Origin of the sequence: Microbacterium galbinum, from assembly GCF_023091225.1 — a bacterium.
Taxonomy (GTDB): Bacteria; Actinomycetota; Actinomycetes; order Actinomycetales; family Microbacteriaceae; genus Microbacterium; species Microbacterium galbinum.
Map to the genome: position 1 here is coordinate 2,706,822 of NZ_JAHWXM010000001.1, position 55,653 is coordinate 2,762,474.

Genomic DNA, 55,653 nt, shown 5'->3' on the forward strand with positions numbered 1-55,653 from the left:
CGCGCGGCGCGAGCAGCAGGGCGCGCAGGCGCGGACGGATGCTGCGCAGATCGGCGAGTTCGGCCTCGTCCCGGTCGAGTCGGCCGGTGTAGGGGAACTCCTCGAGGAAGGTCTCCTCGTCGGCGGGGGTCTCGAGCGTGTCGGGGTGCTCGGCGGAGTTCACGAGCCAGACGGATGCCTGCAGGGCATCCGTCGTGTCATCGGTGAAGATCATGTTGACATCTTACATTCGCCGCGAGTAGCGTCACCTGCCATGAGCACTGTGACCGATGACGTGCGGACGGCGCGCGGCGTCAAGCTGGGTCTCCCGCTGGCGATCGGCGCCGCCTTCGCGTTCGGCATGTCGGGTGGATGGGCGCGCGGTCTGATCGACGCCGGGTGGACGCCCGGCGCCGCCGTCACCGCGCGCATCTGGGTCGCCGCCCTCGTGCTCCTCATCCCGACGATCCTCACCCTGCGCGGGCGCTGGCACCTGCTGCGCCGCAACGCCGGCATCATCGCCGCCTACGGACTGCTCGCCGTCACCGCGACGCAGCTGTTCTACTTCCAGGCCGTCGCCGTCATGGACGTCGGGCTCGCCCTGCTCATCGAGTACACGGCGCCGGTCGCCGTCATCCTCTGGCTCTGGATCCGCCGGGGCGAGAAGCCCAGCCGCCGCAGCATCCTGGGCGCCGCGATCGCCTTCGTCGGCCTCGTGCTCATGCTCGACATCGTCACCGGTGCCGACGTCAACGTCGCCGGCATCCTCTGGGCGCTCGGCGCGATGGTCGGCGCGGCCACCTACTTCGTGCTGTCGGCCAAGGCCGACACGGGACTCCCGCCGCTCGCTCTCGCCGGCAGCGGGCTGCTGCTCGGCGCGGTCGGGCTCACGATCGCCGGAGCCGTCGGCATCCTCCCGATCGCCTGGAGCACCGACGACATCGCCTACCGCTTCGGCACCGTGCCGTGGTTCGTGCCCGTGCTCGCGATGGGTGTGCTCGCGACGGCCCTCGCCTATCTCTTGGGGATCGCCTCGACGCGGATGCTCGGATCGAGGCTGGCGTCGTTCGTCGCGCTCGTCGAGGTCGTCGCCGCGCTGCTGTTCGGCTGGCTGCTGCTGGGGCAACTGCCCGATCTGCTGCAGGCGCTCGGCGGAGCGCTCGTGCTCGCGGGCGTCGTCGTGGTGAAGCTCGGCGAGCCCGCGCCGCCCGCGGAATTCGTCGAGCCGGTGCCGGAGGGGCGCTGAAACCTCATCGATCGGAAGGGGATGGGTCCTTCTCCCCATCGCGACCCCGCGACCCTCGCCTTTATGCTGGTGCTCGGAATCGGAGGGGCGACATGGCTGATGGGGTGGAGATCCCGCTGGAGTCGATGCGGGAGCTGAGCACGGCTCTCGGGGCGATCATGGCGGAGTTCGGCGAAGCGGGCGCTGGTGCCCGGACCGGACGGTTGCTCGAGGCGATCGACGAGCCGATGGGCGACACGCGGCTCTCCCGTGCCGCCGACGAGTTCGAGTCCGCCTGGGACGACAAGCGCGAGACATTGCGCCGGGAACTCGAAGAGATGAAGACCCGCATCGACGATGCCCGCGACGGCTGGATCGAAGCCGACAACGAACTCGCTCGGAGCATGGAGACGCAGGAATGACCGAGAACTCCTACATCTACTCGCAGGCCGAGATGCCGCACACCCCCGGCCGACGCGAGGTGCGCACGATCGACGGCGACCCCGGCGCGATCGCCGCGCACGCCGCCGACATCGAGGCCCTCGGCGAGAAGATGGCCCGCGCCGCACGCACCCTCGAACTCTTCGCCGACGGGACGGTCGGCAAGGGGGAGTCGTTCGAGGCGATCCGCGAGCAGGCGAAGAAGGTCCACGCCGACCTGTCGACCGCGGCGTCGCGGTACCGGCCGAGCGGAGAGGCGCTCGCCGCCTACGGGCGCAGCCTCTCGACCGCGCAGGGCGAGACCGGCTGGCGGGTGAGTGGAGCGGAGCGCACCTGGCAGGAGGTCAGGGCCGCGTCGACCGCGCTCGGCGGCGCCACCGCCGACCGACTCGAGTGGGAGCGCAACGAGCGCAACGACGTCGAGCAGACCGGCACGGCGCCCACGGATGCTTCGGAGCAGGCCGCCTTCGACTCCGCCGTCGAGGATTGGGAGTACTACTGGTCGGGCTTCGACGCCCCGACCGAGACGTGGGAGAACGCCTACGAGACCGCCTGCTCGAGTCTCGAGCAGGTCAACGAGGACGGTGTCTCCGACAGCTTCTGGGACAACTCGATGCCGTTCGTCGAGGCCATGCTCGCGGTGCTGCTCGTCGTCGGCATCCTTCTCATCATCGTCGCGTTCGTCGTCACGGGTCCTCTCGCCCTCCTGGCGGGCGTGCTCGCCGCCGTGGCTGGCGTGCTCAGCCTGCTGGGCGAGATCGCCAAGCTCAACGCCGGCCGTGGCGATTGGCAGAGTGTGGCTCTCGCGGCGATCGGCATCATCCCGTTCGGCAAGCTCGCGAAGTTCGCGACCTTCATCAATCCCGGTAAGTTCCCGACGATCGCCGCCATCTTCCGTATCGGTGGCGATGACTTCGCGCAGTACGCCGGCAAACTCGACGACTTCCTGAAGACGCGGATTCCCGACCTCTTCGAGGGGGCTCACGGGCTCAACTCGCAGAACCTCATGCGAATGCTCTACACCCCGAGGTTCCTCACTCAGGGCAACGAACTGGTCGGAGGGTGGCGTGCGGGTTGGCAGGCGCTTGCCGGCAACCCGACCAACGCCGCGCAGGCGATCGGCGGGGCGACGGATGTGTATGTGAGAATCCTCGGCACCCTCACCGGCCTCAACAGTGCGCTGAGCTAGAGCCAGTAGGCTCGATACCGGCATTCGACGCCGGTCGATACCAGGGAGGCTCCCGATGTCGTTGCGCGCCGAACTCGTCGGTGGATCCGCGGGCATGCCCGCGTTCGCCGTCCTGCTGCCCCCGGGGTGGGAGGCCACTGATGCTTCTTTCACTTCGATGCGCCCCCGGCTCGACGCGGTTCTCGATCAGTTCCCGGTCGCGAACCGGGCGGTCATGCGTGCGCGGGTCGAGGAGATGATGGCGACGGCGCGTGCGGATGCCTCTCGCGCCGAGATCGTGCGCGTCTTCGCGCCGGCAGGTGCCGACCCGAAGGATTTCGTGCCGGTGAGTCTCGTCGCGTCGTGGCTGCGCGCACCCGGCGGGGGTACGCTGCAGGACGTCGGGAGCGGCCTGATCGCGAACCGAGGTGCGGCCCCGCTCGATCCCGCGGGTACGATCCTCCGGTGGGATGCGGATCAGCGCAGTGAGGTCGAGGGAGGTGAGGTCGATATCGCCGGTTCGGGATATCTGATCCCGGTTCCCGGACACCCGACGGTCGGGCTGATGTTCCGCTCGCAGATCCTGCGTGGCGCCGACGGCGCGCAGCTGCCCGATGAAGCGATGAACGCGATCTCGCTCCTCTGCGACAGCATCGTGGCCAGCGTGCGGTGGCGACGTGGCTGAGCTGACGATGCAGGCCGATCCCGAGATCTGGCAGACCGTTCCCGGAGTCGACGAGGTCGCCGCCTGGTACGAGCGGCAGGTCGCGTCCGCGCCGGAGAACGCGCGCGAAGCTGTGGCCACGGCATCCGCTCTGGCGCTGGGCGCCCGCGTCGACACCGACCTGAGTGCGGTTCTGCTGCTGTGCGATCCGTCCGCAGAGCTGTACGCGATGCTCGGGATCGCGGCGCTCGACGGCGTGCCCGCGCCCGCGACGAGCCAGGGTGCGGTTGGCATCGCCGAGGCGCTCGTGCCCAGTCCCTGGCCGGGCGAGGCGCTGCCGCTCGACTTCGGCGGCGTCGCGGGGTGGCGAGTCACCCTCTTCGATGAGCAGGGCGCTGTCGGCGACACAGAGGTCGCACTGCCGCAGACCGTGTCGACCGTCTACGTGGCGGACGTTCGCGGGCGCTGCGTCGTGGCCGCACTGTCGTCTTTGACGCCTCTCGCGGCAGCCGCGGTTCAGGGGCTCGCCGAGCAGGTGGTGGCGACGTTCGACGTAGAAGGAGATGAGAATGTCGACTGAGCGCACATCGACACGGCCCGCACAGCGCGAACTCTTGGATGCTGCGACGGCGGAGGTGAACGCTTTCGAGCGGGTGGGTCGCAAGGACCTCGCTCTCGAGACCTGGCACGCAGCCCGGGAGGCTGCAGACAAGGCGCGGCGCGACTGTTGGGCAGGGTTGCGGGCTCGATATGGTGCACGGTACCCGCGATGGGGTTGGGCTTCCTTCACCCTGCTCGGGGCCGCGCTCTGCGCGGCCGTCGCAGCGGTGCTCACCAGCGGATTCCGATTCAACCCTGCGGAAACAGGGACGATCGCCGCCGCACTTGCGGCGATAGCTGCGATCGGCGATCTTCTCGTGGTCCTTTCGAGTCGCTTCCGTCCGATGAGTCAGGGCACGCTTCGATCTCAGGTGATCGTCACGATTGCCCTCGTCCTCGCTGCTGCGTTCCAGGTGTCGCGCGGCCTGCCGACCGCGCCCGTCGTGATCGGCGCCGCGGTGATCGGCATCGGTGCACTCATCACCTACTTCGTGGCACGCGCCGCCGACCCGGAGGGCGCGGAGGAGATCGACACGGCCATCAATGTGGCGCTTGATCGCATGCGCCCCGAAGTGGCGGCTACTGAACAGCGGATGCGGGCCGACCTCGCCGCGCAACTGACTGCGTCGGAACAGGCGAGCATCGTCGGGTCCCGAGGACCGGTTCCTGCCGGGGGGCCGGTAGATGCGAGCGCGCCGGCAGGTGGTGTGATCATCGCAGTCCTCTTGGATACGTGGATACCTGAAGTTCTCCGCGCATCCGATGCCTGAGGGCCTCGCCGAGCAGGTCGCGCGTACGCGCTCGAATCTGCCGACCAACCCCGCGCACATCGATGCGAAGGAGGTCGAGCGCGCGGTCTTCGGCGTCGTCGGGCACGGGGACCTCGCGCTCCGGATCTGGGCGGATGCTCGTGACGCAGCCGAGAACGCCTGGCGCGAGTGCCGACGGCGGATGCGACGGGAGTACGGCGCTCGGAGTCCGCATGGTGGATGGGCGATCTTCGTGCTGTTCGCCGCCCTCCTCGCGGGAGCGGTGTCCGCCGCCGTTGCCAGCGGGTTCCGCAGCGACCCCGCGCAGACGGAGGTACTGCTCGCGGTGCTCGTCGGATTCTCCGCGCTGGCGGACCTCATGGTCCTCGCCGCCACCGGCTGGCGTCCGTGGAACTGGGCCGCCGTGCGGATGCAGATCGGCCTCGCGATCGCCCTCGGCGCCGCCGTCGCCTTCCAGCTCTCCCGTCCGGAGATGTGGGTGCTGCCGCTGGTGATCGCCGGGGGAGTGATCGGCGTGGGCGGAATGCTGCTCGTGCTGCTCGTGCGGATGCTGCGCCCCGAGGAGAGGCTCGAGATCGACACGGTGATCAACGTCGCCGTCGAGCGCATGCAACCCGAACTCGATGCACGCGCAGCGGAGATCCAGGCCAACGCATCCGAAGAGCTGGGCGTCGAAGACAGCGCGCGCATCGTCGCGCTCCGCACAGCAGTGCTCGCCGATCTCGCAGCCGAGGGGATCGTGCTCGAGCCCGTGCCCGAGCAGACGCCGGCCGGCGGCGCGATGATCGCAGCGCTCACGGCCCACTGGCATCCTTACTCGCGCCAGAAGGCGTGAGCAGCCGCGGAGTGTATACGTCAGGTGCTTGCTCGCAGTCGAAGAGCGCCGCACGGACGCCTTTGTGTATACACTAAAGTCATGACACTCTCCGCCGAGCGCACCACCGCCGGCGATCGCGCCTACGCGGCGCTGCTCGACGGCATCCAGTCCGGGGCTCTCCCCGCGGGCTCGGTCCTCGGAGAGGTCGAGCAGGCCGCGCGGCTCGGCGTCAGCCGCACACCGCTCCGCGAAGCCCTGCGTCGTCTGGCCGCCGACGGACTCGTCGTGCAGCAGTCGCCGCGCGTCACGGTCGTGGCCGACCTCGATGCGGATGACATCCGCGAGCTCTTCGAGATCCGCCGCGCGCTCGAAGAGACCTCGGCCCGCCTCGCCGCCACCCGCGGAGACGCCGCCGTCTTCGCCGCACTCGCCGAGGAGTTCGCGCACGTCGACCTCGAAGCCGGCGAGGGCCGCGACGCCTACTACGCCCTGATCGCCCGCTTCGACGCGGCCCTCGACGCGGCCGTCGCCAACGACTACATCGCCGCCGCCCTCCGCACCGTGCGCACGCACCTCGTGCGGGTGCGGCGCATGGCCCGCGACAAGCCCGCGCGGCTCGCGGCATCCGCCTCGGAGCACCGCACGATCGCCCAGGCGCTTGCCGCCCGCGACGGCGACCTCGCCGCCCACGCCACGCACGTGCACCTGCACAACGCGCTCACCGGCATCCTCGACTCCCTCCCCGCCGATCCGGCGACAGCCCCCGCGACCGAAGGAAGACCATGACCGTCACCCACCACGTCCGCGTCCACCGCAGCGACGAGAACCTCGCCCGCGAAGACCAGCTCGCCTGGAAGATCGCCGAGGTCGCCGCCGACCCGGTCGAGGTCGAGCAGCCGGTCGTCGACATGATCATCAACCGCATCATCGACAACGCTTCGGTGGCGGCGGCCTCCCTCACCCGCGCCCCGATCAACGCCGCCCGTGCGCAGGCGTTCAGCCACCCGGTCTCGACCGGCGGCGTCGGCGCCAACCTCTTCGGCGCGGCCCTCGACCACCGCACCAGCCCCGAGTGGGCGGCCTGGGCGAACGGCGTGGCCGTGCGCGAGCTCGACTACCACGACACCTTCCTCGCCGCCGAGTACTCGCACCCCGGCGACAACATCCCGCCGATCCTCGCGGTCGCGCAGCACACCGGCGCCGATGGTCGGGCGCTCGTGCGCGGCATCGCGACCGGTTACGAGATCCAGATGGACCTCGTGCGCGCGATCTGCCTGCACAAGCACAAGATCGACCACGTCGCCCACCTCGGCCCGTCGGCCGCCGCCGGCATCGGCACGCTCCTCGGGCTCGACGTCGAGACGATCTATCAGGCCGTCGGCCAGGGGCTGCACACCACCACCGCCACCCGCCAGAGCCGCAAGGGCGAGATCTCGACGTGGAAGGCGCACGCCCCGGCCTTCGCCGGCAAGATGGCCGTCGAGGCGGTCGACCGTGCGATGCGCGGTCAGACCAGCCCCGCCCCGATCTACGAGGGGGAGGACGGCGTGATCGCATGGATGCTCGACGGCAAGGATGCCGCGTACGAGGTGCCGCTGCCCGCCGCCGGTGAGGCGAAGCGCGCGATCCTCGACTCGTACACGAAGGAGCACTCGGCCGAGTACCAGGCACAGGCGTGGATCGATCTGGCCCGCAAGCTCGGCACCGAGAACCCGGCCCTCCGCGACCCGGCGAACATCGAGGCGATCGTGCTGCACACCAGCCACCACACGCACTACGTGATCGGCTCGGGAGCGAACGACCCGCAGAAGTACGACCCGACCGCGTCGCGTGAGACGCTCGACCACTCGATCCCGTACATCTTCGCGGTCGCGCTGCAGGACGGCGGCTGGCACCACGTCGACTCCTACGCTCCGTCGCGCGCGGGTCGGGAAGACACCGTCGCGCTGTGGCGCAAGATCACCACGGCCGAGGACGCCGAGTGGACCCGTCGCTACCACTCCGAGGACCCGGACGTGAAGGCGTTCGGCGGTCGTGTCGAGTTCCGTCTGACCGACGGCTCGACCGTCGTCGATGAGATCGCCGTGGCCGACGCGCACCCGCTCGGCGCCCGCCCCTTCGCTCGCGAGAACTACATCGCCAAGTTCCGGCTGCTGGCCGAGCCCGTGCTCGAGTCCGCCGAGATCGAGCGCTTCCTCGAACTCGTGCAGCGCCTGCCCGAGCTGACCGCGGCCGAGGTCGGCGAGCTGTCGATCGTCGCGAAGCCCGGCCTGCTCGACGCCGCGGACGCTCCGAAGGGCCTCTTCTGATGCTGTACTCCTCCACCACCCCGGCCGAGAAGCGCCGCGTGCTGCGTGAGCGCCTCGCGAGCGGCGAGCTGCTGCGTTTCCCCGGTGCGTTCAATCCGCTGAGCGCGCGCCTGATCGCTGAGAAGGGCTTCGAGGGCGTCTACATCTCGGGCGCCGTGCTCTCGGCCGACCTGGGGCTCCCCGACATCGGACTCACGACGCTCACCGAGGTCGCCGGCCGTGCCAAGCAGATCGCCCGCATGACCGATCTGCCCGCGATCGTCGATGCCGACACCGGGTTCGGCGAGCCGATGAACGTCGCGCGCACCATCCAGGAGCTCGAGGATGCCGGGCTCGCCGGCATGCACATCGAAGACCAGGTGAACCCCAAGCGCTGCGGGCACCTCGACGGCAAGAGCGTCGTCGACGAGAGCACGGCGATCAAGCGCATCCGCGCCGCCGCCGATGCGCGCCGCGACGAGAACTTCCTGCTCATGGCGCGCACCGACATCCGGGCGATCGAGGGCTTGGATGCCGCGATCGACCGCGCGAAGGCGCTCGTGGATGCGGGTGCGGATGCGATCTTCCCCGAGGCGATGCGCGAGCTCTCGGAGTTCGAGGCGATGGCGAACGCGCTCGACGTGCCGATCCTCGCCAACATGACCGAGTTCGGGAAGAGCGAGCTCTTCTCGACGTCTCAGCTGCAGAGCGCGGGCGTCAGCATCGTCATCTGGCCGGTGTCGCTGCTGCGCACCGCGATGGGCGCGGCGGGCCGCGCGCTCGATACGCTGAACACGGACGGGCATCTCACGTCGATGCTCGGAGAGATGCAGCATCGCGCGGATCTCTACGAGCTCATCGATTACGAGTCGTACAACCACTTCGACTCGGGTGTCTTCAACTTCACGCTCGACCAGCCCGGTCGCTGAGCGCCGCAGCACACGAAGCAGCACACGAAGGAGTGAGCATGACCGAACCGGACATCAAGAAGGGCCTCGCTGGGGTCGTCGTCGACACGACCTCCATCTCGAAGGTCAATCCCGAGACGAACAGCCTGCTCTACCGCGGATACCCGGTGCAGGAACTCGCCGCCACGCAGTCGTTCGAGGCCGTGGCGTACCTGCTGTGGCACGGGGAGCTGCCGACGCCGGAGGAGCTCGCGGCGTTCCGCGTCGAGGAGCGACGGCACCGTGCTCTCACCGACAACGTGCGGGCCGCGATCGACCTCGTACCGCTGGACGCGCACCCGATGGACGAGGTTCGCACGGCGGTCAGCCTGATCGGAGCGTCCGACCCCGGTGCGGGCGGATCGGTGCTGGATGCCGGCGGCAGCCCGGAGCAGAACCTCGAGCGCAGCATCCGCCTGTTCGCGGCGCTCCCCGCGATCGTGGCCTACGGCCAGCGCCGCCGCCGCGGGCAGGAGCTCATCGAGCCGCGCGATGACCTCGACTACTCGGCCAACTTCCTCTGGATGACGTTCGGCGAAGAGGCGGATGCCGTGGTCGTCGACGCGTTCAACCGGTCGATGATCCTCTACGCCGAGCACTCGTTCAACGCCTCCACCTTCACGGCGCGGGTCATCACGTCGACGCTCAGCGACCTGTACTCGGCCGTCGTCGGGGCGATCGGCGCTCTCAAGGGTCCGCTGCACGGCGGAGCGAACGAAGCCGTGCTGCACATCTTCGACGAGATCGGGTCGGCGGATGCCGTCGAGGCCTGGCTCGACAAGGCCCTCGCCGAGAAGCGCAAGATCATGGGCTTCGGGCACCGCGTGTACAAGAAGGGCGACTCGCGGGTGCCGACCATGAAGGCGGCTCTCGACACGCTCGTCGAGCACTTCGACAAGCCGGAGGTCGCGGCGCTGTACGACGCGCTCGAGTCGGAGTTCGTCGCACGCAAGGGCATCTACCCGAACCTCGACTACCCCTCGGGTCCGGCGTACAAGCTGATCGGGTTCGACACCCTCACCTTCACGCCCCTCTTCGTCGCGGCGCGGGTGACGGGGTGGACGGCGCACGTGATCGAGCAGGCCGGTGCCAACGCGCTGATCCGCCCGCTCTCGGAGTACGTCGGCCCGGACGAGCGGCACGTCGCGGGCTGATGCCCCTTTACGCGTGAGAGAGCCTGGGGCCCGTCGGCATGCTCAGGGACCCAGGCTCTCTCGGTGACGCATCCGCTCGCGGGCGTCAGCCGATGTTCTCGACGGCCGCGCGTGCGCGAGCACCCGCCTGCGAGGCGGTGCCGTCGTTGCTCTCCATCGTGCTGCGCAGCAGCGTGATGATGTTGCGCACCTCGTCGGCGGCGTTCTTCCACCGCAGCTCCTTGCCGCGGTACTCCTCGGAGACCCCATCGGCTGAGTAGTCGGCCATGGCGTTCTGCACGGCCTTGTCGCGGTCGGCGATCAGGCTCTCGAGCAGACCCGAGACGCGGTTGAACTCTCCCTGGACCTCCTGCGAGGCGGCGACGCTGTAGGCGCGGCGATCTTCGTATGCCATTTTCTGTCTCCTTCTTCTCAGCGCGATCCGCCGAAGCGGGCGGCTTCGAACGACGCACCGCTCTCGGCCCCACGGGTCTGATCGACCATCTCGGACTCTCCCTCGCGGAACGCGCGGTCCATGCCCGAGATGCCTCCGAGCACAGCGGCGAGTGACGAGTTCAGCTCGGCGGCGACCTCATCGGTGCGGCCCTTGAAGCTGTCGAATGCGGCCTTCGCCGCACCCGCGTGCACCTGCATCAGCGGGTCGGCGGCGACCACGAGCTGCTTCACGAGCGCGCCGAGGTCGTCGCTGGATCCCGACGTCTGCTTGCCGAGGACGCTGAGCGTCTCGGCCCCCATATCGAACTTCATGCTCCGGTCTTCCTTTCGTCGCCCTCCCGTCCTCGCGGTCGCGAAGACGCCATCGCCCCCGATGGGCGAGGAGAGAGTAACAGGGCGGCCTGCGATAACGCGGAAGTTATCCACAGACCGCGCCTGAAACTCTTTCTCCGATGGATGAGGACGTTACTCGCCCGAGCGCGGATTCTCGGCTGCGTGGGCGACATCGACGACAGACTGCTCGAACGACTGCGAATCGGGGTCGAGGTAGCCGACGGCGGGTGCCTCCCAGGGGTGCGACGCCGCCCACACGGGGCTCAGCAGCAATTGACCCGGGTCCACCCGGTAGTAGGGCAGACTCGAGCGCTGTGCGTTGTGCCCGTCGGTCGCGAATCCGCGCTCCGTGACCTCCGGTCCATTGCCGTGGGGCTTGTCGTGGACGATCCCGCCCTCCGAACTGAAGTTCCGTACACCATGGATGTGTTCGACCTCGAGAATGCCCTCGGAATCCCACTCGTGAACAGCGCGGTCGCGGTCGTCGCCGATGCCCGTGCCGACACCCTTATCCACAGGTGGTCATCGCGAGGTGTCCTCATATGTATAAACTCGCCGACCGTGGGCGCGCGTGGGGCGCACTCCATAAAGGGGGGTCATGAGCACGGCTGGAAAGACGGATGGCGGCCTCGACGCGTTCGTCTACTGCGAGCGAGCCGATACCAGGGCATGGTGTCCCGCCCTGGTATCTGACACCCTCACGGTGTTCGTGCCGATGATCTGCGCCGTGCTGACGTCTGCGGCAGGGGAGCCTCTCGCGGGTGCGGGGCTCGTGCTGCTCGCGCTGGGGATCGCAGGCGGTCAGGTGATCGCCCTCGCCTACGACGGGCGTACGCTCGGCGCCCGGATGTTCGGGCTCCGCATCGTCGAGCGGTCGAGCGGATGCCCCTCCGGACGCCTCCTCGTCGCCGACCTCGTCGGTCGTCGGCTCCGGGTGCTCGACATCCGTCGCGGTCGCGATCCGATCTCCTCCGCTGTGGCGCTCTACCGGTTCCCCGAGCGCGCCGCCGCGCAGCATCCGCCCGCGCCGGCGACGAACACCGTCGCGTTGCTGGACTCGGGTCAGCGACTCCCGTTCGCGCGCGCTCTGGTGGTCGGCAGGAACCCGACGACGGATGCCCGGGGCGAGCAGCGATTCTCCTGGCCGGACCTCTCGCGCACGCTGTCGAAGACCCACGCCCGGCTCGAATGGGACGGCGAGAGCGTGTGGGTCACCGACCTCGGCTCCGCCAACGGGACGGCGATGGAGGTCGGCGTGGAATGCGCGTCGCTCGACCCGTTCGTGCCGACGCGCATGCCCGCGGATGCCGTGCTCCGGCTGGGGGATCGCAGCCTCACGATCGCCGGCTCCCGCCGGGATCGCCGGGGTGCCTCTGATGTGGCCGATGAACGCGACGAAGACTCCCGAGGAGGGCACTATGCCTGACCTCCGCGATCGCGCCCTCATCGAGGAGGCGCGCACGCAGCGCTTCCGGCTCGGTTCGGCACTGCTGCACGGGCGCATCTCGGATCGACGCACGGTGAACGACAATGTCCGCCGATTCATCGCCTCCCTCATCGTGGCGGCGCTCGCCTGCGCGGTGTGCGTCGGCATCTCGTTCGTCACCGACCTGCTCCAGGCGCAGGCGGCCGGGAAGGCGCGGCAGAACGCGTCGATCAGCATCATCGAAGAGGAGCCGGTGTGAGCGACTACACGCGCCTGAGCGTTCGGGGTTCGTCTCGGCGCGTCGAGATCGCGGTGTCGAGCGATGACCCGCTCGGCAGTCTGCTGCCGCAGCTGATCGATGCCCTGGCGGAACCCTCCGGTGCCGGCGGACGCCCCCTCGCGCTCGTCACCGCGATCGGGGACTCGCTCGACCTCGAGCGCTCCGCCCGTGAGCAGAGTCTCGTCGACGGTTCGGTGCTGCGCCTGCTCCCGTTCGACTCCGCGCCGCCGCCACCGATGGTCATCGACGTGGTCGACGTGCTCGCCGACGAGCTCGAGAACCGCAACGACCGCTGGAGTGACGCATCGAGGGCCGCCGTCAGCGCGGTCGTCGTCGCGCTGTCCGCGGCTGCCGCGTCGATCGCGGTGCCGTTCGACGGCGTCGCCGGCGGTGCAGTGCGCTTCGGTCTGCTCGGCCTGCTTCTCGTCTGCGCCGTGGGATTCGGTCTGTTCGGTCGACGTCGGCCGGCGGCCGTCATGGCGACCGCGGCGGTGGGGGCGGGCGCGCCTGCCGCGCTGCACGCGGCGGCTGCGCAGGCCGCGACGCACCCGGCATCCGTCCTTCCGATCACCGCTCTCTGGGTCACGCTCGCCTGGTCGGCGGTGCTCCTGATCGGGGGAGGGGTCGCGCGGGGCTCGCGTGGCGCGATGGTCGGCGGTGCCCTGGGGATCGTGCTGACGGTGCCGCTGCTGACGGCACTGGCGATGGGCATGCGCCACGATCAGGCCGCCGCGGTGATCGGCGTCGTCGCCGCCGTGCTCCTCGGACTCGTGCCGTGGCTCGCGCTCTCGGCCTCCGGTCTCACGGGCCTCGACCATCGGGCGGCCGAGAGCGCCGATCTGCCGAGACCCGCCGCGTTGGGCGCCGTGTCCGACGCGTATCGCACCCTCGACTGGGTCGTGGCGGTGCTGGCCGCGGTGCTCGTCCTCTGCGGCATCGTCCTCTGGATGACGGATGCCGTCTGGCCGAGGCTCCTCGCGGCGTCGCTCGCGCTTGTGGTGCTGCTGCGATCGCGGGCGTTCCCGCTCCGGTCGCAGGGCTTCCTGCTCTGGGCGGCCGGGATCGGCATCGCCGCCGTCGCCGCGGCGACCCTGATCGTGAACGGTTCGCTCGGGTGGACCGTCGTCGCCGGTGCCGTGGTGATCGGCGTGACAGCGGCCATCGCCGGGCTCGCCCGCCCGAAAGCGCATCAGCGAGCGCGGCTCCGCTCCTTCGGCGACGCACTGGAGACCGCTGCCGTGATCGCGATCGTGCCGATGGCGGTGGGGGTCTTCGGGATCTACGCCGATCTGCTCGCACTGTTCGGAGGGGGCGCGTGATGCCGCTCGACCGCGGGGCGATCTCCGTGGCGATGTTCGGCAGCGGTGCAGCGCTCCTCACCCGGTTCGCGGCGTGGGACGCGGCGATCACCCGACCGATGAGCACGGTCCGTCGGATCGGCTTCGTCCAGCTCTCCGCCGGAGCCGGTGCGACGACCGTCGCGGGTGAGATCGGACGCCTCGTCGCTCGACGGCGCGCTGCTCCACCGCTCGTCGCGGACCTCTCGCCCGAGGGCGATCTCGCCCGGCGGCTCGGGATCGTCGAGACGCCACCGCGTCGGGACCGACGCCTGTTCCGCACGAGCGGCGACGCTCGGCAGCTGCTGCAGATGACGTCGGGTGTGCTCGGGGCCCGGCCGTCGGATGCCGGGGCCCGCCCGGTCGTCGCGTGGGAGCGTGAGGTCTCACCCATCATGCGCTTCCACGACGTCGTGATCGCGGACTTCGGTCCGCGTGATCCCGATCGTGAGATCGGCGAGATCGCCGGGCTCTGCGATGCGGTCTGCGTCGTCGCCCCCGCATGGCGCGAGGGGGCGGAACTGGCCCGGGTCGTGGTCGAGGCGATCGACGCCCTGCCGGGGAGTCCGCGGGCGGTCGTCGCCCTCGTCGATGCGAGCAGGGAATCGCGACGGGTTCCCGCGGTGATCGCGGCGCAGACCGAGCAGCCGGTGATCGTCGTGCCGCACGATACGGGGTTGGCCGGGGGAGAGCCGGCGCGATCCTTCCGGGCGCGCCAGGCCCTGCTTCGTCTCGCGGGGACCCTCATCGGGAAGGTCGACGCATGACGCAGTCCATCGTCCATCGTCCTGCTCGGGCCGTCCTCCCGGCGGAACCCCCGGAGGGCATCGTGCTCACCGCGCCGCCGGCGAGCAACGACAACGCCGCCGGTTTCCCGCTGCAGTCGGTGCTGCCGATCGTCGGCAGCCTTTCGTCGATCACCATGATGGTGCTCCTCCGGGGTAACCCGATGTTCGTCGTGATCGGCGCGGTGATCCTCGTCGTCGCTCTGGTCGGCGGCATCGGCATGGCCTTCACGACGCGCGGAAACGCGGCACGTCAGCGTCGGATGCAGCGAGAACGCTATCTCGACCACCTCGAGCACGTCCGCGCCGAGCAGCGCGACCGAGTGGCGCACGTGCGGCGGGCGGCGCTCACCCGGCATCCGTCGCCCTCGGCGCTCGTCGAGCTCGGGCACGACCCGGCGCGTCGCTGGGAATGCCGCCCCTCCGACCCCGACTTCCTGCAGGTGCGCATCGGCACCGGCGACCTCGCGGTGCTCCCGGTGGTGCTGCCCGAGGAATCGAATCCGGTGCAGCCGTACGACCCGATCATGAAGGCGGCCGCCGAGCGTTTGGTGCGCTCCGCGGGAGTGGTGCAGGGGATGCCGGCGACGATCGACCTCTCGACGGGCGGGCAGTACGCGATCGTCGGCGACCGGACGCGGGCGTTGCAGGTGGCGCGATCGATCGCGCTGCAGATCGCGACGTTCCACTCTCCCGACGAGGTGCACCTCGCGGCCGTGGTCCCGGCATCCGCCCTCGGCGACTGGCGCGGACTCGACCTGCTCCCGCACGCAGGAGCGCCGCGCCCTGCCGCCGATCAGCCCTTGGCGCGCCGCATCGCGCCGACGCTCGACGACCTGCTCGCTCTGATCGCGCCGGAACTGCGGGATCGTGTGGCCGCCACGACGGCGGCACGCCGGGCCGGACGCCGCATCCGGCCGGTGCGGCTCGTGCTCTTCGTCGATGAGGGCGACGGGTACGCGACGACTCCGCCGCGCTGGGACCCGGTGCTCGACGCCGCCGACCTCGGCATCACGATCGTGCACATCGTCGACGATCGCCTCAAGGAGCCCGAGCACGTCGTCGCCCGCGTCGCGGTCGATGCGGCCGGCTGCGCGATCGAGAACCCGGCCGAGCCGGGGGACCCGGTGCTCTGCGCGGCGGACGCCGTCGGGCAGGCGCTGCTCGAGACGGTCGCGCGTCCGCTCGCTGCGCTGCGGATGAGCAGGGCGACGGCGGCGGAGGCGACCGATGCGGTGGCGCCCGACCTCGGCGAACTCCTCGGCCTCGGCGACGTGGCGCAGATCGATCCGCGTCAGGCGTGGGTGCCGCGCTCCTCCGCGGACTTCCTCCGCGTGCCGATCGGAGTCGACGACACGGGCGCTCCGGTGCTCATCGACCTCAAGGAATCCGCGCAGCTCGGTATGGGGCCGCACGGCATCTGCATCGGTGCGACGGGGTCGGGCAAGAGCGAGCTGCTGCGCACCCTCGTGCTCGGGCTCGCGGCCACGCACGGGCCGGATGACCTCAGCATGATCCTCGTCGATTACAAGGGCGGGGCGGCGTTCGCGCCGTTCGCGCGTCTCCCGCACGTCGCCGGGATCATCGACAACCTCGCCGACGATCCGCAGCTCACCGAGCGAGCGCGCGCGAGCATCAACGGGGAGGTCGTGCGCCGCCAGCAGCTCCTCAAAGCCGCCGACAACTCGGCATCGATCACGCAGTACCGGCAGCTCCGACGCAGTCGGCCCGAGTTACCGCCGTTGCCCCATCTGTTCCTCGTGATCGACGAGTTCGGCGAGCTCCTCACCGCCGAGCCGGAGTTCGTCGATCTGCTGCTCACGATCGGACGCATCGGCCGCTCGATCGGTGTGCACCTGTTGCTTTCGAGCCAGCGGATAGAGGCGGGCAAGCTCCGCGGCCTCGAGACCTACCTGTCGTATCGGATCGGGCTGCGCACGTTCTCGGCCGCCGAGAGCGCCATGGTGCTCGACACGCAGGATGCGTTCCACCTGCCGGCGATCCCCGGCTACGCCTATCTCAAGGTCGACACCTCGATCTACACCCGACTGCGCGCGGGCTATGTCTCGGGGCCCGTCGACGACCTCCGGGATCGGCCGGTCGAGACGACCGAGGTTCCACGGATGAGGATGATCTCCGCGTACGACGTCGTTCAGCCGCTCCCCGAGGTCGAGGCCGACGGGGCTGCGGCGGTGCAGGAGATCTCCGCGACGGAGAACATGCCGCCCGAGCGAACAGTGGTCGACGTAGCCGTCGAGGGGCTGGCGAAGGGCGCGGTCCGCACGCGTCCGGTGTGGTTACCGCCCCTTCCCACGCGGGTCACGCTCGGTGGGCTGCTGCCGTCGAGCGGTGCGATCGAGGATGCCGCGGGGCTGAGCATTCCGATCGGTCTGCTCGATGAACCGGTGCAGCAGCGGCAGCATCCGTGGAGGCTCGATCTGACCCGCTCCGGCGGGCATGTCAGCGTGATGGGCGCACCGCAGTCCGGTCGCTCGACCTTCCTGCGAACGGTCGCGGCGTCGATCGCGGTGACCCGTACACCGCGCCAGGTGAGCGTGTACGGACTCGACCTCACCGGCGGCGGCCTCGCACGCATCGAGGGATTCCCGCACGTGGGTGGTGTCGCGACGCGCGGGCATCGGGAGCGCGTGGGTCGCGTGCTCGAAGAACTCACGACCATGCTCGAGGTGCGCGAGCAGGCGTTCCGCGCAGAGGGGATCGACTCGGTAGATGAGCTGCGTCGCCGGCACGCCGCCGGGGAACTCCCGCAGTTGCCCTCGGCCGATGTCGTGCTGCTCGTCGACGGCTATGCGACGCTGCGTACCGATTTCGAGGAGTACGAGGGTGCGCTGCAGCGTCTCCTCGATCGCGGCGGCAGCTTCGGCATCCACGTCGTGGTCACGCTCAATCGCTGGAACGATCTGCGCTCGCCGCAGCAGGGAGTGATCGGCACACGGATCGAACTGGGGCTCAACGACCCGAGCGACTCGCAGGTCTCGCGCAAGCTCTCGTCGTCGCTGCGGCGCGATGAACCAGGGCGCGCACTGACGGATGCCTCGGAGTTCGCGCAGGTGGCGCTGCCGGTGCTCGAGGACGACGACTCGGTGGGCGTCGGCGAGATGCTGGAAGCGCTCGCGCGGCAGTCCGCGGAGTCGTGGGCGGGGCCGGAGGCGGCGCCGATCCGGCTGCTCCCGGAGGACCTCGACCCGCAGACGCTTGCGGATGCCGGGATCGATCCGTCGATCATCTCCCTGGGGCTGCGGCAGGACACGATGAAGGCGTTCTCGCTCGATCTCGCACGTAGTGACCCTCACCTGATGGTGCTCGGAGACACCGGGTGCGGCAAGACGACCGTGCTGCGGGGCATCGTCCGGGGCGCGCTCGCGGGCCACACACCGGACGACTTGGTCATCGCACTCATGGATGTGCGCGGCGATCTCGCAGACGAGGTGCCCGAGCCTTACCTCGGCGGGCACGCCGCCACCGCTCCGTTGGCGCGCCAGCTCGCGGAGTCGATCGCGATCGAGCTCGACAAGCGGCAGGCGGCGAAGGCATCGGGGCCGAGGATTCTCGTGGTGATCGACGACTTCGACGTGCTGGCGGCGGGCGGCACCGAGCCGCTGCGGCCGCTGCTGCCGTACCTCGCCTCGGCGCGCGACCTCGGCTTGAACGTCGTGCTCACCCGGCCGGTGCTGGGGGCATCGCGGGCGATGTTCGACACGTCGCTGCAGGCGCTGCGCGACACCGGCGGATCGACGCTGGTGATGAGCGGTGATCGGGGCGAGGGCCCGCTGCTGGCGAAGGTGTACGCCGAGCAGATGGTGCCGGGACGCGGGCGGTTCGTGCGTCGTGGTTCGGGGGCGACCCTCGTGCAGGTCGCGCGGTTCGCGTGCGAGAAGTGAGCGCCTCGTACGGATATGGCCCCGGCGGGGCATGCCAGGCATCCCGATATGCCGCAAACGAGGACATTATGCTGTATCTGTGAGTGAACACGAGACACCGGAGACTCCCCAGCCCAACGACCCGGCGGCGGCCGATTCCGCGTCGGACGCGGTCCGCACGCCACCGCCCGCGCCGCCCACCCCGTCGGACGGCCCGGACGCTCCCCCGACCACGCCGCCGACCGGCCCGGATGGCTCGGAGTACGTCCCCGGCGGACACTCCCTCCCGCCCGCGGATCCGCGGCACGCTCCCGGCCACGCCTCGGCGAACGCACCCGGCGAGCCCGGTCCGGGGCTGACCGACGGCCAGCCCGCACCCGGACAGCCCGCGCCGGGCCAGCCCTACGGTCAGCCCGTGCCGGGCCAGCCTTACGGCCAGCCTGCACCCGGACAGCCCTACGGTCAGCCCGTGCCGGGCCAGCCTTACGGCCAGCCTGCACCCGGACAGCCCTACGGCCAGTCCGCGCCGGGTTTTCCGCCGGCAGGGCCGGAGATCGGCCCGAACAAGAAGCTTCCGCTCGGTGCGCTCATCGGCATCATCGCGGCGGGAGTCGTCGTCTTGCTCGTGATCGCCCTGGCCATCATCATCCCGCTGGCGGGTCGCGGCGGTGACGCCGGAGGTGGCTCGAACGGCGAGCCCGCGCAGCCCGCGGCCACCCCGGAGGAGTGGGTCGAGGAGTACCTCACCGCACTTTCGGAGGGCGATGCCGAGACGGCGCGGAAGTACGTCGACACCTCGTCCTACAGTGATGCGCTCCTCACGGACGAAGTGCTCGCGGCCTCCCTCGAGCTGGGCGCCATCGACGATATCGAGGTCGGCGAGGCCGAGGAGGGCGAGTACAGCGACGTCGTCGTGCCCGCGACCTTCACGGTCGGCGGCACCGAGGTGACGCGCGAGTTCGAGATGTACCAGAGCGAGTACGACGGTGACATCACCATGTACAACGGAGGCGCGCGAATCTCGACCTACGGGTTCGACGACATCGGCCTCACGGTGAACGGGGTGGAGATCTCGGAGGACGCCCTGGCCTTCCCGGGTATGTACGAGTTCGCGACGAGCCTCGAAGAGTTCACGATCGAGGGCGAGACGACGCTTCTCGTCGCGGACGAGAAGAGCGAAGAGGCGGCGAGCATGCTGCGTCCCGTGCTGAGCGAGACGGGGGTGGCATCGTTCCGCGAACTGGTCACCGCCTCGCTGCGCGAGTGCCTGGCGATGAAGACTCTCGCGACCCCCTGCGGCATGGACGTCACCGGCCTCGAGCAGGACGGCTTCAGCCCCGTCGACGGAACCGTGACCCGCGCCCTCACCGCCGAGGGCGAGGCGTCGCTCGCCGCCCTCGTCGGAGAGGTCAGCGACCGCGCGGTCGTCTCGACCTACGAGTCGTTCCGCACCGACATCACGCTCGAGGGGCAGAATGCCGCCGGTGAGCGCGGTGCGTTCGAGGTGCTCTTCGGCGCGGGGGTGCTGTCCCCGAAGGTCGACTTCGCCGCGGAGACCCCGCAGGTCGTCTGGGAGTAGTCGCGGCATCCGCTCTCGCATGCGAAAGGGCCCGGCATCCGAGATGGATGCCGGGCCCTTCTGTGGTCCGGGCCCTTCGACAGGCTCAGGGACCCGGGGTGGCTCAGGGACCCGGGGTGGCTCACGGCCCCAGAGGTGCCGTCAGGCGCGCGTCACCTCGAGCTCGATGACCGACCACGACAGGGCCGGCAGGGTCGCGCGCACCGTGCCGTCGACGATCTCGGCGGCGGCGAGCGGCACCATGTGCACGGTGTCGGGGGTCGTCTCGAGGTTGGCGGTCCGTCGGTCGCCGCCCTCGGGGATCGTGAGCGTCTCGGCCTGACGCACGCGCAGGTCGCCGAGGCCGTGCAGATCGATCGTCAGGTCGTTCGCCGAGTCGAGCGAGCGGTTGGCCACGAACACCACCAGGCGTCCGGTCTCCTCGTCCCACGTGGCGGCCGCATCGACCGAATCGACGTCGCCGTAGCGCTTGGTCGCGATCTGCGAGGCCGAGACGGCGAGGCGCAGGATGCGTCCCGTCGCCAGCCGCGCCATCCGCTCGAACGGCCAGAAGCTGGTCTGGCGCCAGGCCGGGCCGTTCTCCTCCGAGCGGATCGGCGCGATCACGTTCACGAGCTGCGCCTGGTTGGCGATGCGCACGCGGTCTCCGTGCCGCAGCAGGCTGTTGAGCAGGGTGCCGACGACGACGGCATCCGTCACCGAGTAGGTGTCCTCGATGAGGCGCGGGTGCTCGCGCCAGCCGGCCTTCGCGATCTCGCCCGCCTCGACGTCGTTGTACTTGCGCTGATCCCACACGTTCCACTCGTCGAACGAGATGTCGACCTGCTTGGTGTGCTTGCCGGCGGCCTTCACGGCGTCGACCGTCGCGATGACACCCTCGATGAAGCCGTCCATGTCGACCGACTCCGCGAGGAACGACTCGGTGTCGCCGTCGTGCTCCTGGTAGTACGCGTGCATCGAGACGAAGTCGACCTCGTCGTAGGCGTGGGTGAGCACGGTGTGCTCCCACGACCCGAACGTCGGCATCGACCTGCTCGACGACCCGACCGCCACGAGCTCGATCGACGAGTCGACCAGCTTCATGGCCTTGGCCGACTCCTGCGCGAGACGGCCGTACTCGGCAGCGGTCTTGCCGCCGATCTGCCACGGCCCGTCGAGCTCGTTGCCCAGGCACCACAGCTTGATGTCGAAGGGCTGCTCGGCGCCGTTCTTGCGGCGCAGGTCCGACCAGTATGTGCCGCCCGGGTGGTTGGCGTACTCGACGAGTGCACGGGCCTCCTCGACGCCGCGGGTGCCGAGGTTGATCGCCTCCATCACCTCGACGTCGGCCTCCTTCGCCCAGTCCATGAACTCGTGCAGGCCGAAGGCGTTGGTCTCGATCGTGTGCCAGGCGCCGTCGATGCGCACCGGGCGCTCCTCGACCGGGCCGACGCCGTCCTCCCAGCGGTAGCCCGAGACGAAGTTGCCGCCCGGGTACCGCACGACCGTCGGCCCCATCTCCTTCACCAGGGCCAGAACGTCCTGACGGAATCCGCGTTCATCTGCCTGCGGGTGCCCCGGCTCGTAGATGCCGGTGTACACGCAGCGCCCCATGTGCTCGACGAAGGACCCGAAGAGCCTCCGGGGAACGTCGGCGATGGTGAAGTCGCGGTCGATGGTGATGCGGGCGTGAGACATTGCTCTCCTTGATTGCGGCGGATGCCGGGGTGCGGGGGTGCGGGATCACTGACCGCCGAAGCCGCTCGTCGCGACTCCCTTGACGATCTGCTTCTGGAAGATGAGGAACACGACGATGAGCGGGAGCGCGGCGAGCACGGCCTGGGCCATGACCTGTGCGTACTGCACGCCGTAGGCGCTGATTACGGTCTGGAGCCCGACCGGCAGCGTCATGAGCGTGGTGTCGTTGACGACGAGGAACGGCCACAGGAAGTTGTTCCACGCCCCGATGAACACGAAGATCGCCACGGATGCCAGGATCGGCCGCGACAGCGGCAGCACGATCGACCAGAAGATGCGCAGGCGGCTGGCACCGTCGACGCGGGCGGCGTCCTCGAGCTCGATCGGGATCGCGTCGAAGAACTTCTTGAGGATGAACACCATCGCCGGGGCAACGACCTGCGGCAGGATCAGGCCCCAGTGCGTGTCGATCAGGTTGAACGCGAGCATCTCGTAGAACAGCGGGATGATCAGCACCTGCGGCGGCACGACGATCGAGGCGATGATCACGACGAACAGCCACTTGCGGCCGGTGAAGTCGAGCCGCGAGAAGGCGTAGGCGGCCAGAGCCGAGACCGTCAGCGTGATGAGGGTGACGGCGACCGAGGTCCACAGGCTGTTGAGCGCCCAGACGTACACGTTGCCCTGCGAGAGGATCGCCGTGAACGCCTCGAAGGTGGGGCCGCTCGCGCCGATCCATCCGGGATCGCCGGATGCGGCATCCGTCTCGGTCTTGAAGGCGGTCGCGACCGCCCAGAGGAACGGCAGCAGCCATCCGATCGCGAGGAGCGCCAGCACCACGAACGCGGCGATGCGCAGCGGCGAGAACGGCTTCTGGCCGGGGAGCTTCGGGCGCGCGGTGCGCCGGTGGCGGGGAACGGTGAGCGTGCGGGTGTGGTCGTCGGAGGCGGGCTCGGTGGGGATGAGGGTGGCGGAGGACATCACTGCTCCTTCTTGCGACGCGTGACCAGGGCCTGCGCGACGCCGATGATGACGATGAGGGCGAAGAAGACGTACGAGATCGCCGCGGAGTATCCGAAGCGGTAGTTCACGAAGCCGGCCTCGTAGATGTACTGCACGATCGAGCGCGTGGTGTCGCTCGCGACACCGCCGAGCATCTGGTACGCCTGGTCGAACAGCTTCAGCGACGCGAGGATCTGCAGGATGAGGATCAGCACCGTGGCCGGTCCCAGTTGCGGGAGCGTGATCGACCAGAACTGGCGCCAGGCGCCGGCCCCGTCGAGGGATGCCGCCTCGTACTGCTGCGGGGGGATGTTCTGCATGGCCGCGAGGTAGAGCAGGAAGTTGAACCCGACCGTCCACCACACCGTCGCGATCACGATCGACAGCATGTTGGTGTCGGAGTTCTGCAGCCACGCGATCGGCTCGAGACCGAAGAACTTCAGGATGTTGTTGGCCGCGCCGATCTGCGGGTTGAAGATCCAGACCCAGATCTGCGAGATCACGGTGGACGCGAGCAGGTACGGCATGAAGAACGACAGCCGCCAGAGCCACTGCCCGGGCAGGCCGCGATCGACGAGTGCCGCCATGAGCAGCGCCACGGCGACGAGCGGCACGGTCGACAGCAGCGTGAACCACACCGTGTTCCACATCGACTGCCACATGACGGGATCGACGAGGGCTTCGGCGTAGTTCGCGAAGCCGACGAACCCTCCGCCGGCGCCCGTGAGCGACTGGTCGGTGAAGCTCAGATAGATGCCGTGCAGGATCGGCCATGCCAGGAACAGCACGAAGGCGATGAGGAACGGAACCAGGAAAGCCCAGCTGATGAGCTGCTCGCGCTTGCGGGAGCCGGCGCGGCGGAGACGGAAATCGGATGCCCCGCCGGTGACGAGGGTGCGGGTGGCGGTCGAGGTCATGACTTCCACGTCCCTTCGGGGTCGGCCGGATTGGGTTGGCGCAGCAGCGTGTTCACGCGCGCCTCGAAGCGGTCGATCGCGGCGGCCGGATCGGCGCCCGAGAGGAGCACGTTCTGCACCGCGGCACCGAACTCGCCCTGGAAGCTCGAGCCGGAGCCCGTGAACCACGCGGTCGGGTCGTAGACGACGTGGTCGGCGGCCGAGGCGTAGTGCGCCTGGGGCACGAGGTCGTCGTAGGCGGGCGATGAGGTCACGGGGAGGTAAGCGGGGATGTGCCCGGCCTCGGCCCACTGGAACGAGTCCTTCAGCATGTCGGCGACGAAGCGGTACACGAGGTCGCGGCGCTCGTCGTTCGCGTTCGCCTGGTGCGGCAGCACGAAGGAGTGCGAGTCGGCGTACACCGCCGGTGTGCCGTAGAGGGTCGGGATCGTGGTCGCATCGAACGGCAGGTTCGCGGCCTGCATCGTGCGCAGCTCCCAGACACCGGTCATGAGCATGCCACTCTTGCCGGTCGCGAACTCGGCCACGGCTCCGCCGTAGTCGGCGCGCGCGGCCGCGATCTCACCGTCGAGGAGCGTCTGCATCAAGCGGAGCGCCTCGACCGCGGCATCCTTGTCGATCACGGCCTTGCCGCCCACGGGCAGTTCGATCTGCAGGCCGTGCTGCGCGTAGAGGCCGTAGAACAGGCGCCACATCTGGGCGCCATCGCCGAGGTAGCCGAACGACAGGGCGTGATCGGGAGCCTGGGCGCCGACCTCGCGGAGCTGGTCGACGAACTCCTCGGGCGACGAGGTCTCACGCAGCGTGCCGTCCGAGTCGAGCACCCCCGCGGCGTCGCAGATGTCGGTGTTGAACATGAGCACGAAGGGGTGGGCGTCGAGGGCGACGCTGAAGAGCCGGTCGCCGACGAAGCCCTTCTCCCAGATCGGGCCGGGGAAGGTGGAGCGATCGACGCCGAGCTCGGCGAGGCGGTCGACGTCCCAGGCGTCGAGGAGCCCGCCGGGGGCCCAGCCGTTCACGCGGGTGGCGTGCATGATCGCGACGTCGGGGGCGCGTCCGCCGGCGCCCGCCATCGCGAGCTTCGTGTAGTACGGCGTGCCCCAGGCGAGCACGGTGGGGCGGATGCGGTAGTCGGACTGCGCCGAGTTCACACCGTCGAGCAGCGACGACATCGTCACGCCGTCGCCTCCCGAGAGCAGGTGCCAGAACTGGAGGGTCTCGGTGCGAGAGCCGGTGGGGGAGAGGGGGGAGCAGCCGGCGAGCAGTGCTGCGCCGGCGGTGAGCGTGGCGGCGGTGAGGAACTGCCGGCGGGACAGATCGAGCGAGGGCGTCATCGTCACTCCTTCGTGACCGGATGGTGGACGCCTCATCATTACATCGATGTAATCGCGGGCGCAAGCGTGCGATCCGAACGAATGCAGGGTCCTAAGGGCGGTAGCCGAGCGGTGCGGCCTTCGTGCTGTCTCGCTCGAGGAGATGATGCGACAGCGTCAGTGCCCGCGGGGGAGCGGCCCGGTCGTCCATGCGGGTCTCGAGCAGGCCGAGGGCGGCGACCGCGAAGGCCCGACGGTCGAACGCGATGGTCGTCAGTGAGGGAGAGGTGTACTTCGAGAACTCGACGTCGTCGAAGCCCGTGACGATCACGTCCTCCGGCACCCGCACACCGCGGTCGTGCAGGGCGTGCAGGGCACCGAGGGCGAGGGAGTCGGTGAAGGCGACGATCGCATCGAAGGCGACGCCGCGCTCGAACAGCGTGCGCACGGCATCCGCCCCGCCCGCCATCTCCCACGGCAGGCGATTGACCTCGAGCGCGGGGTCGCGGGGGATGCCGGCCTCCCGCAGTGCGTCGTGCACGCCCTCGAGTCGCAGGCGGCTCGTCGCCGTGGCGACCGAGGGGTCGTCGTCGGCGCCGACCACCGCGATCCGCCGGGCGCCGCGCGCGAGAACGTGCCGCGTGGCGTCGGCGGCGGCGAGCCGGCTGTCGATGCGCACATGATCGGCGCGGTTCTGCTCGACCTCGCCGATCACGACGAGCGGCGGCAGGCGGTCGGCGTACTTGAGCACGCTGTCCTCGAGGCGGATGGGGTTGAGGATCAGGCCGTCGACGAGGTGGGCGCGGGCGCGGGAGACCAGCTCCTTCTCACGCTCGGGCTCGGATGCCGTCTCCTCGATCTGCACGGCCAGCCCCCGCTCGTGCGCGGCTTCGACGATGCGGTGCACGAGCTCGGCCGAGAACGCGGTCGCAAGATCGGGGAGGGCGACGGCGATGATCCCCGAGCGTCCCTTGCGCAACCCGCGGGCGCTGAGATTCGGCACGAAGTCGAGCTGCGCCATCGCCGCTTCGACCTTGGAGCGCGTGTCGTCGTTCACGGGGACGGTGCCGGTGACGACGTTCGAGACCGTCTTCGGCGAGACGCCGGCGAGAGCGGCGACGTCTTTCATCGTCGCGCGGCGCGGCGGGATCGTCGTCATGCGGTCAGCCTACCGGCGGGGTCGTCATCCACCGCAGTACATCGTTGTAGAAGATGTGCTCCTGGCTATGCTGGCGCGATGGGCAACGAACGCAACTGGGCGGGCAACCTCACCTATCGGGCATCCCGGGTCGAGCACCCGGCGTCGATCGACGCGCTGCGGGCGCTGCTCGCGCAGGGTGGACCGGTGCGGATGCTGGGCTCGCGCCACTGCTTCAACGACATCGCCGACACCGAGGGCGCGCTGATCGCCCTCGACCGACTGCCCGCGGCCTTCGAGGTGAGCCCGGAGCGCGACGCCGTGCGGGTGGCCGGAGGACTGCGCTACGGCGACATCGCCCCGCTGCTCGCCGCCGAGGGGCTCGCGCTCGCCAACCTCGCCTCGCTGCCGCACATCTCCGTCGCCGGTGCCGTCGCCACCGGAACCCACGGCTCCGGTGACGCGATCGGCTCTCTCGCGAGTGCCGTGCGCGCCCTCACGATCGTCACCCCGGGTGGCGAGACGCGCGAGCTGCGTCGCGGCGACGTCGACTTCGACGGTGCGGTCGTGAGTCTCGGCGCCCTCGGCGCGGTCGTCGACCTCACCCTCGACGTCGAGCCGACCTACGACGTCGCGCAGCACGTCTTCGAGCACCCGTCGTGGGACGCGATCCTCACCGACCTCGAAGCGGTCACCGGCATCGGCACGAGCGTCAGCGTCTTCTCGACCTGGCAGCACACCGACGTCGCCGACCAGATCTGGGTCAAGCAGCGCCTCCCCGAGGCACGCGAGGCCGCCCGCGAGTCCCTGTTCGAGAGCCTGGGGGCCGAAGCCGCGGCGAGTAAGCGGCATCCGATCCTCGGCGTCGACCCCGTCGCGTGCACCGAACAGCTCGGCACGCCCGGGCCGTGGTTCGAGCGGCTCGCACACTTCAAGCTCGAGTTCACCCCTTCGGCCGGTGCCGAGATCCAGAGTGAGTACCTCGTGCCCCGCGCCGACGCCGTCGCCGCGATCCAGGCCGTGCGCGGGCTCGCCGGGCAGATCGCTCCGCTGCTGCTGGTGAACGAGATCCGCACGGTGAAGGCCGACGACCTCTGGCTGAGTTCGTCGTACGGCACGGATGCCGTCGGCATCCACTTCACCTGGAAGCCCGACGAAGCGGCTGTGCGCGCATTCCTGCCGACGCTCGAAGCGGCGCTGCCGCCCACCGCCCGCCCGCACTGGGGCAAGGTGTTCACGCTCGACGCCGCCGAGGTGCGCGAACGGTATCCGCGTTTCGACGACTTCGCTGCGCTCGCCGCGCGCTTCGACCCGGAGCGGCGTCTCGTCAACCCGTATCTGGAGCGGCTCGGGCTGTAGGCGTTCTGCGGGTGGGGCCCTTCGACAGGCTCAGGGACCCAGGTTTCGGAACTGGGTTGCGAGCCGAGTACTGGGTTGCTGAGCTTGTCGAAGCACCCGCCACGTGTCTAGAACTGGGTTGCTGAGCTCGTCGGAGCATCCCGCGCGAAGAACGGCCGCGGCCATGCCCCGAGCGCCAGGACGGCCAGCACCGTCTGGATCAGACCGGTCGCGAAGAAGATGCCGTGCAGTGGAGACCACACGAGCAGGATCGCGATCTCGACGAAGATCCAGATCATCATCGTGATGCCCGCCGCCGCGTGCATACCCCACGCGAGCGCGAACCGGCCGAACTGCGCGACCAGCGCGAGCACCTGCACGCCCCCGACGACGACGCCCAGGATCACCCCCGGCCACACGTACGAGTCGAAGCCCGTGCCCTCCAGCCACTCCGTCGGCACGCCCATGCCGCCGCCGACGGTCAGGCCGATCATGCCGGCGAGGGCGGACAGCAGGGCGAACGTCGCGACGGCGGCGAGCGGGATCCGGAGTGCGCGGGGCGGGCGGCTCATGCCTCGACGGTAGCGCGTGGATGCCGTCGGGGTTGCTGAGACCAGAGCTGGGTTGCTGAGCCTGTCGAGTGCCTGCCGCAGGCGCGTCAGACCTCGTCGCGCCAGGAGTGCTGCGGGTCGTAGCCCAGCACCCGCCGCGCCCGGTCGATCGACAGCAGCGTCTCGTTCGGCCCGACGTCGCGGGTGACCGGCACGCCGGGGAAGACCTCGGCGATCAGCTCGGCGTTCGGCCGCGACATCACCGTGTCGGCGGCCGCGATGATGAACCTGTCGAACCCGGGGGCCGCGACCTCGAGGGCGCGCTGCACGGCCTGGGCGCCGTCGCGGGCGTCGATGTAGCCCCACAGGTTCCACTTGCGCAGCGTCGCATCGGCGTCGAAGGCGGGGAACGCGGCGTAGTCCTCGGGGTCCATGACGTTCGAGAACCGCAGCGCGGTGATCGACACGCCCGGGTGCCAGCGCACGAGCTCGGTCGCCAGCTGCTCCTCGAGCGTCTTCACCAGCGAGTACACCGACTCGGGCCGGGGCGGGTAGTCCTCGTCGACCGGGATGTAGGGCGGCGGCACGTCGAACGGCAGCCCCAGCACGGTCTCGCTCGACGCGTAGACGATGCGACGGATGCCGAGGCGCACCGCCGCCCAGAACACGTTGAACGTGGCCGGCATGTTGTTGTGGAAGGTGGCGACGTCGCTGCGGATGCCGGGAGCGGGGATCGCGCCGAGATGCACGACCGCGTCGATGCCGTCGTGCCGGTCGCCGACCGCGGTGAACGCGTCGACCACCTGCCCGTAGTCCGTCAGATCGACCTGCACGAAGTCCGGACCGCGGACCCCCGTGACGTCCATCCCGATGACCTCGTACCCGTTCGCCCGGAGTTCCCTCGCGACGACGCGGCCGAGCTTGCCCGATGATCCGGTGAGAGCGATGCGCATGTCACCACAGTGCCACGGCATCCGCTCCCGGGGGTGTCCCTTGACTTCAGCGCGCCAGCCAGTGGCGCAGGCGCCGGGTCACCCAGGGCAGCACGAGGTAGGCCATGATCGGTGTCAGCACCGCGGTGGTCGCGAGCACCCGCAGCCAGATCGGCAGCGCATCCCATCCCGGCACGGGTGACATCGCGTACGTGAAGGCGAGGTTCACCGGGAAGAACCCGAGCCAGATCGACACCGCCTGCTTCCACCGCGGCGGGGCGTTCACGACCGCGACCTCGGCCCGGCCATCCGTCGTCTGCACCGTGATCGTGCCGGTGGTCGGTTCGTCGAACCATCCCTCGATTCCGGTGCGGCGGCGCGAGCGCTCGCTGCGCACGAAGCCCTCGCCCATCGACAGCCACCAGCCGCGCTCGCCGGAGTCCTCCCACGCGGTGAGCGTCTGCTCGTCGGCGAACCGGTACAGCATGTGCCAGACGTTGGTCTCATCCCCCGACCGCACCCAGCCCGACCCGAGGAATCCCGGGTACTTGTTGGCGAGGTTGACGCCGGTCTGCACCCACGCGGTCGCCTCGGCGATGCGGGCGGGGTCGACTTCACGGCGGATGGACACGGTGATGGGATCACTGGACATGGTGGGGTCCTCGAGAGAGCGGGCGGCCCGGGTCGCGGGCCTGCGTGCGGGGTGCGCCGGGGTGATGGCGCGTCGTCGATTCTATTCGCGGCGTGTGACGGGCGGATTACGGCGCGGGCGCAGCGATCGGCGCAGAATGGGGGAATGAGCACGCGCAGCGAAGCCGTTCTGGTCGATGTCGTCCGCACCCCGGTCGGGCGCGGCAAGCCCGGGGGTGCGCTCTCGGGAGTGCATCCGGTCGATCTCGCCGCCGGAGTGCTGCAGGCGCTGCTCGAGCGCAACGGCCTCGACTCGCGTCAGATCGACGACGTGCTGCTCGGCTGCGTGAGTCAGGTGGGAGACCAGTCGACGAACATCGCGCGCCAGGCGGTGCTGGCCGCGGGCTTCGACGAGAGCGTGCCGGGGGCGACGATCGACCGGCAGTGCGGGTCGAGCCAGCAGGCGGTGCACATCGCGGCGCAGGGGATCATGGCCGGCGCCTACGACATCGTGATCGCGGGCGGGGTCGAGTCGATGAGCCGGGTGCCCCTCGGATCGTCGGCGGCCGGCGGCTCCCCGATGTCACCGCGCGTGCGCGCCCGGTATCCCGAGGGGCTGGTGAACCAGGGCGTCTCGGCCGAGCTGATCGCGCAGCGCTGGGGGCTCGACCGTGACGCGCTCGACGCCTACGCCGCCGAGTCGCACCGGCGGGCGGCGGATGCCTGGGCCGCGGGCTTCTTCGATCGCACGGTCGTCGGGGTCGTCGAAGCGCCGGATGCCGTGACCGACGAGACCGTCCGAGCGGGAACCACGGCGGAGGGGCTCGCGGGTCTGAACCCGGCCTTCCGCACGGACGCGCTCGCCGCGCGCTTCCCCGACCTCGACTGGCGGATCACCCCGGGCAACTCCTCGCCGCTCACCGACGGCGCCTCGGCCGCGCTGCTGATGAGCGCCGAGAGAGCCGAATCGCTCGGGTTGGTTCCGCGCGCCGGCATCCGCTCGTTCGCCGTCGTCGGCGACGACCCGCTGATGATGCTGACGGGGCCGATCCCGGCGACCCGGCGGATCCTCGACCGCAGCGGCCTCACGATCGACGACCTCGATGCGTACGAGGTGAACGAGGCGTTCGCGTCGGTGCCGCTGGCCTGGGCGGCCGAGCTCGGTGCCGACCCGGCCAGGCTCAACCCGCGCGGCGGCGCGATCGCGCTCGGCCATGCGCTCGGCTCGTCGGGCACGCGCCTGCTCGGAACACTCGTGGATCACCTCGACGCGGTGGGTGGTCGCTACGGGCTGCAGACGATGTGCGAGGGCGGCGGCATGGCCAACGCGATGATCGTCGAGAGGCTGTAGGGCTACTCGGCCGTCCTGCGGCGGCGGGGCGCGGCCGAGCGCGGGGGGATCCGGCGCATGTGCTCGCGCACCTTCTCGAGCGGTGCGGTGAGCGAGCGGACGTCGTCGGCGTCGAGCGGCGCGAGGAACAACCTTCGCAGCTCGCCGATATGCCCCGGGAAGACGGCGGAGAGCACGGCCCGCCCGGCGTCGGTGATCGTGAGCGTCACGCCGCGCTCATCGTCGGGCGACGGGGCGCGCGTCACCAGGCCCCTCTTCTCGAGCAGGCCGGCCTGGTGGGTGAGGCCGCTGCGGCTGAGCACGATGCCATCGGCCAGCGCGGTCATGCGGGCGCTGCCGTTCGGTGAATCCCCGAGGGTCGCGAGCAGCTGGAACTGCACGTAGCTGAGGTCTCCGGTCTCCTTCAGCTGCTGTTCGACGGCGTGCCGCAGCAGGCTGCTCACCTCGATCAGTGCGAAGTACGCACCGAGTTCGGCGGGGTCGAGGGGAGGGGTGTCGGCGGCCATGCTCTCCAGTGTAGGTGTTTCGATCTCGAATTAGTTGCTTCGATATCGAAGCAGTGCTACGGTTCGATAAGTGCTTCAACTTCGAAGCATCTGAATCGAGAAGGAAGTCATCATGAAGGCAGCACGTTTCCACCAGCTCGGCGGCCCCGAGGTCCTGCGCGTCGACGAGGTCGAAGTCTCCGAGCCGGGCGAGGGGCAGGTGCGCATCCGCGTCGCGGGCGCCGGTTTCAACCCCGCCGACGGCGGCATCCGCGGGGGAACCCTCCCGTTTCCCGTCGCGCTCCCGCACACCCCCGGTTACGACGTCGCCGGCACGATCGACGCGATCGGGGTCGGCGTCGACGGTCGGGCGATCGGCGACAGGGTCATCGGATTCCTCTCGATGACCGACGACGGCGCGGATGCCGAGTACGTCGTCGCGCCCGCGGATCTGCTGGTCGCCGCGCCCGCGGTGGGAGATCTGGTGGATGCCGCGGCGCTCCCGTCGGTCGCACTGACCGCCTGGCAGGCGCTGTTCGATGTCGCCGGGCTGCAGAAGGGGCAGCGCATCCTGATCGTGGGCGCCGGCGGAACGGTCGGTGAGTACGCCGTGCAGCTGGCGAAGCACGCGGGGGCGTTCGTGATCGCGACGGCGAGCCCGCGCAGCCGTGCCGCGGTCGAGGCTGCCGGCGCCGACGAGGTCGTCGATCACACGGGGGGTTCGGTGCGCGACGGGGTGGGGGCTCCGGTCGACGTGCTGCTGAATCTCGCGCCGATCGAGCCCGAGGAGTTCGCGGCGCTCGTCTCACTGGTGGGTGACGGCGGCTTCGTGGTCAGCTCGACCGCGTGGATGCCGACGCCCGGCGACGAGGGCCGAGGCGTGCGCGGCGAGACCGTATACGTGCGCAGTGACCCCGAACAGCTCGCGCATCTCGTCGCCCTGGTCGACGACGGGTCGCTGCGGGTGGTGGCGTCGCGTCGCGTCGGTCTCGAGGAGGTCGCGTCGGTGCACGCGGCCGCCGCAGCCGGCACGCTGCGCGGCAAGGTCGTCATCGTCCCGAGTGCGTGAGGGGGCATAACTCAGGACGGATGCGCCGAATCGGCCGCGAACGGGGCCCGAATCGGCCGATCGGCGCCGTTCGTCCTGAGTCATGGACGGCGGATACCGCGGCTGACGCGTCCGGAAGACGGAGAAGACCCCCGCCGACCCGATTCGGCGGGGGTCTGCGGGCGCTTGGCGCCCGAGGCGCGGAATCCTGTGACTTCCCGATCCGGTCTGAGTCGTCCGCGCATCTGTAGTTGTAGTTCGCCGAAGTGACCGGCCGGTGAACGCCGCCTCAACATCCGGATGCTGCTCCGACCGGTGCGAAATGTCGATTCTGGGGCTCGATACCCGGCATTCGTGATCGATCAGTGCGCTTTTCGGGAGGGGTGGCCGTGAGATGCATGGACGCCCTAGTAAATACGCGGGGATCGAAGTAAACTCGCGATGTGCCAACGATGGCACGAAGGGACGTCGCACAATGACTCGTACCATCCCGCATTTCGTGGGCGGATCGCACCTCACGCCGGCTGACGGGCGCTTCGCCGACGTGTTCGATCCCAGCACCGGCGCCGTGCAGACCCGCGTGCCGCTCGCCTCGGCCGACGAGGTGCGCGCGGTGATCGCGAACGCCGAGGCCGCCCAACAGGAGTGGGCCGCCACCAACCCGCAGAAGCGCGCCCGTGTGCTGCTGCGCTTCCTCGATCTGGTGCAGCGCGAGATGCAGTCTCTCGCCGAGCTGCTCGCGAGCGAGCACGGCAAGACCGTCGATGACGCGAAGGGCGACATCCAGCGCGGGCTCGAGGTCATCGAGTTCTCGGCCGGCGCCCCGCACCTGCTCAAGGGCGAGTACTCGACCGGCGCCGGCGCGGGCATCGACGTCTACTCGATGCGCCAGCCCCTCGGCGTGGTCGCCGCGATCACCCCGTTCAACTTCCCCGCGATGATCCCGCTCTGGAAGGCGGGCCCGGCGCTCGCCGCGGGCAATGCCGTCGTGCTCAAGCCCAGTGAGCGCGACCCTTCGGTGCCGGTGCGCCTCGCCGAGCTCTTCCTCGAAGCCGGGCTTCCCGCCGGCGTGCTCAACGTGGTGCACGGCGACAAGGAGGCCGTCGATGCGCTGCTCACCGACGACCGCATCCGCGCCGTCGGATTCGTCGGCTCCACGCCGATCGCCGAGTACATCTACGCCACCGCAGCGGCGCACGGCAAGCGCGCGCAGTGCTTCGGCGGCGCGAAGAACCACATGATCGTGATGCCCGACGCCGACCTCGATCAGGCGGTCGACGCGCTGATCGGCTCGGGGTACGGATCGGCCGGTGAGCGGTGCATGGCGATCTCGGTGGCGGTACCGGTCGGGCAGCAGACGGCGGATGCTCTCGCCGCCAAGCTCCTCGAACGCGTCGGGCAGTTGCGGGTCGGGCCGTCACTGGCGGCCGATGTCGACTACGGACCCCTTGTCACCCGCGCCGCGGTGGAACGGGTCGAGGGATACATCCAGCAGGGCGTCGACGAGGGCGCGACGCTGCTCGCCGACGGCCGCGGTTTCACGGTCGCCGGCCACGAGGAGGGGTTCTACCTCGGACCGACGCTGTTCGACCACGTCACGACCGACATGGCGATCTACCGCGAGGAGATCTTCGGCCCGGTGCTCGTGATCGCCCGCGCCGCCGACTACGAGGAGGCGCTGCGCATGGCCTCGGAGCACGAGTACGGCAACGGCGTCGCGATCTTCACGCGCGACGGCGACGCCGCCCGCGACTTCGCGGCCCGGGTCGAGGTGGGCATGGTCGGGGTGAACGTACCGATCCCGGTGCCCATCGCCTATTACACGTTCGGCGGCTGGAAGCGCAGCGGGTTCGGCGACCTCAACCAGCACGGCGCCGACGCCTTCCGCTTCTACACGAAGACCAAGACGGTGACGAGCCGCTGGCCCGCGGCGGGCATCCGCGACGGTGCCAGCTTCGTCATCCCCACGATGCACTGACCACATCTTTTGCGGTTCCTGAGCCTGTCGAAGGGCAGGAACCCAGGATCAAGGAGTCGATGATGACCATGACCGACGTGACCACTCCCCTCACCGCCGACGAGCGCGACGCGATCCTCGAGGCCGTGCGCGAGTTCACCGAGATCGAGCTCGCCCCGCACGCGCTCGAGCGCGACGAGCAGCACATCTTCCCCCGCGAGTCGCTGGGCCGCGGCGGCGAGCTGGGCCTCGGCGGCATCTACGTACGCGAGGAGTCCGGCGGCACGGGACTCAGCCGCACCGACACCGTCGCGATCTTCGAGGAGCTCGCGCAGGGCGACCCCGCGGTCGCGGCGTACATCTCGATCCACAACATGGTGGCGTGGATGATCGACACCTACGGCAGCGACGAGCAGATCGCCCGGTGGATGCCCGATCTCACCGCCATGGCGGAGTTCGGCGGCTACTGCCTCACCGAGCCGGGCGCCGGATCGGATGCCGCGAACATCGCCACGAGCGCGGTGCGCGACGGCGACGACTACGTGCTCACCGGCGTGAAGCAGTTCATCTCCGGCGCGGGCGAGGCCGCGGTGTACGTCGTGATGGCGCGCACCGGCGGCCCCGGTGCCGGTGGCATCAGCGCCATCCTCGTCCCCGGCGATGCCGAGGGGCTCGGCTTCGGCGCACTCGAGAAGAAGATGGGGTGGCACGCGCAGCCCACGCGCCAGGTGATCTTCGACGGAGTGCGGGTGCCGGCATCCGCTCTGCTCGGCGAGGAGGGGCGCGGTTTCGCGATCGCGATGTCCGCCCTCAACGGCGGACGCCTCAACATCGCCGCCTGCTCGCTGGGCGGCGCGCAGTGGGCGCTCGACCGGGCCGTGCGATACGTGCACGAGCGGGTCGCGTTCGGCGAGCCGCTCGCCGAGAAGCAGTCGATCCTGTTCCAGATCGCCGACATGCGCACCGAACTGCAGGCCGCGCGACTCATGGTGCGCGACGGCGCGGCGGCGGTCGACGCGAAGGCGCCGGACGCGACGATGCGCTGCGCGATGGCCAAGCGCTTCGCGACCGATGCCGGGTTCGACATCGCCAACCGCGCGCTCCAACTGCACGGCGGCTACGGGTACCTGCAGGACTACGGCATCGAGAAGGTCGTGCGCGACCTGCGGGTGCACCAGATCCTCGAGGGCACGAACGAGATCATGCGGCTCATCGTCGGGCGCGAGATGCTGCGGCCCTCCGGATCGGCTTCGATGCGGAGCGCATCATGAGCCGCATCGCCTTCCTCGGTCTCGGCCACATGGGCCTGCCGATGGCGGTCAACCTCGTGAAGGCCGGGCACGAGGTGCAGGGGTTCGACCCGGTGCCCGCGGCAGCGGATGCGGCGCGGGCCGCCGGCATCCCGATCGCGGCCAGCGGGGCGGACGCCGCAGCCGATGCGGATGCCGTCATCACGATGTTCCCCGCCGGGAAGCACGTGCTCGACGCGTACCACGGCGGGCTGCTCGCGGCGGCCCGGCCCGGCACGCTGTTCATCGAATCGTCGACGATCGCGGTCGACGAGGCGCGCGCGGCGCACGCGCTCGCGCTCGCCGCGGGGCACCGCAACATCGACGCTCCCGTCTCGGGCGGGGTCGTGGGAGCCGAGAACGGCACGCTCGCGTTCATGGTGGGCGGCAGCGACGAGGACTTCGCCGCTGCCCTTCCGCTGCTCGAGGCGATGGGTAAGAGGATCGTGCACTGCGGCGGTTCCGGGCTCGGCCAGGCGGCGAAGGTGTGCAACAACATGGTGCTCGCCGTGTCGCAGATCGCCGTCGCCGAGGCGTTCGTGCTGGGGGAGCGGCTGGGGCTCGAACATCAGGCGCTGTTCGACGTGGTGTCGCAGGCATCCGGTCAGTGCTGGTCGATCACCACCAACTGCCCCGTGCCGGGTCCGGTGCCGACGAGTCCCGCGAATCGCGACTATCAGCCGGGCTTCGCCGGTGCGCTGATGGCCAAGGATCTCGGGCTCGCCCTGCAGGCGATCGAGCAGACCTCGACGGATGCCCGCATGGGTCGGCTCGCCCAGCAGCTCTACGCCGCCTACGCCGCGGGCGACGGTGCCGGCCGCGACTTCTCCGGCATCATCGCCGACATCCGCGACTCCGCACCCCGTTCCTGAGCGAGTGGAGCGAGACGAAGGACGCGGGCGCGATACTGAAGACCACGCGACGAAGGAGAGACATGACCGAGTACGAGACGATCCTGGTCGAGCAGCGCGGACGCGTGGGGTGGATCACCCTGAACAGACCGCAGGCCCTGAACGCCCTGAACGGCCGGGTGTCGGAGGAGGTCACGGCCGCAGCGGTCGCGTTCGACGCCGATGAGGGCGTGGGGGCGATCGTGGTCACCGGGTCCGAGAAGGCCTTCGCCGCGGGTGCCGACATCAAGGAGATGGAGGGCATGTCGTCGGCCGAGATGCTCGCCACCGACCACTTCGGCGCATGGAGCGACTTCGCGGCCGTGCGCACGCCCGTGATCGCGGCGGTCTCGGGCTTCGCACTGGGCGGCGGATGCGAGCTGGCGATGATGTGCGACATCATCCTCGCCGCCGACACCGCGAAGTTCGGGCAGCCCGAGATCAACCTCGGCGTGATCCCCGGTATGGGAGGAACGCAGCGGCTCATCCGTGCGGTCGGGTACTACAAGGCCGCCGAACTCGTGCTCTCGGGGCGGATCATCGGCGCCGAGGAGGCCGAGCGGATCGGTCTGGTCTCGCGGCTGGTGCCGGCATCCGATCTGCTCGCCGAGGCGACGACGCTGGCCGAGACGATCGCGTCGAAGTCGCTGCCCTCGCTCTACGCCGCGAAGGCCGCGCTCGACACCGCGATGGAAACCTCGCTCACCGACGGCCTCGCGCACGAGAAGCAGGCGTTCGCGCTGCTCTTCGACACCGAGGATCAGAAGGAGGGCATGGCCGCGTTCCGTGAGAAGCGGCAGCCCGACTTCCGGAACAGATGACTCCCGCGCCCGCCTCAGCCCCGCAGCGACTCGACGATCTTGGCGAGGCGGCGCTCGCGGGTGGCTTCCTGCTTGGCCTCGGCGATCGCGCGAGCGTGCTCCTTGCGGGCCGAGTAGGCGAGGGTGTCGAAGGCGGCGCGCAGCGCGGGGTCGGCGTCGAGGGCGGCAGTGAGTTCGGCGGGCTCGTCGACGGTGCGCTCAGCGGCGTCGAGGCGGATGACGGCGTCGACCTCGTCGCCGATCTCGACGCCCAGTTCGGCGCGCGACGCCTTGCTCAGGCCGATGAGGTTGCGCCCTCCCATGCGGCTGAGACGCAGTCGAGCGGTGCGCTCGCCGATCGTCACCGCCACCGGGAAGGCCTTGCCCGCGCCGAACGATTCGACCTGCTCATCGGTGAGGACGATGGCGGTCGCCGGGCCGCCCGCCGGGAGGGTCGTGTGGATGCGCAGCTCTCTCATGCGCACAGGGTACGCCGGGATCAGGGGTTCTCGAGTTCCGCCACGAGGGTGCGGTTGCGCGCGGCGATCACGCGACGCATGTACTCGCGCAGGAACAGTGCGTCGACCGCGCGCCCGATCGGGCCGAACGGCGAGCGGAACGTCACGACGTCGCGCATGAGGGTGCCCCGCGGATGCTCCGCGAACGAGTGCACGTGCAGGAACGACCCGAACGGCCCCGAGATCTGCCGGTCGCGGAACCCGCGCGGGGGATCGATGTCGAACACCCGCGACCGCAACCGGAACGGGATGCCGAAGTGCCGCGCCCGCCAGGTGGCCGTCGAGCCCTCGCTGAACGCCCCGCCGGCGGGAGCTTCGACCATCGTCTCGCCGTGCGCCGCCATCGATCGCACGTGCAGCTCGGGATCGAGGGATGCCGCGAACACCGCGTCGACGGGAGCGGCGATCACGGTCTCGAGCACGAACTGCGCCATGTCAGAGGGGCTCCGGGGTCGGGCGGGGGTCGGTGAAGTCGCCGGCATCCTTGCGCAGGCGCGCGACGATCGCGACGAGCTCGGCCGCGTCGTCGCGATCGATGCCGGGAGACGCGAACACGTCGGCGTTGAGCGCGGCGGTGGCCCGCTCGACCAGGTCGCGACCGGCCACGGTGAGTGCGAGCAGGGCGGCGCGGCCGTCGTGCGGGTGCGGTTCGCGCACGATCAGCCCGTCGCGCACGAGACGGTCGGCGGTGCTGGTGACGGTGGTCGCGTGCACCTGCAGGCGTGCCACCACGCTCGACAGGGGCAGGCGCCCCTCGCGGCTGAACGCGAGCAGGCGCAGCACCTCGTAGCGCGCGAAGCTCAGTGCGAAGGGCTTGAGGGCCTGATCCACGCGGGCGAGCAGCAGCTGCTGCGCCCGCATGACCGAGGTCACGACGGCCATGCCGTCGGCGGCATCCGTCCATCCGTGCGCGAGCCACTGCCGCTTCGCCTCGGCGAGCGGATCCACGGGCAGGGGGCGGGGACGGGCCACGCCTCTACGGTACTCGGCGCGCGCGCCGCCGAGCGGATGCCGTCACCGCTGGTTCTCAGTTTCATCGAAGCTGAGACGCAGTGCCGCAGGACTAGAATCGACACAGTCGTGAGGAGCAATCGATGAAGATCTTCGTCCTGGTCAAAGAGGTGCCCGACACCTACGGCGACCGCAAGCTGAACCTGGAGACCGGGCTGGCCGATCGGGCCGCCGGAGACGTGGTGCTCGACGAGATCACCGAGCGCGCCCTCGAGGTCGCCCTGAGCCACGCCGACGCGAGCGAGGGCACGGAGGTCGTCGCCATCTCGATGGCCCCCGAGGGGTCGACCGCCACGGTGCGACGTGCGCTCGCGATCGGCGCGGCATCCGCAGTGCACATCGCCGACGAGCAGCTCACCGGCGCCGACCTCGGTCTCACCGCCGAGGTGCTCGCCGCCGCGATCCGCCGCGGCGCCCCCGACCTCGTCATCACCGGCAACCTGTCGACCGACGGCTCGGGCGGGGTCATCCCCGCGATGCTCGCCGAGCACCTCGGCTGGGCGCAGGCGACGGCACTCACGACGGTCGAGATCGGCGCGGATGCCGTCACCGGAACCCGCGCGACCGACTTCGGGTCGCAGACGGTGAGCGCCGCGCTGCCGGCCGTGATCTCGATCACCGAGGCGCTGCCGGACGCCCGCTTCCCGAACTTCAAGGGCATCATGGCCGCGAAGAAGAAGCCGGTGGAAGTGCTCTCGCTCGCCGACCTCGACGTCTCGGCCGATCCCTCCGCGGCGCCGCGCACCATCATGACCGCGGTCGCCGAGAAGCCCCCGCGTGCGGCGGGGGTCAAGATCACCGACGAGGGCGATGCCGCCCAGCAGCTCGTCGACTACCTCGTGCAGAACAGGCTGGTGTGACATGGGCTACCCCGAGAACCCGATCCTCGTGCTCGTCGACGTCGACCCTGCCGGTGCTCCCGCCTCGAGTACGGCCGCGCTGCTCGGCGCGGCCTCGACGATCGGTGCGCCGGTCGCCGTGATCGTGGGCAGCTCCTCCGATGCCGCCGCCGAGGTCGCCGCGCTCGGAGCATCCGTCGTGCTCACGGCCGATGCGGATGCCGCCGTCCTCACCGTGCCCGTGGTCGACGCCCTGCAGGCCGCGTTCGAGCGGGTGCAGCCCGACGCGGTGCTCGTGTCGAACTCGATCGCCGGACGCGACGCCGCCGCCCGTCTCGCCGTGCGCGCAGGGCTCGCGTTGTCGGTCGACGCGATCGGGGTGTCGCGCGACGACGAGGGCGTGGTCGCGCACCACTCCGTCTACGGCGGCGCGTACCTCGTGGACTCCGCTCCCACCTACGGCGCGCCGGTCATCACGGTGCGTCAGGGCGCGGTGGATGCCCGGGCCGAGGCCGTCGCCTCCCCCTCGGTCGAGGTGCTCGACGTCGCCGGGTCGGGGGTCGCCGCGGCATCCGTCGGCCCGATCGAAGCCGTCGAGCAGGCCTCGTCGCGGCCCGAACTGCGCGGGGCGACCCGTGTCGTCTCGGGTGGACGCGGACTCGCCTCGAAGGAGAAGTTCGTGCTCGTCGAGGAACTCGCCGATGCCCTCGGCGCCGCGGTCGGCGCCTCGCGCGCCGCCGTCGACGCGGGGTACATCCCGCAGTCGCACCAGGTCGGGCAGACCGGTGTCTCGGTGTCGCCGCAGCTGTACGTCGCGCTCGGCATCTCGGGTGCGATCCAGCACCGCGCGGGCATGCAGACCTCCAAGACCATCGTGGCGATCAATAAAGACGGCGAGGCCCCGATCTTCGACGTCGCCGATTTCGGTATCGTCGGCGACCTGTTCACGATCGTGCCTCAGGTGATCGCCGCCCTCGAGGCCCGGAAGTAGGGGAGTCCATGGTCTCCGAGGCTCAGGAGGGGCGGATGCTGCGTCGCGGTCTGCCGCGCGTACCCGGGGGAGAGCCCTGGCCGCCGGCGGGCGCCTCGGCGGGGTGGGTGCCTTCGACGGGCTCAGGGACCCAGGTTTCTGCGGAGCGGGGCCCTTCGACAAGCTCAGGGACCCAGGTTCTTCCCGCTGAGACGGAGTGGGTCGCTGAGCCTGTCGAAGCGTCCCCCCACGAGACGCCGAGCTCCCTCCGTCGCGGACTCCCGCGCACGCCGGGTGGAGAGCCGTGGCCACCGGTCGGAGCTCCCGCGGGGCGGGGCCCTTCGACAGGCTCAGGGACCCAGGTGTCCGAGCCGGTCGCTGACCCGGTCCCTGATCCGGAGCCCGTCGCTGAGCAGGAATCGGTCGCTGAACGAAACCGGGTCGCTGAGCCTGTCGAAGCGTCCGCCCACGAGACTCCCGTCACGTCCGGCATCCGCCGTGGTCTCCCGCGCACTCCGGGCGGCGAGCCCTGGCCGCCGGCCGGCACCGTCGCGGGGCGGGGCCCTTCGACAGGCTCAGGGACCCAGGTTCGTCCCGTCGAACCCGACGGGCCCGCTGAGCAGGACGGGGTCGCTGAGCAGGATCGGGTCGATGACCTCGTCGAAGCGTCCCCCCGCGCGGCACTCGTCGTCACCGCGACCGCCCCGCCCCGCCCTCCCACGGCCTGGAACGGCACTGCCCCGCGCCGAATCGCGACCGCGGCCGCCGCATCCGCTCGTCCGCGCCCGACCTGGACGCAGGGCATCGCCGTGCTGTTCGGTGCCGCAGCCCTCGGTGTTCTCGCGGCGGCCGCGGTCGCGCTCGTGCGCACGCTGCTGAGCTTCCCGTTCATGCAGGACTTCCTCGCGGCGTTCCCCGGCGAGTACACCTCGCCGATCGCCGTCGAGCCGGGCTTCGCGCCGTGGGTCGGGTGGCAGCACTTCTTCAACGTGTTCCTGATGGTGCTGATCATCCGCTCGGGTCTGCGGGTGCGCACCGAGAAGCGGCCGACCGTGTTCTGGGCGCCGCGGGGAAATCCCAAGGGCAAGATCAGCCTGACGCTGTGGTTCCATCAGGCGCTCGACATCCTGTGGCTCGTGAACGGTGTCGTGTTCGTGGTGCTGCTGATCGTCACCGGGCACTGGGTGCGGATCGTGCCGACGAGCTGGGAGGTCTTCCCGAATGCGCTGTCGGCGGCCCTGCAGTACGTGTCGTTCGACTGGCCGCACGAGAACGGCTGGAACAACTACAACAGTCTGCAGCAGCTCGCCTACTTCGCGACCGTTTTCATCGCTGCCCCGCTGGCGGCGATCACCGGCTTCCGGATGTCGGGGCTGTGGCCCAAGAAGGCCGAGAAGCTCTCGAAGGCGTACCCGGTGGAGTGGGCGCGGGCGCTGCACTTCCCGATCATGCTGTATTTCGTGGCGTTCATCATCGCGCACGTGGCGCTGGTGATCCTGACCGGATTCCTGCGCAACCTCAACCACATGTACGCGTCTCAGGATGCCGTGACGTGGACGGGCTTCTGGGTGTTCGTGGTGTCGCTCGTGGTGATCGCCGGCGCGTGGGTGGCGGCTCGCCCCCTGGTGCTCGCCCCTATCGCGAAGGTCTTCGGCAACGTGTCGGGGCGGTAGCCCCGCGCACCCCTGCGATCGCCGCGACCCCCGAAAGCGTCGAGACCCACCGAAAACGTCGAGACCCATCACGCCCGACGTGGGCGGTGATGGGTCTCGACGATCGTGGTGGGTCTCGGCGCCCGAGGAACGGATGCTCAGCGCGTGAAGCGCACCTCGGTCAGCGTCTCGCCGAGGAACGGTTCGGTGTGGGTGGCGCCGTCGAGCGTGAAGCCGTTGCGCGCGTAGAAGCGGTGCGCGCGGGGGTTGTCCTCGGCGACCCAGAGGTAGAGCGGGGCGTCCTTCTCGACGGTGGCGTCGAAGAGCTTCTGGCCGATGCCGGTGGAGTGCCAGGCATCGAGCAGGTAGATGAAGTACAGCTCGCGCAGCCCCGGGGCGTCCTTGTCGCGGGCGGGACCGGAGCCGGCGAAGCCGACGATCTCGCCGTCGACGAGGGCGGCGCGCATCGTGAAGTCGGGGCCCTGTGAGGCCCAGTGCGTCCACAGCTCGGCCATGCGGCGCGGCGACACCTTCTCGAGGGCGGCCTTGCTGATCAGGTGGTCGTAGGTCTCGTGCCAGCACTGGGCGTGCACGCGACCGAGGGCTTCCGCGTCCACATCACGGACCGGACGGACGATGACTTCGGGCTGGGCTTCGGCGCTCATGTTCGTGACTCTACGCGCGGCATCCGCTATCCGGAAATCGAGCGGATGCCGTCGATGGCCGCCCACGAGGGCATGGAGGATCTCGACAATGATCTTCGCGGATCGTGCGCGGATGAATACGATCATTCCTCGTGAACGTGATCTGGCGCACCCTCCTGGTGATCTTCCGTGCTCGCTCCCGCGTGCGGCGGGGCAAGACCCTCGATCCGACGGCGGTGGGCAGCATCCGTCTGACGACCCTGCCGACCGACATCGACGTCCTGCGGCACATGAACAACGGCCGCTACCTGTCGCTGTTCGACCTCGGGCGCTGGGATCTGCTCATCCGCACCGGGCTGTTCGACGCGATGAAGGACAACCGCTGGTACGCGGTGGTCTCGAGCGAAACGGTGACCTTCCGCAGGTCGCTCGTGCCGTGGCAGCGGTTCGAGGTGCAGTCGCGGTTCATCGGGCACGACGATCGGGCGCTGTTCCTCGAGCACCGCGCGGTCGTGAAGGGTCAGATCTATGCGCGGGCGATCGTGCGGGCGAGGATGCTGCGCCGCTCCGGCGGCACCGTGTCGAACGAGGAGCTGTTCGCCGCGGTCGGCAAGCCCGAGGGCGTGCCCGAGATCGATGCGTGGGTGCACGAGTGGGCCGCGGCATCCGCCCTGCCGCCCGTGCGCGATCAGGCTCCGAGCGTCTGGAACTGACAGGGCGCCACCCGCGGAATCACGGGCGAGCCAGCGGGCCGAGACACCGCCTCCGCCCTAGGGTGAGAGACATGGCAGAGTCGTCGTCTCCTTCTTCGGATGCCGCGGCATCCGCTCCTCTGGCCGACCGGGCCGTCGAGCTCGCCCGTCGCTGGGTGATCGAGGCCGCGGCGGCCGACGTCGATCCCGCCGCCGCACGCCTCGCCGGGGTGCTGCGCGACGCGAACGGCCTGCCCTTCACGCTCGGTTTCGTCGACGGTGTGATGCGGCCCGAGAGCCTGGGCGCAGCGGCATCCCGTCTGCATCGGATCGCGCCGATCGTGCCCGACTTCCTGCCCTGGTACCTGCGCGGCGCGGTGAAGCTCGGCGGCGGGATCGCCCCGGTGCTCCCCGCCCCGACCGTTCCGATCGCCCGCCGCGTGCTGCGTGAGATGGTGGGGCACCTCGTCGTCGATGCCCGCCCGGCCAAGCTCGGCCCGGCGATCGCGAAGATCCGCGAATCGGGCGCCCGCCTCAACCTCAACCTGCTCGGCGAGGCCGTGCTCGGGGAGGGCGAGGCGCAGCGCCGGCTCGACGGCATCCACGATCTGATCCGCCGCCCCGACGTCGACTACGTCTCGGTCAAGGTCTCGGCCGTCGTCAGCCACATCTCGATGTGGGCGTTCGACGAGGTCGTCGACCGGGTGGTCGAGCGGCTGCTGCCGCTGTACCTGACGGCGGCGGGCCCTTCGACAGGCTCAGGGACCCAGGGGGAGACAGGCTCAGGCGCCCCCACCTTCATCAACCTCGACATGGAGGAGTACCGCGACCTCGACCTGACGATCGCGGTGTTCACGCGCATCCTCGAGGACCCGCGCCTGGCGAACCTGCATGCCGGCATCGTGCTGCAGGCGTACCTGCCCGACGCCCTGCCCGCCCTGCAGGAGCTCACCGCCTGGGCGCAGGACCGCGTCGCCCACGGCGGCGCCCCCATCAAGATCCGTCTCGTCAAGGGCGCGAACCTCGCCATGGAGCGCGTCGAGGCGACCATGCACGGGTGGACTCCGGCGACCTACGACACCAAGCTCGACACGGATGCCAACTACCTCCGCTGCCTCGACTGGGCGCTGCAGCCCGAACGCACCGAGGCCGTGCACCTCGGCATCGCCGGGCACAACCTGTTCGGCATCGCCTACGCCTGGCTGCTCGCGGGCGAGCGCGGAGTGCGCGACCAGGTCGAGTTCGAGATGCTGCTCGGCATGGCTCAGGGGCAGGTGCAGGCGGTCTCGCGCGAGGTCGGCCCCGTGCTGCTCTACGTGCCGGTCGTCGCACCCGCCGAGTTCGATGTCGCGATCAGCTATCTCGTGCGCCGTCTCGAGGAGAACGCGTCGAGCGAGAACTTCCTCTCGGCGGCATTCCAGCTCGGCGAGGACGAGACCCTGTTCGAGCGCGAGCAGGATCGCTTCCTCGACGCCCTCGACCGCTCGACCGACCCGAATCTGCGCACCGGTCCCCGCAGGCGTCAGGACCGGCTCGCCCCGATGCACGAGTCCGTGCGTCCGTTGCCGGCGGCCCCGCAGCCCGAGGTCGACCTCACCAAGGCCGTGCTCGGCATCTCGCGCGGATCGACCGGCGACGACGGATTCGAGGGCGAGCCATTCCTCGAGACCGCCGTCTACGCGCCCCGCGAGCTGGTCGACGAGACGGCGGGTGCGCCCGGCTTCACGAACGCGGTCGACAGCGACCCGGCGCTCCCCGCCAACCGCGAGTGGGCACGCGGCATCCGCGAACGCATCGCCACCTCGACCGCCGGGGACGACACCCTCGCCACGGCCCGCATCGATGAGGGGGACGAGCTCGAGCGCATCGTCGCGACGGTGCGGGATGCCGCGCCCTCCTGGGGCTCCCGCCCCGCCGCCGATCGATCCGAGGTGCTGCTGCGGGCGGCCGCCGCACTCGAGTCCCGTCGCGGCGAACTGATCGAGGTCGCGGCATCCGAGACCGGCAAGGTCTTCGCCGAGGCCGACGTCGAGGTCAGCGAGGCCGTCGACTTCGCCCGCTACTACGCGGCGACCGCGCGCGAGCTCGATGCGATCGCGGGGGCGGCGTTCGTTCCGGCATCCGTCACGGTCGTCACCCCGCCCTGGAACTTCCCCGTCGCGATCCCCGCCGGCGGAGTGCTGGCCGCGCTCGCCGCGGGATCGGGCGTGATCTTCAAGCCGGCGCCGCAGGCGCGGAGGTGCGCCGCCGTGATCGCTGAAGCGCTCTGGCAGGCGGGCGTGCCCCGCGACGTGCTCGCGCTCGTCGACATCGAGGAGGGCGCGCTCGGCCAGCAGCTCGTCACCCACGAGGCGGTGGATCGCGTGATCCTGACCGGGTCGTGGGACACGGCGGCGCTCTTCCGCTCGTGGCGCCCCGACCTGCCGCTGCTCGCCGAGACCAGCGGCAAGAACGCGATCATCATCACCCCCTCCGCCGACCTCGACCTCGCGGTCGCCGACCTCGTCAAGAGCGCCTTCGGTCATGCGGGGCAGAAGTGCTCGGCGGCGTCGCTCGCGATCCTCGTCGGGCCGGTCGGCCGCTCGCAGCGCTTCGCCCGGCAGCTGTCGGATGCCGTGCGCTCGCTGCACGTCGGATGGCCCACCGACCCGCTCGCCGAGGTCGGGCCCGTCATCGAGAAGCCGCAGGGCAAGCTGGCCTGGGCGCTGTCGCAGCTCGAGGGTGACGAGAAGTGGCTCATCGAACCGTCGCTCTCGGCGGACGACGACGGTAGCGGACGCCTGTGGACCCCGGGAGTGCGCGTCGGCGTGCGGGCCGGGTCGCGGTTCCACCTCGAGGAGTTCTTCGGGCCGGTGCTCGGTGTGATGTACGCGCCGACGCTGTCGGCCGCGATCGAGATGCAGAACGCCGTCGCCTACGGCTTGACCGCGGGCCTGCACACCCAGGACCCGGGCGATCTCGCGACGTGGCTCGATACCGTGCAGGCCGGAAACCTCTACGTGAACCGTGGCATCACCGGGGCGATCGTGCAGCGTCAGCCGTTCGGGGGATGGAAGCGCTCCTCGGTCGGTCCCGGTACGAAGGCCGGCGGTCCGAATTACCTCATCGGCCTCGGATCGTGGCGCTCGCGTCCCGGATCCACCCCGTCGAGCACGCTGCACCTGCGCGGCCTCGACTCGCGCATCACCGCCCTGATCGAGTCGGCCCAGCCCTCTCTCGACTTCGAGTCGTTCGAGTGGCTGCGGCGGTCGGCCCTGTCGGACGCCCTCGCCTGGGACCGCGAGTTCGGCCAGGTGCGCGACGTCTCGCGGCTGGGCGTCGAACGCAACCTCTTCCGGTACCGCCCGCTGCCCGTCGAGCTGCGGGCGACGGCGGATGCTCCGCTGCAGGAGGTGCTGCGCACGGTGCTCGCCGCGGTGCGGGCCGGTGCGGGCTTCGTGCTGTCGGTCTCGGCGGGGCTGCCGGCCGGAGTGCGCCACGCGCTCGGCGATCTCGACGCGGCGGTGTTCCTCGAGACGGATGACGAGTGGCTCGCGCGCGTGAGCGGCTCGGGATCGGAATCGGATGCCGACGGCGAAGGGGTGCTCACGGCCCGGGCCGCGCGCATCCGCCTGATCGGATCGCGCCCCGCGGTGGCGGCGGCGCACGCGGCGCTCGCCCGCGCGGTCGACGGCGATCCCGACCTCGCGGTCTACGACGGCGAGGTGACCTCGGCCGGTCGCATCGAGTTGCTGCCCTTCGTGCACGAGCAGGCGATCTCGATCACCGCCCACCGCTTCGGCAATCCCGACCCGGTCTTCGCCGAGGTGATCTGAGGCTGCCCCCTCACCGCGGGACCCCGGCGATTCGAAACGCGAATCAACCGAACCCCCGGCGCTCTGGCACCCCACAGCCCACGGATGGCACAATGAAACCGGCGTGCCCGAGTCGCATCTTCCCCGTCCCCGCTCTGAGAAGAGTCCCGGGTCGAACTTCCGCCGGGCCCCTGGACAGCGTCCGCCGCACCCGTTCATTCGAGGAGCATCCATGTCGACGCCTGAGACCGCCGTGGCATCCGCCCCCGCGCGCACCGCGCACCACCGCCGCTACCTGATGTGCAAGCCCGAGCACTTTACGGTCAACTACTCCATCAATCCGTGGATGGAGCCGTCTAAGCCGACCGACACCGCCAACGCGGTCGCGCAGTGGCAGAAGCTCTACGACCTCTACATCGAACTGGGCCACGAGGTCGAGCTCATCGAGCCGCTCGCCGGCTACCCCGACATGGTCTACACGGCCAACGGCGGATTCCTCATCGACGGCCGCGCGTACGTGCCCGAGTTCCGCTTCGTCGAGCGCCAGGGCGAGGCGCCCGCGTTCGCCGAGTGGTTCCGCCGGGCCGGCTACGACACGGTCATGCCGAAGGAGGTCAACGAAGGCGAGGGCGATTTCCTGCTCGTCGGCGACGTGATCCTGGCCGGCACCGGCTTCCGGTCGACCGGAGACAGCCACCGCGAGGTCGGCGAGGTCTTCGGCCGCGAGGTCGTCTCCCTCAACCTCACCGACCCGCGCTTCTACCACCTCGACACGGCCATCGCGGTGCTCGACCCGGTGCAGGGCATCGAGAACGGCGGCCCCGAGCGCGCCAACATCGCGTACCTGCCGGGCGCCTTCGACGATGCGAGCCGCGCGATCCTCGAGGAGCGCTTCCCCGACGCGATCCTCGTGTCGGACGAGGACGGCGCCGTCTTCGGCCTCAACTCGGCGAGCGACGGCTACAACGTCATCATCTCGCCGCGCGCGAAGGGCTTCGCGAAGCAGCTGCGCGAGCGCGGCTACAACCCGATCACCGTCGACCTCTCCGAGCTGCTGCTCGGCGGTGGCGGCATCAAGTGCTGCACGCTCGAACTGCGGGGCGCGAAGTGACGACCGACGCGGTGGCGACGGCAACCACGCACGTCGCCCACAACTACCACCCGCTGCCGGTGAACATCGCGCGCGGAGACGGTGCGTGGGTGACGGACGTCGAGGGCAAGCGCTACCTCGACCTGCTCGCCGCCTACTCGGCCGTGAACTTCGGGCACCGGCATCCGGCGCTCGTCGCTGCCCTCACCGAGCAGCTCGGTCGCGTGACACTCATCAGCCGTGCGTTCCAGAGCGACCGGCTCGAGCCGTTCGCCGCCGCCCTCGCGAAGCTCGCCGGCAAAGACCTGGTGCTGCCGATGAACACGGGCGCCGAGGCGGTCGAGACCGGCATCAAGGTCGCGCGCGCCTGGGGCTACCGGGTCAAGGGCATCGCCGACGGCAAGGCCCGCATCATCGTCGCGGGCGGCAACTTCCACGGCCGCACGACGACGATCGTCAGTTTCAGCGACGACGAGCAGGCGCGCGACGGCTTCGGCCCGTACACGCCCGGTTTCGACATCGTGCCCTACGGGGACGCGGATGCCATCGCCGCCGCGATCACGGATGACACGGCCGCCGTGCTCGTCGAGCCCATCCAGGGTGAGGCCGGCGTCGTGATCCCGCCCGAGGGGTATCTGCGTCGCATCCGCGAGATCTGCGACGAGAAGAACGTGCTCTTCATCGCCGACGAGATCCAGTCGGGACTCGGCCGCGTGGGCGAGACGTTCGCGAGCGATCGTGAGGGCGTCGTGCCCGACCTCTACCTGCTCGGCAAGGCCCTCGGCGGCGGACTGCTGCCGGTGTCGGCGGTCGTCGGGAACGAAGACGTGCTGGGGGTCATCCGTCCGGGCGAGCACGGCTCGACCTTCGGCGGCAACCCGCTCGCGGCGGCCGTCGGTCTGCGCGTGGTCGAGATGCTCGAGACGGGCGAGTTCCAGGAGCGCGCCCGCGCCCTCGGCGCCCACCTCGCCACGGCACTCGAACCGCTCATCGGGCACGGTGTCACCGCGGTGCGCATCGCCGGTCTCTGGGCGGGTGTCGACATCGACCCCGCGAAGGGCACCGGTCGCGAGATCGCCGAGAAGCTCCTCGAGCGCGGTGTGCTCGTGAAGGACACGCACGGTCAGACGATCCGCATCGCCCCGCCGCTCGTGATCCGCGCGACCGAGCTCGACTGGGCGGTCGAACAGCTCCGGGTCGTGCTGGGCGCGTAGCGCCGCGGCATCCGTACGTCGTCCCCTCCGTCGACGCCGACATCGTTAGGCTGTCGGCGGAGGGGGAACCGATGGCATATCAGAATCCTGATGCCGTGGCGGCCGGAGCACCGCCCTGGCACCTGCCCACACCGCAACCGCGCCCGGCATCGGGCGGCATCCGCGGCTTCGTCTGGGCGCTCTGGCCGGTGATGAGCTGGCTGCTGCCGGTGTTCTTCGTGTTCCACGGGTTCCTCGGCGGAGGCGGGTGGGGCACGCTGATCCTGATGTTCACGTCGCCGATCTTCATCCCGGCGATGGGGCTGCTCGGCATGCTGCCGCGATTCATCCTGCGCAAGCGCGGGCACACGACCACTCCCGCCCCGCTCGTCTGGCTGCTGTTCGTGAACTGGTGGGCGTGGGTCGCCTTCACGATCACGATGCAGGACGCCGGCGACTCGGGGCCGCTGGAGACGCTGCTCGGCAGCCTCGTTCCCGCCCGACTCTCGTCGACCTACGAGCAGGGGATCTTCGTGGGAGCGGTCGTCATCGCGGCGCTGTCGTGGCTCGCGGTGCTGCTGCTCGGCATCGCTCAGCCGCCGCCGCGCCCGGGAGCGCCGACCCGCGGCGGCGCCTGGGACGCGGTCTCGTGGAACGCGGCCTTCCTGGTGCCCGCCCTGCTCGTGGGCGCGGTGGCGCTCGGCGTGCAGGTCACGGCGCTGCAGACGGATGCCGCGGGCGACACGGTGGCGCAGGTTGAGGCGCTGCCGATCTCCGCGCAGGCCGACCGTGCCGAGGTGAACTACACCCTCACGCAGCAGAAGCTCTCGGAGGTGCGAGAGATGATCGCCGAGGACGACTGGCGCGTGCGCGACGAGAACGGCGGCTGGGTGAGAGGACCGGCCTTCGCCTCGTCGTACGGCGCCTGCGGGGGATCGGATGCCGAGTGCTACGTCTTCGAGGTCGGATTCGCCCTGGAGACGACGCCCACCGGCTTCGACTCGTACGACGACGCATGGGATTCCCGGCTGAGCGAACTCGGCTGGAGGCCGTCCGAGCGCGGCTACGGGTGGACCGATGCCGACGGCTTCACCCTCGAGGTCGACCAGCGGCAGAACGTCGACCGGCTGGTCGTCGCGATCGAGAGCCCCTCGTGGTGGGGCGACACGTACGACATCCGTCAGGAGCTGGGGGAGGCCGACGAGGATCTCGGTCTCGGACTCACGTACCGCTTCGACGAGTGGCCGCCCCTGCGCTGAGCCCGCACCCGCCCACAGCGCGAACCACCCCCTCCGGGGCCTCCCGCATGCGGGTGGCTCGCTCTCGAGGGGGTGGTTCGTGCGTCACGGGGGATGACGCGCGCGCCGGCGAAGCTGGGGACTACGCGGGCGGGTTATCGGGGTCGAGGAGCTTCAGGGTGTCCTCTTCCGCTTCGTTGTCGGCCTGGAGCTGTCGCTCCGTGGTCTCGTCGCCTCCGAGAGGCGCCTCGCGATCGGGCCCGGCGTCGCCCTGGATGGCGCCGCGCGGGGAGTCGCCGTGCGAGCTGTCGCCCTGGAGCGCTCCGCCTTGGGCTGCGCCCTGGTTGCCGTGCTCGTCGCCCGGGGCGTCCTCGTCGGCATCGCCCTGAAGAGCGCCGCGCGGGGAGTCGCCGTGAGAGCTGTCGCCCTGGATGGCGCCGCCCTGTCCGGACTCCGGAACGCCGACGCGCTCCGCGCCCTCGGCCGGGTCTTCCGCGTGCGGGGTGTGTTCCGTGTTCTCGTCCATGGGCGCGACGTTACGCGCGGGTCACGGCATCCGAAGACCCCATTGACAAGGCTCGCCTTACTGCACTCACCGCACCCGTTCCGCTGTCCCTGCACCGATCGGTGCGAAATGCCGGTGATGAACGCCCGGAGTCGACATTCGGCACCGGTCCGTGCGGTTCTGCGCACGCGCACGCGACGGATGCCGTGACGGATGTCGCGACGGATGCCGGGGCCTACGGCGCCTCGGGGTCCTTCGGGTGGCGGATGGGCGTGGTGACCGCGGCCTCGTCGCTGAACTCCACCGGGTCGACCTCGTCGATCACGCTGAGGGGGCGGGTCTCGTCGAGCGTGAGCAGGAAGCGTCGATTCTCGTCGCGATGCAGACGCCCGGACGTGAACACCCAGATGGCGCCGATCGCGCAGGCGACGAGCCCCGCCGTACCGCCGAGCATGATCGCGGTGCGGGGACCGAAGGCATCCGCCACCCATCCGGCGATCGGTGCGCCCACCGGGGTCGATCCCATGATGACCGCCATGTACAGAGCCAGCACGCGCCCGCGCAGCGCCGGATCGGTCGTGATCTGCACGTAGCCGTTCGCGGTCGTGAGCAGCGTCACGATCATGAACCCGGTGAACATCAGTGTGATGCCGTAGGTGAGATAGGTGGGCATGGCGGCCGACACGAACGCGGCGACGCCGAAGCCTCCGGCCGCGAGGATCACGACGCGCACCCGCGCCCGATCGCGCCGCGCGGCGAGCAGGGCGCCGGCGAGAGAGCCGATCGCCAGGATCGACGACAGCACGCCGTAGCCGTCTGCTCCGGCCCCGAACTCGAGGGCCATGGTCGAGGCGAAGATCGGGAAGTTCATGCCGAACGCGCCGATCAGGAACACCGTCACGAACACGACCCGCAGGTCACTGCGGCCCCACACGTAGCGGAAGCCCGCCGCGAGTCCACCCCGCCCGCGGTTCTTGGGCCGCTTCGCGAGCAGGCTCGTGCGCAACAGGCCGAGCGCGAGGATCATCGCCAGGAACGTCGCCGCGTTGACGATGAACACCCAGCCCGACCCGATCGCCACGATCAGCAGACCGCCGACGGCGGGCCCGATCATGCGCGCGAGGTTGAACGAGGCCGAGTTCAGGGCGACGGCGTTGGAGGTGTCGGATGCCGACACCATGTCGGATACGAAGGCCTGGCGCGCCGGGGCGTCGAAGGCGTTCACGATGCCGAACCCCAGTGCGAACCCGAACATCATCGGCAGGGTCATGAGGCCGTTCAACAGCAGCACGCCGACGGCGATCGCGAGCAGCAGCAGTGCACTTTGGGTCGCGAGCAGGATGCGGCGACGCTCGAACCGATCGGCCACCCATCCGGTGAGGCTCACGAGCACGAGCGGCGGGCCGAACTGCAGTGCCATGGTGAAGCCCATGGCCGCCGCGTCGTTGTCGGTGAGCTCGGTGAGCACGACCCAGTCCTGCGCGGTCGCCTGCATCCAGCCGCCGACGTTCGAGACCAGGGCGCCGGCGAACCAGATGCGGTAGTTGATGTTCGCGAACGAACGGAACATCGCGCTCATCGGTCGGTCACCCGTCGCATCAGGATGCTCGCCTCGCGCAGCGTCGTGAGCTCGTCCTCCGTGAAGTCGAGGTCGGCGAGCATGTCGGCCAGCAGCACGTCGCGGCGGCGGATGGTCTCGACGACGAGTTCGGCGCCGGCATCCGTGATCTCGACCTGCACGCGGCGGCGGTCGTCCTCGTCGACGGCGCGGGTGACGTAGCCCTGCTCCTCGAGGCCGTTGATGGTGTTGGTCATCGAGGGGGCGGTCACCCGTTCGCGCTCGGCGAGGGTCGAGATGGTGCGGCGACCGTTCATGCGCAGGTCGGCGAGCACGGCGAGCTGCGCATCGCTCATGGAGTCGGCGGCGCGGGCGCAGCGCAGGCGTCGCGCGAGCCGGAACGTGGCCATGCGCAACTCGGTGGCGGTGAGCTGGAGGGAGTCGTCAGGCGAAGTCATTACTTAGTTAGTCTATCTAAGTAATAGACGCGCGGGGCGGGAACGGCAGAATGGAGCGCGTGACCCGAACGCCCGCTCTCGAAATCGCCGTGCAGGATCCCGCCGGAGTGCGCATCGCCGGAGAGGTCGGCGCCGCGCGCGTCGAACTCGCGACCGCGCTGGCGCTCGGCGGCCTCACCCCGTCGCCCGCCACGCTCGAACTCTCGGTCGAGGCGGCGCGCGAGGCAGATGTCGAGGTGCACGTGCTCGTGCGCCCGCGCGGCGGCGACTTCCACTACACCGACGAGGAGATCGCGATCTGCGAGCGCGACGTGCGTCGCGCGATCGAGGCCGGGGCCGAGGGCGTCGTGATCGGTGCTCTCGATGCGCACGGTGTGCTCGACGTCGACGCCATGGCCCGGCTGCGCGACGCGGCCGACGGAGCATCGGTCACCCTGCACCGCGCGATCGACGTCAGCCCCGACCCGCTCGCGACCCTCGACGCCGCGATCGCGCTCGGTCTGCGACGCGTACTCACCTCGGGCGGAGCATCCGCCGCGATCGACGGCATCGACACCCTCCGCGCGCTCGTCGCCCGCGCCGACGGACGCATCCAGATCATGGCGGGCAGCGGCGTCGGCGCCGTGAACGCCGCCGAGCTCGCCGGTACCGGAGTCGACGCCCTGCACTTCTCGGCCAAGCGCACCGTCACCGCCGAGGGCGGCGTGCGCATGGGTTCGGCCTCCGACGGCGTGGGCGGGTACGAGGTCACCGACCGCGACACCGCCTTCGCGGTTCGCTCCGCCCTCGGGCTGTGAGCCGCGCCCACGGTCGGTAGGCTCGCAGCGTGACGGATACCCGAGAGTTCACGGATGCCGACGGCATCGCCATCGTCTACGACGTGCACCCGGCGGCCACGACGCCCCGGGGTGTCGTGCAACTGCTGCACGGGGTCGGCGAGCACGCGGGTCGCTACGGTGCGCTGATCGCCGCGCTCACCGCGGCGGGCTTCACCGTCTACGCCGACGACCACCGCGGCCACGGCCGCACCGGCATCCGCCAGCACGGCGGGCCCGCGCGGTTGGGCCGGCTGGGCAAGGGCGGGCTCCGCGCCGCGAAGGATGCCGTCTGGCAGCTGACCGGCATCATCCGCGACGAGAACCCCGACCTGCCGCTCGTGCTGCTCGGGCACTCGTGGGGATCGTTCCTCGCGCAGATGCTGCTGAACGAGCATCCCGAGGCGTTCGATGCCGTGATCCTGTCGGGGTCGGCGCTGCGGATGCCGGGATCGCTCAGCGCTGCACCTCTCAACGCCCGCTGGGCGGGACCTGACGCCACCGGCTACGAGTGGCTCAGCCGCGACCCGGAGGTGTGGGCCGCGTTCGAGATCGACCCGCTCACCACGGGCGAGCCGCTGCTGAAGCTGTTCGGGCCGATCGAAGCCGCCAAGCTCTACGGGCGCCCGCGCCGAGACCTGCGGACGACGGGTGGCCGTGACATCCCCCTTCTGCTGCTCGTCGGGCGCGACGACCCGGTCGGCGGCCCCCGCAGCGTGCACAAGCTCGCCGACGAGTACCGCAGCCGCTCGGGCTTCACCGATGTGACGACCCTCGTCTACCCCGATGCCCGGCACGAGATCTTCGCCGAGCTGCAGCAGGACGAGGTGCGCGCCGACACCCTCGCCTGGCTCGACACGCACATCCCCCGGCGCTGAGCGTACTCTCGGTGGGGCCGCCCCCACGAGTGACGGTATGACGCCGGATGACGTCGGGTGAAGGTGCATGACACCCGCCCGACGGAAGCTCCGCCCCCGCCGTAGATTCAGGGCAACATTCCGCGGGCATCCGAGGAGACGTGCCCCCGCACGACCCTCCTCGCGACGGGAGGAGGGTCCGATGAGCTTCGAGAGCGACTGGCGTGCGTGGCACGATGAACGCGAACGCGTGGCGGGCGCCGACTACGGCCCGTCGGCCCTGGAGTCCACGAACTGGCTGATCTCCGAACCCGCCGCGGTCGAGAACGTGCCGGGGCTCTGGGCGGTCGGTGCCGAGGGTGAGATCCGCGGCACCGAGCTCGGGGTCGCCG

Annotated in this window: 55 protein-coding genes (2 of these 55 running past the window's edge); 35 read left to right on the top strand and 20 right to left on the bottom strand. The window is 70.3% G+C overall.

Annotation, left to right across the window (positions count from 1 at the left end; all coding sequences use genetic code 11):
- Positions 1-214, bottom strand: partial view of a CGNR zinc finger domain-containing protein gene (locus KZC52_RS12975; protein WP_247624461.1) — the beginning only. The gene continues 323 nt to the left of window position 1, outside the view; 214 of the gene's 537 nt are visible here — the first part of the coding sequence; it begins with the start codon at positions 212-214; its stop codon lies off the left edge, out of view.
- A 39-nt stretch (positions 215-253) separates the two neighbouring features.
- Here KZC52_RS12975 and KZC52_RS12980 point away from each other — a divergent pair, with 39 nt between their 5' ends.
- The 11 genes from KZC52_RS12980 (at position 254) to KZC52_RS13030 (ending at position 10,053) form a co-directional block, all read left to right on the top strand.
- Positions 254-1,225: an EamA family transporter gene (locus KZC52_RS12980; protein ID WP_247624462.1), complete on the top strand. Its 972-nt coding sequence runs from the start codon at positions 254-256 to the stop codon at positions 1,223-1,225.
- A gap of 92 nt (positions 1,226-1,317) precedes the next feature.
- Complete coding sequence (locus KZC52_RS12985) at positions 1,318-1,626, top strand: hypothetical protein (protein ID WP_247624463.1); 309 nt, start codon at positions 1,318-1,320, stop codon at positions 1,624-1,626.
- Positions 1,623-2,834, top strand: a complete 1,212-nt coding sequence (locus KZC52_RS12990; protein ID WP_247624464.1) for a hypothetical protein — start codon at positions 1,623-1,625, stop codon at positions 2,832-2,834. Before KZC52_RS12985 ends, KZC52_RS12990 begins: the two co-directional genes overlap by 4 nt.
- A gap of 55 nt (positions 2,835-2,889) precedes the next feature.
- Positions 2,890-3,498 (top strand): hypothetical protein, encoded by a 609-nt coding sequence (locus KZC52_RS12995; protein ID WP_247624465.1) that lies wholly within the window; start codon positions 2,890-2,892, stop codon positions 3,496-3,498.
- Entirely contained in the window at positions 3,491-4,057 is a 567-nt protein-coding gene (locus KZC52_RS13000; protein ID WP_247624466.1) for a hypothetical protein, read from the top strand. The genes KZC52_RS12995 and KZC52_RS13000 overlap by 8 nt, the downstream gene beginning before the upstream one ends.
- Positions 4,047-4,847, top strand: a complete 801-nt coding sequence (locus KZC52_RS13005) for a hypothetical protein (protein WP_247624467.1) — start codon at positions 4,047-4,049, stop codon at positions 4,845-4,847. Before KZC52_RS13000 ends, KZC52_RS13005 begins: the two co-directional genes overlap by 11 nt.
- The gene (locus tag KZC52_RS13010) at positions 4,840-5,682 is read left to right on the top strand and encodes a hypothetical protein (RefSeq protein ID WP_247624468.1); all 843 of its coding nucleotides are present in this window, start codon (positions 4,840-4,842) and stop codon (positions 5,680-5,682) included. The genes KZC52_RS13005 and KZC52_RS13010 overlap by 8 nt, the downstream gene beginning before the upstream one ends.
- An 81-nt stretch (positions 5,683-5,763) precedes the next feature.
- Complete coding sequence (locus tag KZC52_RS13015; RefSeq protein WP_247624469.1) at positions 5,764-6,450, top strand: GntR family transcriptional regulator; 687 nt, start codon at positions 5,764-5,766, stop codon at positions 6,448-6,450.
- A complete protein-coding gene (locus KZC52_RS13020) occupies positions 6,447-7,973 on the top strand; it encodes an MmgE/PrpD family protein (RefSeq protein ID WP_247624470.1) in 1,527 nt (508 codons plus the stop codon). The genes KZC52_RS13015 and KZC52_RS13020 overlap by 4 nt, the downstream gene beginning before the upstream one ends.
- Positions 7,973-8,881, top strand: coding sequence for a methylisocitrate lyase (gene prpB, locus KZC52_RS13025; RefSeq protein WP_247624471.1), 909 nt, complete (start codon positions 7,973-7,975; stop codon positions 8,879-8,881). Before KZC52_RS13020 ends, prpB begins: the two co-directional genes overlap by 1 nt.
- Positions 8,882-8,919: 38 nt before the next feature.
- Positions 8,920-10,053: a bifunctional 2-methylcitrate synthase/citrate synthase gene (locus tag KZC52_RS13030; protein ID WP_247624472.1), complete on the top strand. Its 1,134-nt coding sequence runs from the start codon at positions 8,920-8,922 to the stop codon at positions 10,051-10,053.
- An 85-nt stretch (positions 10,054-10,138) separates the two neighbouring features.
- Here the strand turns inward: KZC52_RS13030 and KZC52_RS13035 are convergent, their stop codons facing one another.
- The 3 genes from KZC52_RS13035 to KZC52_RS13045 form a co-directional block, all read right to left on the bottom strand.
- Entirely contained in the window at positions 10,139-10,447 is a 309-nt protein-coding gene (locus KZC52_RS13035) for a pore-forming ESAT-6 family protein (protein WP_247624473.1), read from the bottom strand.
- A gap of 17 nt (positions 10,448-10,464) precedes the next feature.
- On the bottom strand, positions 10,465-10,800 hold the full coding sequence (locus KZC52_RS13040) for a hypothetical protein (RefSeq protein WP_247624474.1): 336 nt from the start codon (positions 10,798-10,800) through the stop codon (positions 10,465-10,467).
- A 153-nt stretch (positions 10,801-10,953) separates the two neighbouring features.
- Positions 10,954-11,337 carry a hypothetical protein gene (locus tag KZC52_RS13045; protein ID WP_247624475.1) on the bottom strand — a complete coding sequence of 128 codons (384 nt, stop codon included), beginning with the start codon at positions 11,335-11,337 and terminating at the stop codon, positions 10,954-10,956.
- An 82-nt stretch (positions 11,338-11,419) separates the two neighbouring features.
- Here KZC52_RS13045 and KZC52_RS13050 point away from each other — a divergent pair, with 82 nt between their 5' ends.
- From KZC52_RS13050 to KZC52_RS13075, 6 genes are all read left to right on the top strand, one after another.
- Positions 11,420-12,247 (top strand): FHA domain-containing protein, encoded by an 828-nt coding sequence (locus tag KZC52_RS13050; RefSeq protein ID WP_247624476.1) that lies wholly within the window; start codon positions 11,420-11,422, stop codon positions 12,245-12,247.
- Positions 12,240-12,506: a hypothetical protein gene (locus KZC52_RS13055; protein WP_247624477.1), complete on the top strand. Its 267-nt coding sequence runs from the start codon at positions 12,240-12,242 to the stop codon at positions 12,504-12,506. Before KZC52_RS13050 ends, KZC52_RS13055 begins: the two co-directional genes overlap by 8 nt.
- Positions 12,503-13,846, top strand: coding sequence for an EsaB/YukD family protein (locus KZC52_RS13060; protein ID WP_247624478.1), 1,344 nt, complete (start codon positions 12,503-12,505; stop codon positions 13,844-13,846). Before KZC52_RS13055 ends, KZC52_RS13060 begins: the two co-directional genes overlap by 4 nt.
- The gene (locus KZC52_RS13065; protein ID WP_247624479.1) at positions 13,846-14,631 is read left to right on the top strand and encodes a P-loop NTPase family protein; all 786 of its coding nucleotides are present in this window, start codon (positions 13,846-13,848) and stop codon (positions 14,629-14,631) included. The genes KZC52_RS13060 and KZC52_RS13065 overlap by 1 nt, the downstream gene beginning before the upstream one ends.
- The gene (gene eccCa / locus KZC52_RS13070) at positions 14,628-18,551 is read left to right on the top strand and encodes a type VII secretion protein EccCa (RefSeq protein WP_247624480.1); all 3,924 of its coding nucleotides are present in this window, start codon (positions 14,628-14,630) and stop codon (positions 18,549-18,551) included. Before KZC52_RS13065 ends, eccCa begins: the two co-directional genes overlap by 4 nt.
- Before the next feature lie 79 nt (positions 18,552-18,630).
- A complete protein-coding gene (locus KZC52_RS13075; RefSeq protein ID WP_247624481.1) occupies positions 18,631-20,109 on the top strand; it encodes a proline-rich domain-containing protein in 1,479 nt (492 codons plus the stop codon).
- Between the two features lie 141 nt (positions 20,110-20,250).
- Here the strand turns inward: KZC52_RS13075 and arfA are convergent, their stop codons facing one another.
- The 5 genes from arfA to KZC52_RS13100 all read right to left on the bottom strand — a co-directional run bounded on the left by arfA (position 20,251) and on the right by KZC52_RS13100 (position 26,177).
- Positions 20,251-21,786 (bottom strand): arabinosylfuranosidase ArfA, encoded by a 1,536-nt coding sequence (gene arfA, locus KZC52_RS13080; RefSeq protein ID WP_247624482.1) that lies wholly within the window; start codon positions 21,784-21,786, stop codon positions 20,251-20,253.
- Between the two features lie 45 nt (positions 21,787-21,831).
- The gene (locus tag KZC52_RS13085) at positions 21,832-22,767 is read right to left on the bottom strand and encodes a carbohydrate ABC transporter permease (protein ID WP_247624483.1); all 936 of its coding nucleotides are present in this window, start codon (positions 22,765-22,767) and stop codon (positions 21,832-21,834) included.
- The gene (locus tag KZC52_RS13090; RefSeq protein ID WP_247624484.1) at positions 22,767-23,705 is read right to left on the bottom strand and encodes a carbohydrate ABC transporter permease; all 939 of its coding nucleotides are present in this window, start codon (positions 23,703-23,705) and stop codon (positions 22,767-22,769) included. The genes KZC52_RS13085 and KZC52_RS13090 overlap by 1 nt, the downstream gene beginning before the upstream one ends.
- Positions 23,702-25,039 carry an extracellular solute-binding protein gene (locus tag KZC52_RS13095; RefSeq protein WP_247624485.1) on the bottom strand — a complete coding sequence of 446 codons (1,338 nt, stop codon included), beginning with the start codon at positions 25,037-25,039 and terminating at the stop codon, positions 23,702-23,704. The genes KZC52_RS13090 and KZC52_RS13095 overlap by 4 nt, the downstream gene beginning before the upstream one ends.
- Positions 25,040-25,130: 91 nt before the next feature.
- Complete coding sequence (locus KZC52_RS13100) at positions 25,131-26,177, bottom strand: LacI family DNA-binding transcriptional regulator (RefSeq protein ID WP_247624486.1); 1,047 nt, start codon at positions 26,175-26,177, stop codon at positions 25,131-25,133.
- A gap of 78 nt (positions 26,178-26,255) precedes the next feature.
- On the opposite strand from KZC52_RS13100, the gene KZC52_RS13105 reads away from it, so the two are divergent.
- Positions 26,256-27,515 carry a D-arabinono-1,4-lactone oxidase gene (locus KZC52_RS13105; protein WP_247624487.1) on the top strand — a complete coding sequence of 420 codons (1,260 nt, stop codon included), beginning with the start codon at positions 26,256-26,258 and terminating at the stop codon, positions 27,513-27,515.
- Between the two features lie 107 nt (positions 27,516-27,622).
- On the opposite strand, the gene KZC52_RS13110 is transcribed toward KZC52_RS13105, so the two are convergent.
- From KZC52_RS13110 to KZC52_RS13120, 3 genes are all read right to left on the bottom strand, one after another.
- Positions 27,623-28,066, bottom strand: a complete 444-nt coding sequence (locus tag KZC52_RS13110; RefSeq protein ID WP_247624488.1) for a hypothetical protein — start codon at positions 28,064-28,066, stop codon at positions 27,623-27,625.
- An 86-nt stretch (positions 28,067-28,152) separates the two neighbouring features.
- Positions 28,153-28,998, bottom strand: a complete 846-nt coding sequence (locus KZC52_RS13115) for an NAD-dependent epimerase/dehydratase family protein (protein ID WP_247624489.1) — start codon at positions 28,996-28,998, stop codon at positions 28,153-28,155.
- Positions 28,999-29,044: 46 nt separating this feature from the next.
- Positions 29,045-29,629, bottom strand: coding sequence for an antibiotic biosynthesis monooxygenase (locus KZC52_RS13120; protein ID WP_247624490.1), 585 nt, complete (start codon positions 29,627-29,629; stop codon positions 29,045-29,047).
- A 144-nt stretch (positions 29,630-29,773) separates the two neighbouring features.
- Here KZC52_RS13120 and KZC52_RS13125 point away from each other — a divergent pair, with 144 nt between their 5' ends.
- Positions 29,774-30,958, top strand: a complete 1,185-nt coding sequence (locus tag KZC52_RS13125) for a thiolase family protein (RefSeq protein ID WP_247624491.1) — start codon at positions 29,774-29,776, stop codon at positions 30,956-30,958.
- A gap of 2 nt (positions 30,959-30,960) precedes the next feature.
- Here KZC52_RS13125 and KZC52_RS13130 read toward each other — a convergent pair whose 3' ends face one another.
- On the bottom strand, positions 30,961-31,464 hold the full coding sequence (locus tag KZC52_RS13130) for a MarR family winged helix-turn-helix transcriptional regulator (protein ID WP_247624492.1): 504 nt from the start codon (positions 31,462-31,464) through the stop codon (positions 30,961-30,963).
- 112 nt (positions 31,465-31,576) lie between these two features.
- Between KZC52_RS13130 and KZC52_RS13135 the strand changes: the two genes are divergently transcribed.
- The 5 genes from KZC52_RS13135 (at position 31,577) to KZC52_RS13155 (ending at position 37,448) form a co-directional block, all read left to right on the top strand.
- Positions 31,577-32,512, top strand: coding sequence for an NADP-dependent oxidoreductase (locus tag KZC52_RS13135; RefSeq protein WP_247624493.1), 936 nt, complete (start codon positions 31,577-31,579; stop codon positions 32,510-32,512).
- Positions 32,513-32,966: 454 nt separating this feature from the next.
- Positions 32,967-34,469 carry a CoA-acylating methylmalonate-semialdehyde dehydrogenase gene (locus KZC52_RS13140; protein WP_247624494.1) on the top strand — a complete coding sequence of 501 codons (1,503 nt, stop codon included), beginning with the start codon at positions 32,967-32,969 and terminating at the stop codon, positions 34,467-34,469.
- 62 nt (positions 34,470-34,531) lie between these two features.
- Positions 34,532-35,719, top strand: coding sequence for an acyl-CoA dehydrogenase family protein (locus tag KZC52_RS13145; RefSeq protein WP_247624495.1), 1,188 nt, complete (start codon positions 34,532-34,534; stop codon positions 35,717-35,719).
- Positions 35,716-36,609, top strand: coding sequence for a 3-hydroxyisobutyrate dehydrogenase (gene mmsB, locus KZC52_RS13150; RefSeq protein WP_247624496.1), 894 nt, complete (start codon positions 35,716-35,718; stop codon positions 36,607-36,609). Before KZC52_RS13145 ends, mmsB begins: the two co-directional genes overlap by 4 nt.
- Before the next feature lie 62 nt (positions 36,610-36,671).
- A complete protein-coding gene (locus KZC52_RS13155; protein WP_247624497.1) occupies positions 36,672-37,448 on the top strand; it encodes an enoyl-CoA hydratase-related protein in 777 nt (258 codons plus the stop codon).
- Between the two features lie 14 nt (positions 37,449-37,462).
- Here the strand turns inward: KZC52_RS13155 and KZC52_RS13160 are convergent, their stop codons facing one another.
- Genes KZC52_RS13160 through KZC52_RS13170 form a run of 3 tightly spaced genes read right to left on the bottom strand, consistent with a single transcriptional unit; the run spans position 37,463 to position 38,917 of the window.
- Complete coding sequence (locus tag KZC52_RS13160; protein ID WP_247624498.1) at positions 37,463-37,906, bottom strand: YdeI/OmpD-associated family protein; 444 nt, start codon at positions 37,904-37,906, stop codon at positions 37,463-37,465.
- A gap of 20 nt (positions 37,907-37,926) precedes the next feature.
- Positions 37,927-38,379: an SRPBCC family protein gene (locus KZC52_RS13165; protein ID WP_247624499.1), complete on the bottom strand. Its 453-nt coding sequence runs from the start codon at positions 38,377-38,379 to the stop codon at positions 37,927-37,929.
- A gap of 1 nt (position 38,380) precedes the next feature.
- Positions 38,381-38,917: a MarR family winged helix-turn-helix transcriptional regulator gene (locus KZC52_RS13170; RefSeq protein ID WP_247624500.1), complete on the bottom strand. Its 537-nt coding sequence runs from the start codon at positions 38,915-38,917 to the stop codon at positions 38,381-38,383.
- A 122-nt stretch (positions 38,918-39,039) separates the two neighbouring features.
- Here KZC52_RS13170 and KZC52_RS13175 point away from each other — a divergent pair, with 122 nt between their 5' ends.
- From KZC52_RS13175 to KZC52_RS13185, 3 genes are all read left to right on the top strand, one after another.
- Positions 39,040-39,816 carry an electron transfer flavoprotein subunit beta/FixA family protein gene (locus KZC52_RS13175; RefSeq protein WP_247624501.1) on the top strand — a complete coding sequence of 259 codons (777 nt, stop codon included), beginning with the start codon at positions 39,040-39,042 and terminating at the stop codon, positions 39,814-39,816.
- Between the two features lies 1 nt (position 39,817).
- Entirely contained in the window at positions 39,818-40,786 is a 969-nt protein-coding gene (locus KZC52_RS13180; protein ID WP_247624502.1) for an electron transfer flavoprotein subunit alpha/FixB family protein, read from the top strand.
- 341 nt (positions 40,787-41,127) lie between these two features.
- Positions 41,128-42,438, top strand: coding sequence for a cytochrome b/b6 domain-containing protein (locus tag KZC52_RS13185; RefSeq protein ID WP_308194260.1), 1,311 nt, complete (start codon positions 41,128-41,130; stop codon positions 42,436-42,438).
- Between the two features lie 137 nt (positions 42,439-42,575).
- On the opposite strand, the gene KZC52_RS13190 is transcribed toward KZC52_RS13185, so the two are convergent.
- Entirely contained in the window at positions 42,576-43,082 is a 507-nt protein-coding gene (locus KZC52_RS13190) for a GNAT family N-acetyltransferase (protein ID WP_247624504.1), read from the bottom strand.
- Positions 43,083-43,213: 131 nt separating this feature from the next.
- On the opposite strand from KZC52_RS13190, the gene KZC52_RS13195 reads away from it, so the two are divergent.
- From KZC52_RS13195 to KZC52_RS13215, 5 genes are all read left to right on the top strand, one after another.
- Entirely contained in the window at positions 43,214-43,774 is a 561-nt protein-coding gene (locus KZC52_RS13195; protein ID WP_247624505.1) for an acyl-CoA thioesterase, read from the top strand.
- A gap of 71 nt (positions 43,775-43,845) precedes the next feature.
- Positions 43,846-47,568 (top strand): proline dehydrogenase family protein, encoded by a 3,723-nt coding sequence (locus KZC52_RS13200; RefSeq protein ID WP_247624506.1) that lies wholly within the window; start codon positions 43,846-43,848, stop codon positions 47,566-47,568.
- A 211-nt stretch (positions 47,569-47,779) separates the two neighbouring features.
- Positions 47,780-48,658: a dimethylargininase gene (gene ddaH / locus KZC52_RS13205; protein WP_247624507.1), complete on the top strand. Its 879-nt coding sequence runs from the start codon at positions 47,780-47,782 to the stop codon at positions 48,656-48,658.
- Positions 48,655-49,851 carry an ornithine--oxo-acid transaminase gene (gene rocD / locus KZC52_RS13210; protein WP_247624508.1) on the top strand — a complete coding sequence of 399 codons (1,197 nt, stop codon included), beginning with the start codon at positions 48,655-48,657 and terminating at the stop codon, positions 49,849-49,851. The genes ddaH and rocD overlap by 4 nt, the downstream gene beginning before the upstream one ends.
- 71 nt (positions 49,852-49,922) lie before the next feature.
- Entirely contained in the window at positions 49,923-51,089 is a 1,167-nt protein-coding gene (locus KZC52_RS13215; protein WP_247624509.1) for a hypothetical protein, read from the top strand.
- Between the two features lie 121 nt (positions 51,090-51,210).
- On the opposite strand, the gene KZC52_RS13220 is transcribed toward KZC52_RS13215, so the two are convergent.
- The 3 genes from KZC52_RS13220 to KZC52_RS13230 all read right to left on the bottom strand — a co-directional run bounded on the left by KZC52_RS13220 (position 51,211) and on the right by KZC52_RS13230 (position 53,589).
- Positions 51,211-51,594, bottom strand: a complete 384-nt coding sequence (locus KZC52_RS13220) for a hypothetical protein (RefSeq protein WP_247624510.1) — start codon at positions 51,592-51,594, stop codon at positions 51,211-51,213.
- Between the two features lie 214 nt (positions 51,595-51,808).
- Entirely contained in the window at positions 51,809-53,143 is a 1,335-nt protein-coding gene (locus KZC52_RS13225; protein ID WP_247624511.1) for an MFS transporter, read from the bottom strand.
- Positions 53,144-53,148: 5 nt separating this feature from the next.
- Positions 53,149-53,589, bottom strand: a complete 441-nt coding sequence (locus tag KZC52_RS13230; RefSeq protein WP_247624512.1) for a MarR family winged helix-turn-helix transcriptional regulator — start codon at positions 53,587-53,589, stop codon at positions 53,149-53,151.
- 59 nt (positions 53,590-53,648) lie between these two features.
- Here KZC52_RS13230 and KZC52_RS13235 point away from each other — a divergent pair, with 59 nt between their 5' ends.
- From KZC52_RS13235 to KZC52_RS13245, 3 genes are all read left to right on the top strand, one after another.
- On the top strand, positions 53,649-54,386 hold the full coding sequence (locus tag KZC52_RS13235; protein ID WP_247624513.1) for a copper homeostasis protein CutC: 738 nt from the start codon (positions 53,649-53,651) through the stop codon (positions 54,384-54,386).
- Positions 54,387-54,415: 29 nt separating this feature from the next.
- Positions 54,416-55,282 carry an alpha/beta fold hydrolase gene (locus KZC52_RS13240; RefSeq protein ID WP_247624514.1) on the top strand — a complete coding sequence of 289 codons (867 nt, stop codon included), beginning with the start codon at positions 54,416-54,418 and terminating at the stop codon, positions 55,280-55,282.
- A 181-nt stretch (positions 55,283-55,463) separates the two neighbouring features.
- A protein-coding gene (locus tag KZC52_RS13245) for a DUF1684 domain-containing protein (protein ID WP_247624515.1) crosses the window boundary here: on the top strand, positions 55,464-55,653 show its beginning. 548 nt of this gene lie beyond the right edge of the window; only the first 190 of its 738 coding nucleotides appear in the window; it begins with the start codon at positions 55,464-55,466; its stop codon lies off the right edge, out of view.

What these genes read in the sequence shown, in the direction of transcription:
- KZC52_RS12980 (WP_247624462.1), top strand. Translation starts at nt 254, where the DNA reads ATGAGCACTGTGACCGATGACGTGCGGACGGCGCGCGGCGTCAAGCTG.
- KZC52_RS12985 (WP_247624463.1), top strand. Translation starts at nt 1,318, where the DNA reads ATGGCTGATGGGGTGGAGATCCCGCTGGAGTCGATGCGGGAGCTGAGC.
- KZC52_RS12990 (WP_247624464.1), top strand. Translation starts at nt 1,623, where the DNA reads ATGACCGAGAACTCCTACATCTACTCGCAGGCCGAGATGCCGCACACC.
- KZC52_RS12995 (WP_247624465.1), top strand. Translation starts at nt 2,890, where the DNA reads ATGTCGTTGCGCGCCGAACTCGTCGGTGGATCCGCGGGCATGCCCGCG.
- KZC52_RS13005 (WP_247624467.1), top strand. Translation starts at nt 4,047, where the DNA reads ATGTCGACTGAGCGCACATCGACACGGCCCGCACAGCGCGAACTCTTG.
- KZC52_RS13010 (WP_247624468.1), top strand. Translation starts at nt 4,840, where the DNA reads ATGCCTGAGGGCCTCGCCGAGCAGGTCGCGCGTACGCGCTCGAATCTG.
- KZC52_RS13015 (WP_247624469.1), top strand. Translation starts at nt 5,764, where the DNA reads ATGACACTCTCCGCCGAGCGCACCACCGCCGGCGATCGCGCCTACGCG.
- KZC52_RS13020 (WP_247624470.1), top strand. Translation starts at nt 6,447, where the DNA reads ATGACCGTCACCCACCACGTCCGCGTCCACCGCAGCGACGAGAACCTC.
- prpB (WP_247624471.1), top strand. Translation starts at nt 7,973, where the DNA reads ATGCTGTACTCCTCCACCACCCCGGCCGAGAAGCGCCGCGTGCTGCGT.
- KZC52_RS13030 (WP_247624472.1), top strand. Translation starts at nt 8,920, where the DNA reads ATGACCGAACCGGACATCAAGAAGGGCCTCGCTGGGGTCGTCGTCGAC.
- KZC52_RS13035 (WP_247624473.1), bottom strand. Translation starts at nt 10,447, where the DNA reads ATGGCATACGAAGATCGCCGCGCCTACAGCGTCGCCGCCTCGCAGGAG.
- KZC52_RS13040 (WP_247624474.1), bottom strand. Translation starts at nt 10,800, where the DNA reads ATGAAGTTCGATATGGGGGCCGAGACGCTCAGCGTCCTCGGCAAGCAG.
- KZC52_RS13050 (WP_247624476.1), top strand. Translation starts at nt 11,420, where the DNA reads ATGAGCACGGCTGGAAAGACGGATGGCGGCCTCGACGCGTTCGTCTAC.
- KZC52_RS13055 (WP_247624477.1), top strand. Translation starts at nt 12,240, where the DNA reads ATGCCTGACCTCCGCGATCGCGCCCTCATCGAGGAGGCGCGCACGCAG.
- KZC52_RS13065 (WP_247624479.1), top strand. Translation starts at nt 13,846, where the DNA reads ATGCCGCTCGACCGCGGGGCGATCTCCGTGGCGATGTTCGGCAGCGGT.
- eccCa (WP_247624480.1), top strand. Translation starts at nt 14,628, where the DNA reads ATGACGCAGTCCATCGTCCATCGTCCTGCTCGGGCCGTCCTCCCGGCG.
- arfA (WP_247624482.1), bottom strand. Translation starts at nt 21,786, where the DNA reads ATGTCTCACGCCCGCATCACCATCGACCGCGACTTCACCATCGCCGAC.
- KZC52_RS13085 (WP_247624483.1), bottom strand. Translation starts at nt 22,767, where the DNA reads ATGTCCTCCGCCACCCTCATCCCCACCGAGCCCGCCTCCGACGACCAC.
- KZC52_RS13090 (WP_247624484.1), bottom strand. Translation starts at nt 23,705, where the DNA reads ATGACCTCGACCGCCACCCGCACCCTCGTCACCGGCGGGGCATCCGAT.
- KZC52_RS13095 (WP_247624485.1), bottom strand. Translation starts at nt 25,039, where the DNA reads ATGACGCCCTCGCTCGATCTGTCCCGCCGGCAGTTCCTCACCGCCGCC.
- KZC52_RS13100 (WP_247624486.1), bottom strand. Translation starts at nt 26,177, where the DNA reads ATGACGACGATCCCGCCGCGCCGCGCGACGATGAAAGACGTCGCCGCT.
- KZC52_RS13105 (WP_247624487.1), top strand. Translation starts at nt 26,256, where the DNA reads ATGGGCAACGAACGCAACTGGGCGGGCAACCTCACCTATCGGGCATCC.
- KZC52_RS13110 (WP_247624488.1), bottom strand. Translation starts at nt 28,066, where the DNA reads ATGAGCCGCCCGCCCCGCGCACTCCGGATCCCGCTCGCCGCCGTCGCG.
- KZC52_RS13115 (WP_247624489.1), bottom strand. Translation starts at nt 28,998, where the DNA reads ATGCGCATCGCTCTCACCGGATCATCGGGCAAGCTCGGCCGCGTCGTC.
- KZC52_RS13120 (WP_247624490.1), bottom strand. Translation starts at nt 29,629, where the DNA reads ATGTCCAGTGATCCCATCACCGTGTCCATCCGCCGTGAAGTCGACCCC.
- KZC52_RS13125 (WP_247624491.1), top strand. Translation starts at nt 29,774, where the DNA reads ATGAGCACGCGCAGCGAAGCCGTTCTGGTCGATGTCGTCCGCACCCCG.
- KZC52_RS13130 (WP_247624492.1), bottom strand. Translation starts at nt 31,464, where the DNA reads ATGGCCGCCGACACCCCTCCCCTCGACCCCGCCGAACTCGGTGCGTAC.
- KZC52_RS13135 (WP_247624493.1), top strand. Translation starts at nt 31,577, where the DNA reads ATGAAGGCAGCACGTTTCCACCAGCTCGGCGGCCCCGAGGTCCTGCGC.
- KZC52_RS13140 (WP_247624494.1), top strand. Translation starts at nt 32,967, where the DNA reads ATGACTCGTACCATCCCGCATTTCGTGGGCGGATCGCACCTCACGCCG.
- KZC52_RS13145 (WP_247624495.1), top strand. Translation starts at nt 34,532, where the DNA reads ATGACCATGACCGACGTGACCACTCCCCTCACCGCCGACGAGCGCGAC.
- mmsB (WP_247624496.1), top strand. Translation starts at nt 35,716, where the DNA reads ATGAGCCGCATCGCCTTCCTCGGTCTCGGCCACATGGGCCTGCCGATG.
- KZC52_RS13155 (WP_247624497.1), top strand. Translation starts at nt 36,672, where the DNA reads ATGACCGAGTACGAGACGATCCTGGTCGAGCAGCGCGGACGCGTGGGG.
- KZC52_RS13160 (WP_247624498.1), bottom strand. Translation starts at nt 37,906, where the DNA reads ATGAGAGAGCTGCGCATCCACACGACCCTCCCGGCGGGCGGCCCGGCG.
- KZC52_RS13165 (WP_247624499.1), bottom strand. Translation starts at nt 38,379, where the DNA reads ATGGCGCAGTTCGTGCTCGAGACCGTGATCGCCGCTCCCGTCGACGCG.
- KZC52_RS13175 (WP_247624501.1), top strand. Translation starts at nt 39,040, where the DNA reads ATGAAGATCTTCGTCCTGGTCAAAGAGGTGCCCGACACCTACGGCGAC.
- KZC52_RS13180 (WP_247624502.1), top strand. Translation starts at nt 39,818, where the DNA reads ATGGGCTACCCCGAGAACCCGATCCTCGTGCTCGTCGACGTCGACCCT.
- KZC52_RS13190 (WP_247624504.1), bottom strand. Translation starts at nt 43,082, where the DNA reads ATGAGCGCCGAAGCCCAGCCCGAAGTCATCGTCCGTCCGGTCCGTGAT.
- KZC52_RS13200 (WP_247624506.1), top strand. Translation starts at nt 43,846, where the DNA reads ATGGCAGAGTCGTCGTCTCCTTCTTCGGATGCCGCGGCATCCGCTCCT.
- ddaH (WP_247624507.1), top strand. Translation starts at nt 47,780, where the DNA reads ATGTCGACGCCTGAGACCGCCGTGGCATCCGCCCCCGCGCGCACCGCG.
- KZC52_RS13215 (WP_247624509.1), top strand. Translation starts at nt 49,923, where the DNA reads ATGGCATATCAGAATCCTGATGCCGTGGCGGCCGGAGCACCGCCCTGG.
- KZC52_RS13220 (WP_247624510.1), bottom strand. Translation starts at nt 51,594, where the DNA reads ATGGACGAGAACACGGAACACACCCCGCACGCGGAAGACCCGGCCGAG.
- KZC52_RS13225 (WP_247624511.1), bottom strand. Translation starts at nt 53,143, where the DNA reads ATGTTCCGTTCGTTCGCGAACATCAACTACCGCATCTGGTTCGCCGGC.
- KZC52_RS13230 (WP_247624512.1), bottom strand. Translation starts at nt 53,589, where the DNA reads ATGACTTCGCCTGACGACTCCCTCCAGCTCACCGCCACCGAGTTGCGC.